This is a genomic window from Streptosporangium sp. NPDC053982 (assembly GCF_055585205.1).
Genome location: NZ_JBVJKQ010000011.1, coordinates 1 through 54,557, shown reverse-complemented (window position 1 = coordinate 54,557; position 54,557 = coordinate 1). Strand labels below are relative to the sequence as shown.

Sequence of the window (54,557 nt, the reverse complement as noted above, 5' to 3'; positions counted from 1 at the left end):
CACCGCTCTGGGTGCGGCGTTTGAGATACGACACGACCTGGCGGGTGACCTCCACCGAGCCGAAGTGGAGCTCTCCCGGGCCCAGGGGCCGTGAACGCAGTGACTCGAGGATGGAGATCTCGGTGACGTCCCGGGCGAAGGTCGTGTAGTCCGGTGTTCCCGTCTCCACGAGGGCCACCCCGGCGTCCAGGTCGAGCTCCTCCACCAGGAACGTCTCCCCCTGGTGGACGTACACGGCGCCGGCGTGCACGGTCGTGTGGGCCGAGGGTTCGTCCACGGTGCCGAGCAGCCGCCCGGTGGATGCCTCCACGACCTGGATCGGCGATCCGCCGGCTCCCCGGATGTCGGCGAGGTCGGTGGCCCGTTCCCGCTTGGTCCAGAACCATCCGGTGGTGCGCTGGCGGAGGAGTCCGTCCTCGACGAGGCCGGCGAGCACCTCCTTGGCGGACGGGCCGAAGGTCTCCAGGTCGTCGGGGGTGAGCGGGATCTCGGCCGCGGCGGCGCACAGGTGCGGGCCCAGCACGTAGGGGTTCTCGGGATCCAGCACGATCGCCTCGACGGGCCGGCCGAAGAGGGCCTCGGGGTGGTGGACCAGATAGGTGTCCAGGGGGTCGTCCCTGGCGATGAGCACAGCCAGGGCGTCCTGTCCGTCCCGGCCCGCCCGGCCGGCCTGCTGCCAGAGGGAGGCTCGGGTGCCCGGCCAGCCCGCGATGAGCACGGCGTCCAGTCCGGACACGTCGACGCCGAGTTCCAGCGCGTTGGTCGTGGCCAGCCCCAGCAGCTCACCGGACCGGAACGCCCGCTCCAGCCTCCGTCGGTCGTCGGCGAGATACCCGGCCCGGTAGGCGGCCACCTTGTCCGGGAGACCGGCGAGCCTCCCGTCGCCGCCGGTGGATCCCGCGCCGCCGGTGGATCCCGCGCCGTCGGCGTATCTCTCCACTTCGTGGACGGGCCTTCCCGCGTCGGCGGCCAGGTCCTCCAGCCTCGCCCGGGTGGTGAGGGCCACCGACTCGGCGGCGCGGCGCGAGCGGACGAAGGCCAGGGTGCGGACGCCTCCGGCGACCAGGTCGGCGAGGAGTTCGGCGCTCTCCATCGTTGCGGGACGGCGCACGGGGGCGCCGCCCTCACCGCGCAGTTCGGTCAGGGGCGGCTCCCACAGGGCGAAGGTGGTGGTGCCCCGGGGAGAGGCGTCGGCGGTCACCTCCTCGGCGCGCAGGCCGGTCAGGCGTGTGGCGAAGGCGCCGGGCTCGCTGGCGGTGGCCGAGGAGAGCAGGAAGACCGGGCGGGAGCCGTACCTGGCACACACCCGCCGCAGCCGGCGCAGGATCTGCGCCACGTGTGAGCCGAACACGCCCCGATAGCCGTGGCATTCGTCGATCACGACCACCCTCAGCCGCCGCCAGAAGGCCGACCACTGGGCGTGCCGGGGCAGCAGGGTGCGGTGGAGCATGTCGGGGTTGGTGAGGAGGTAGTTGGCGTGCCGGCGGGCCCACGCCCGTTCCTCGAACGAGGTGTCACCGTCGAAGGTGGCCGCGCGCAGCTCCGGCGGGTCGAGCTCGGTCAGCGTGCGCAGCTGGTCGGCGGCCAGCGCCTTGGTCGGCGTCAGGTAGAGCACCGTGCCGCCGTCGAGCACCTCGGAGACGGCCGGAACGAGATAGGAGAGGGTCTTGCCCGAGGCGGTTCCTGTGGCAATGATCACGTTTTGCCCGCCGCGGACCAGTTCGGCCACCTCGATCTGGTGTCGCCACAGGCCGGTGACGCCCAGGTTCGCCCAGCGCGTAACCAGACGTTCGTCCACCCAATCCGGCCAGCTCAGCGGTACGGCGGGGCGCGGAGGGACGTGCTCGACGTGGGTCACGCGGGCACGACGTGCGGGAACGTCGAGCAGGCGGGCGAGCGCGGAGCCCGCCCGGAGCGGCGAAGATGAGAGCGGAGTCACTGGTTTCCAGTCTGGCATCTGTGGGCAGAGTCGCCGGGAATCGTGATTTCGTATAGACACTGAGCGTACGCATGGTTGAATGCCGCGCGTCAGGGCTTGTCGTCTGGGGCCGTCCGGCCCCGGGGAGTCACGCCTGAATCGGTACTTTCGCAGGCAAGGCGCTGGAGGATCTGTGGATCTGAAGTTGGACCACCATTCCGAGGATCGTCTCACCATCGTTGAGGTCGAGGGTGAGATCGATGTCTACACCGCGCCCAGATTGCGTGAGCTCCTGATCGACCTGGTCAACAAGGGAAACTTCCACCTCCTGGTCAACATGGAGAAGGTCGACTTCCTCGACTCCACGGGCCTCGGGGTCCTGGTCGGCGGGCTCAAGCGAGTTCGGGCGCACGACGGCTCGCTGGAGCTGGTCTGCACCCAGGAGCGCATCTTGAAGATCTTCCGGATCACCGGCCTGACCAAGGTGTTCGGGATCTACGCCTCGGTCGATGAGGCCAAGGAAGCTCACGGCCGAGACAAGTAGTCATGGCCACTGTCGAGCTGACGTTCAGCGCTCTTCCCGCCCATGTCCGAACGGCACGCCTGGTCGCCACCGCGATCGCCAGGCGCACCGGGGTGGAGGAGTCGGTGCTGGACGAGGTACGGCTCGCCGTCGGTGAGGCGTGCTCCCGGGCCGTCGAGGCACACCGCCTTCACTGTCCGGGGGAGCCGATCCGCATCGAGCTCTCCGACGACCTGGGGCGTTTCGAGGTGACCGTCACCGACTCGGCCCCCAGCGACGAGTCGGAGCATGATCGCGGGATGTTACGGATCGACGATCCGCTCGGGCAGCTCCCCGACACCCTGATGTCCGGCTTCGGCATCGCGGTCATCGCGGGGCTCGCGGACGATGTCCAGGTCTATCCGAGCCCCAAGGGCATGCGCATCCGCATGAGCTGGCCCGCGGCGCCCAACGGCCTGCCCCGAGTCTGATCCGGGTCCGACCCGGGTCTGGCCCGGTGGTCGCCGGGGCAGACCCGATCCGACGTTCACGGATTCCGGTAGCCGGGTGCCTCACCGGGGCACCCGGCCGCCCACGTTCCTGGTCTCTCATTTTCGGCCAAAGCATAATTTTGGCCCCCGAAGACCGAAACATGCTTGAAATCTGGTTTCGGGCTCACCATGTGAGACGAATCGGCCTCGTCAGCGGGCTCCTTGACAAGGTTCGGCCAAACACGCTGTCAATTCACCGTGCGCGGAGGCTTTATATCCGCAGCCACGCTGCGTAGACTCCCTGGACCGGCCAAGGTTTGTCCTTCGGACCGGCCCGTCAGCGGGTCCGGCCCCCGGAGGAGGTCTGCGGACGCAACCGGAAGCGGCACTGCCAATACCCGGATGTGTGCCGCTTCTGTCGACCATCCACGGCGGCGCACTCCGGGCAGGACGTGAACCCGTCTTGCCGAGGAGAGTCGGATGTCTGTGCTTCGATCAGCCGTTGCCGATGAGCCAGCGGTATCCCTGAGCGGTTCCCATTTCACCATAGTGATCGTCGTGGCCGTCGTGGCCCTGCTGGCGCTCGCCGTAGCGGGTGTCCTGGTGCGGGAGGTGCTGGCCGCCGGCCAGGGCACCGAACGCATGCAGAACATCGCGCGAGCCGTACAGCAGGGTGCCTCCGCCTATCTGGCGCGGCAGTTCCGGACGCTCGCCGTCTTCGTCGTTCTGATCCCCTTCCTGCTGTACCTCCTTCCCGCCCCCTCGACCGGCGCGGCCATCGGCCGGTCGGTCTTCTTCGTCATCGGCGCCGTGTTCTCCGCGCTGACCGGCTTCATCGGAATGTGGCTGGCGGTTCGCGGCAACGTCCGCGTCGCCGCGGCGGCCCGCGAGTCGGGTGAGAAGCGCGCGATGCGGATCGCCTTCCGCACCGGCGGCGTGGCCGGCATGATCACGGTCGGCCTCGGCCTGCTCGGCGCGGCCATCGTGGTCCTGATCTACCGGGGCGACGCGCCCGCGGTGCTGGAGGGCTTCGGCTTCGGCGCCGCGCTGCTCGCCATGTTCATGCGGGTCGGCGGCGGCATCTTCACCAAGGCGGCCGACGTCGGCGCCGACCTGGTCGGCAAGGTCGAGCAGGGCATCCCCGAGGACGACCCGCGCAACGCCGCCACCATCGCCGACAACGTCGGCGACAACGTCGGTGACTGCGCGGGCATGGCAGCCGACCTGTTCGAGTCGTACGCGGTCATGCTCGTCGCCAGCCTCATCCTGGGCAAGGTCGCCTTCGGCACCGAAGGACTGGTCTTCCCCCTGATCGTCCCGATGGTCGGCGTCATCACGGCGATCATCGGCATCTTCACCACCGCCCCGCGGAACGGCGACCGTTCCGGCATGAGCGCGATCAACCGCGGCTTCTTCATCTCGGCGATCATCTCGGCGGTGCTCGTCGCCGTGGCCGCCTTCGTCTACCTGCCGGGCAGCTTCTCCGAGCTGTCCGGGGTGAGCCCGCAGATCGCCTCCGTCACCTCCGACCCCCGCCTGATCGCGATCGGCGCGGTGCTCATCGGCCTGGTGCTGGCCAGCGCGATCCAGGTCCTCACCGGCTACTTCACCGAGACGAACCGCCGCCCGGTGCGGGACATCGGCGAGAGCTCGCGCACCGGTCCCGCCACGGTCATCCTGTCCGGCATCAGCGTGGGCCTGGAGTCGGCGGTCTACTCGGCGCTGATCATCGGCGCCGCCGTCTACGGCGCGTTCCTGCTCGGCTTCGGCAACGTCACCATCGCCCTGTTCGCCGTGGCGCTGGCCGGGACCGGCCTGCTGACCACGGTCGGTGTGATCGTGTCCATGGACACCTTCGGACCGGTCTCCGACAACGCCCAGGGCATCGCCGAGATGTCCGGCGACGTCGAGGGGGAGGGCGCCCAGGTGCTCACGTCGCTGGACGCCGTGGGCAACACCACCAAGGCCATCACCAAGGGCATCGCGATCGCCACGGCGGTGCTCGCCGCGACCGCGCTGTTCGGCGCGTTCCGTACGTCGGTCGAGACGGAGCTGGCCAAGGCGTCGGCGGGCGTGCAGGCGGCGCTGGGCAACTTCAAGGTCTTCAGCCTCAGCGTCGACTCCCCGAACGTCCTGGTCGGTCTGATCATCGGTGCCTCGGTGGTCTTCCTGTTCTCCGGCATGGCCATCATGGCGGTCGGCCGCGCGGCCGGGCGGGTCGTCTTCGAGGTGCGCGAGCAGTTCCGTACCAAGCCGGGCATCATGGCCGGCACGGAGCTGCCCGACTACGGCAGGGTGGTCGACATCTGCACCCGCGACTCGCTGCGGGAGCTGGCCACGCCGGGTCTGCTCGCCGTGCTCACCCCCATCGCGGTCGGCTTCGCCCTCGGGTACGCCTCCCTCGGCGCCTTCCTGGCCGGGGCCATCGCCTGCGGCACCCTGATGGCGGTCTTCCTCGCCAACTCCGGCGGCGCCTGGGACAACGCCAAGAAGCTCGTCGAGGACGGCCACCACGGCGGCAAGGGTTCCGAGGCGCACGCGGCGACCGTCATCGGCGACACCGTCGGCGACCCGTTCAAGGACACCGCCGGTCCGGCGATCAACCCGCTGATCAAGGTGATGAACCTGGTCGCCCTGCTCATCGCGCCGGCGGTGGTGACCTACGCTGACAACCCGGCGCTGCGGATCGGCGCCAGCCTGGCCGCGGTCGCCGTCGTCGTCGGCGTGGTGGTGATCTCCAAGCGCCGGTCGGCGAGCATCGCCCCGGCGGAGGACCGGCCCGCCGACCGGGAGCCGGAGCCGGAGCAGATCTCGCACTGAGGACGGCCTGCCGGCTCCGCCCTCGGAAGGCGGGCGGAGCCGGGGCAGGACCGGGTACGGCGGGCGGATCGGGCACGGTCCGCGAGGGCCGGACCGGTGAATCGGTACGGCTCACGAGCACGGACCGGCGAATCGGTACGGCCCGCGAGGGCCGGACCGGGTACGGCCGGCGAGGTCCGTGAAGCTCACGAGGGGGTGCGCCGGAGCGGCGCACCCCTTTCACGTGTGCGAGGTGGTGCGGTGGGAAACTGGACCACGTGACTTCTCCACTTCACGCGGCGGGCGGTGGCCAGGCCCCGGGCGGGCCGGGCGGCGAGCCGGCCCGATCCCTTCCGGACCCGTGGACCGCGGCGGGGACGCGGACGCGCCGGACCCGCCCGGCGCCCCTCTCTCCGGACCTCACGGAACGGCGGATCTGATGGAACAGCAGCCCTCCGGAGGCAAGACGCTCCTGCTCATCCTGCTGGGGATGGCCGTGGTGTTCGCGGTGATCGTCGGGCTCGCCGTCTGGGCGTCGGGGTGACGCCGCGCACGCTGGTCGTCCTCAGGCACGCCGAGGCCGCCACCGTCCCCGGCCTGGCAGACCGTGATCGTCCGCTGACGGCGCGCGGCGAGCACGACGCCCGCGGGGCGGGCGAGGCGCTCACCGATCTGGGGCTGCGCCCCGAGGTGGTGTTGTGCTCGCCCGCGCTGCGCACCCGGCGGACGGCGGAGCTGGCCCTGCCCGGCGCCGACATCAGATTCGAGACGGGCATCTACGAGGCCTATCCGGATGAGCTTCTTGAACTGCTCAGACGGAGTGATCCCGAGGTCCGCACGCTGGCGCTGGTCGGCCACAACCCCGGCGTCCACGAACTCGTCCTGGGCCTCTCCGGCGTGGACGGCGGCGACGGCTTCCCACCCGGCACGTTCGCCGTCCTCGAGACCGAGGACGAGTGGATCGGGCTCGGCGAGGGCCGCGGGGTCGCCCGCTGGTCACCAGCGCGGCGCTGAGGAGCCGCGGGACCGGCCGCCGGTCTCCGGGATGGTGAGGAGCCGCAAGCCCGGCGCTGGTCACCGGGACGGCGCTGAAGGGCCACGCGATCGCCCGGCACCGAGGAAGCACGGCGTCGCCCGGCGGTCACCGAGGCGGTGCCGAAGGGCCGCGGGACCGGCCGCGCTCAGGGCGTCGGCGGGGTGACACCGTCCTCCGCGTCGGCGGCCTCGACCTCGGCGCGCGGGATGCCGAGCAGGTAGAGGATCGAGTCGAGGTAGGGCACGTTGACCGCGGCGTCGGCGGCCTCGCGCACCACCGGCTTGGCGTTGAACGCGATGCCCAGGCCGGCCGCCGAGATCATGTCCAGGTCGTTGGCGCCGTCGCCGATGGCCACGGTCTGGCTGATCGGGATGCCCGCCTCCCGGGCGAAGCGCTCCAGCGCCCGCGCCTTGCCGGGGCGGTCGAGGATCTCGCCGACCACCCGGCCGGTCAGCACGCCGTCCGTCACCTCAAGGGTGTTGGCGGCGGAGTAGTCGATCCCGAGATCCTCGACGAGGGCGTCGGTGAGCTGGGTGAACCCGCCGCTGACGATCGCGAACCGGTAGTCGAGCCGCTTGAGGGTCCGCACGAGCGTCCGCGCGCCCGGGGTGAGCACCAGCTCCTTGCGGACCGTCTCGAAGACCGACTCGGGCAGGCCGGCCAGCAGCGCGACCCGTCGGCGCAGCGACTCGGCGAAGTCGATCTCGCCGCGCATCGCCTCCTCGGTGACCTTGGCGACCTCCGGCAGGCAGCCCGCGTGCGCCGCGAGCAGCTCGATCACCTCGTCCTGGATGAGGGTGGAGTCGACGTCCATCACGATCAGCCGCTTGGCCCTGCGGTACAGGCCGGTCCGCTGCACGGCCACGTCCACCTGGTGCGCGTGCGCGGCGGCGGCGAGGCTGGCTCGCAGCATGTCCGGGTCGGCGCCGGAGACGGACAGCTCGATGCTGGTCACCGGGTAGTTGGACAGGCGCTCGATGCGGTCGATGTTGGCCCCGGCCGCGGCGATCCGGCCCGCGATGCCGGCCATCGCGGCGGGTTGCAGGGGCGAGCCGAGGACGGTGACGTGCAGCCGCCCGCGCCGCCGCTTCTCCTGCGGGTCGGTGCCGGTGGTCAGCTCGACGTGGAGGCCCATGTCCTCGGCGATGGCCTCCACGGCGGTCCACATGGCGCCGAGAGTGCCGCCGGTGCCGGTCGGCGGGCCTCCGGAGTAGGCGACGAGGACGCCGAGGGTGAGCCGGCTGCGGATGACGACCTGCTCGATGTCGGCGACGACGACGGGGAAGCCGGCGAGGACGGAGAAGAGCCGGGAGGTGACGCCCGGCCGGTCCGGCCCGGTCAACGTGATCAGGAGCGTGCGCTGGTTCATCGCCATCTACGCTACTTGGCTGGGGAAAATGCCGTGGATGCGGTTCACCATACGGACGCCTGGAGTTCGCCCCCCGCCTTACGACCGGAAAGGCCCCCGCCTTCCGGCGGGGGCCTCCCTGTCCGATCGTCGCGCGGCGGCGCGGGTCAGCGCACGACGCGCGTGCTGTGCCGCTTGCCGTAGAGCCAGCTCTTGACGCCGAGACGCTCCAGTTCCTCGCGGCTCAGGTTCTCCGCGCCGTTGGGCACGTCGAAGGCCAGAACGCCGAGGGTGGTCTTCATCGTGCCCTTGGCGCTCTTCTTGACCTTCATCTCGAAGGTGAAGGAGACCGAGTCCCCGACCTTCATGGTCTTGTCGACCGCGCAGAAGGCGAACTGGTCCTCGCTGGCGCACGCGCTCTTCTTGGGACCGTAGTAGGACCACTTGCCGGTGACGTCGACGCCCTTGGGGGCGCCCACCACGATGTAGTACTCCCCGGCCTTGGACTCGTAGGGGCCGGTGTTGGTGGCCTTGAGGGTGTAGGTGATCTTCCCGCCGGGACGGACCTTCGCCGAGGCCGAGCCCTTGACGGCGAAGACCGAGAACGGGTCGTCGGCCTGCTTGGCCACGGAGACGGTGGAGGCCGCGGCGGGGGCGGTGGAGGCCGCGGTGGCCGCGGTGGCGGGGGCGGCGAACAGCATCGCGCCCGCGAGCGGGCCGGCCACGGCGAGGGTGACGATCTTGGAGATCGGGTGGCGCATTAAACGTCTCCCAGTAGAGGGGGGAACGGGGATATCGCACGTTCCCCGTGAAAGTCCAAGATTTTTACCACATTCTGCGGGAAATAGGGAATGGAATATGGAGACCCAAGGGGCCCATTGGTGTATCCGCGGTGAACCGGCGGGACCCCGGAACGCCAGCCGGGGCGCCGGAACCTCGGTCGTCCCTGGGCTTACGGGTCCCCGGAGGCCGATTCCCCGGCCCATTCACCAGCCGTTTCCTTCCGGGCCTGAACCGTTCCAAGGCCGGAACCGTACGGCGTGCCCCAGCGCCGGACGGGCGGTCACGACGGACCGGGCGCCCGCGATTTCCCCGCTCCCGGGAATTCGTTTCCGGCCGGAGGCGGCCGGGGACGACCGCCGCGGCCGGCGGTGATCGGGGCGCCGGGACGACGACGGCGCCGGCGGAGGATGCGGATGATTCAGACGGCGTCAGCGGATGATGAGGTGCAGGTCGCCGAACTCGTGCCACAGGTAGCCCGCCCCGAGGGCCTGCGCGTAGGACCGGGAGAGCAGTTCGTCACCGGCGAGCGCGGACAGCATCAGCAGGTGGCTGGAGCGCGGCTCGTGCAGGCCGGTCACCAGGCCGTCCACGACCCTCACCCCGGACCGCGGGGTGACGAGGTGGGTGGTCCAGCCGTCCGCGGCCCCGATCAGGCCCCCTGGCAGGGCGGCCGTCTCCAGCGCCCGCACCACGGTCGTGCCCACCGCGATCACCCTGCCCCCGGCCTCGCGCGCGGACGCGACCTGCCGCGCGGTGGTCTCCGGCACCTCGAACCTCTCCGGGTAGGGCGGTTCGTCCGCCTCCGGTGAGGCGACCCCGGTGTGCAGGGTGATCGGCGCGACGCCGATCCCGCGTGACACCAGCTCGGTCACCAGGGCGGTGGTGAACGGCCGTCCGGCGCTCGGCATCTCCGCGCTGCCGGGCCGCAGGGCGAAGACCGTCTGGTAGTCGGTCAGCGGCCAGTCCCGGCCCACGTAGGAGTAGCGGATCGGCACGCCGTACCGGCGCAGGTAGCCGAGGACCTCACGGTCCAGCCGGGCCCGCCACAGGCGCGGCGTCCGTCGCTCCAGGAGGTGCAGCGTGGCCCCTCCGGGGAGCGGCAGCCACTCGCCGGGCACGCCGCCCGGGTACGGCTCGCTCGCGCCGGTCCCGCGGTCCGCCCGGACCGTCACGCCGCTCGCCGCGCCACCGTCCGCCCCGCCGCCGCCACCGCCGCCCGCCGTTCTCGTGCCGCCGGCCGTCTTCCCGGCGGGCCGGCCCGTACGGCGGCGCAGCTCCACCAGCCAGGTCCCGTCCTCGCATTCTGTCGAGAAGTGCACCGCGAGCCGGTCGAGCCGGACCGCCGCCGGGAGCGTGGCGGAGTTGTTGACCACCAGCAGGTCACCGGGTTCCAGCAGGCGGGGCAGGTCGGTGAACCTGTGGTGGCCGATCTCCCCGGTGCCGCGCCGCGAGACCAGCAGTCGCACACCGTCACGGGCCAGTCCTCGCGCCTCGGGCGGCTCATGGGCCTCCAGGCCGTCGGGGAGGGTGAAGTCGTGCGCGCCGCCGAGGAGTCCGTCCGGGAGCGTGACGTCGTGCGCGCCGCCGGTGTGGCCGTCCGGGAGGGTGACGTCGCCCGCGTCGCCGGAGCGTCCGTCCGGGATCGCGATGTCGTGCGCGCCGCTCATGAGCGGCTCACCCGCCCGCTCGGCGGACGCTCCGCCACCAGCCGCCGCAGCGTGGGGACCACCGTCTCCGGCGGGGAGGCCGCCGCCGCCTCCTGTTCGCCGACCGCGTCGGAGAGCATGGCCGTGCTCATCTCGCCCGGGTCCACCCACCAGACGGCGACGTCCGGCTCCTCGGCCGCCAGGACGTTGGAGAGCTGCTCCAGGGCCGCCTTGGTGGCTCCGTAGCCGCCCCAGCCCTCGTACGCCTCCACGGCGGCGTCGGAGGTGATGTTGACGATCGCGCCGCGCCGCCCCCGCAGGCCCGGCAGCGCCGCCTGGACCAGTGCCAGCGGGGCCAGCACGTTGGTCCGGAACAGGTCCTCAAGCTCCCCGAGCGGGTAGCGGGACAGCGGTGGCAACGGGACCGCACCCAGCCCCGAGGCGTTGTTGACCAGCAGGTCCAGCCCGCCGTGGTCCTCCGCGGCACGGGCCAGCCGCTCCCGGTGGGCCGGGTCGGCGACGTCCCCGGCCAGGGCGAGGGCGCCGAGGTCGCCGGCCGCGGAGCGCAGCGCCTCCTCTCCCCGCGCGGTGAGGATGAGGCGCCAGCCGTCGGCGGCCAGGGAGCGGGCCAGTGCCAGCCCGAGCCCACGGGAGGCGCCGGTGATGAGTGCTGTCTTCGTCATGTCCCCGACGCTAGGAACCGGCCCCGCGCCGCACATCGGCCACCGGCCGCAGGACCCCGCGGGCCGATGGTCCTAGGACCGCCGCCCCAGCCGCTTCACCAGGACGGACGTCTAGAGTTTCCATCTGTGGACGTGATGGGCGCCGGAGGCTCCGGAGACGAGGACCGGGACCAGGACAGGGACCGCGATGACGTCCTGCACGCGGTGAGCTCCGCCGTCCTCGCGGTCACCAGGCACCTGTCGGTCCGGGAGGTGCTGCAGGTGATCGTACGGTCGGCGCGCCGCCTGCTGGACGCCCGCTACGCCGCGCTCGGCGTCCCCGACGACGACGGGGCGTTCGCCGAGTTCGTCGCCGACGGCATCACCGACGAGCAGTGGGAGGCGATCGGGCCGATGCCCCGCCAGCACGGCATGCTGGGGGCGATGCTGCGCGAGGGGGCGCCCGTCCGGCTCCCCGACATCCGCAGGGACGCCCGGTTCGAGTACTGGCCGCGCGCCCACCCGGTGCTCAAGGACTTCCTCGGGGTGCCGATCCGCGACGGCGACCGGGTGCTCGGCATCGTCTTCCTGTCGAACAAGCGGACCCGCGGCGGCTTCACCGAGGCGGACCAGCGGCTGCTCACGTTGTTCGCCGCGCACGCCGCGATCGCGCTGACCAACGCCCGCCTGTACGAGCGCAGCCGGGAGCTGGCCCTGGCCGAGGAGCGCACCCGGATGGCCAGGGAACTGCACGACGCGGTGACCCAGAAACTGTTCTCCCTCCGTCTCACCGCCCAGGCCGCGAACTCCCTGCTGGACCGCGACCCCGGCCGGGCGCGGCGGGAACTGGAGCGGGTGGAGCGGATGGCCGGGGAGGCGCTGGCCGAGCTGCGCGAGGTGATCATCGAGCTCCGTCCGGCCGACCTCGACCGCCACGGCCTGGCCGAGACGCTGCGCAAGCACGTGCGGCTGCTGGATCGCCTGCACCCGGCGGCCTTCTCCTTCGAGGAGGCGCCGGGGTGCGAGTTCGAGCCGGCGGCGGGGGCGGCCGTGCTGCGCGTCGCCCAGGAGGCGCTGCACAACGCCGCCCGGCACGCGGAGGCCCGGACGGTCACCGTACGGCTCGGCTGCGAGGGCGACCGGCTGGTCCTGGAGGTGCGCGACGACGGGCGGGGGTTCGACGTGGCGGCCGCCGCCGGACGCGGACTGGGCATCGCCTCGATGAGCGAGCGGGCCGGAGCCCTGGGCGGGGACGTGCGCGTGACGTCGCGACCGGACGCCGGCACGCTGGTGCGGATGGAGGTCCCCGCGTGATCCGCGTCCTGATCGCCGACGACCACCCGGTCGTACGGCAGGGCCTGCGCACGTTCCTGGATCTGCAGGACGACCTCGACGTGGTGGGCGAGGCCGCAGACGGCGCCGAGGCGCTCGCCCTGGTGGAGTCGCTCGCCCCGGACGTGCTGCTGCTCGACCTGAGGATGCCGGTCCTCGACGGCCTCGGCACGCTGGCACGCCTCGCCGGGCGGGAGCACGTCCCGCGGGTCCTGGTGCTGACCTCGGTCGGAGACCCGGAGGACGTCGCCCCCGCGCTACGGGCAGGGGCGGCCGGATTCCTGTACAAGGACGTCGATCCCGGCACGCTGGTCCAGGCCATCCGGACCGTCCACGGCGGCCAGGTGCTGCTCGCCCCCGAGGCCGCCGGGGCGGTGCTGTCGGCCTCCCAGGCCCAGGGGCCCCAGACGTCCCAGGACTTCCGGACAGTCCCGGTGGACCCGGCCGCGCCCTCCCCGCCCCGGCGGGGAGAGGGCCCGGTGGCGCCGCTGACCGGTCGCGAGCGTCAGGTGCTCGCACTGATCGCCTCGGGGCGGTCCAACCGGGAGATCGCCCGCGAGCTGGCGGTGGCGGAGAAGACCGTGAAGACCCACGTCTCCAACGTGCTGATGAAGCTGGGCGTGCAGGACAGGACCCAGGCGGCCCTCTACGCCGTCCGCCACGGCCTGGCCTGAACGGCCGATATCCCGTCATGGTCTGGTCCGAGCGGTCGGATCGTGTCCGCCACGGCCTGGCCTGAGCGGTCGGATCACGTCCGCCGCGGTCCGGAGAGGAGCGCCGGTCCGTTCCGCTCCCCGGGCCTCGTTCCACCTGATCCCCGTTCCGTCCCGGCCGGACGACCGGACCCGCCGATTGTTTCACTGCGGGATCATCTCGCAGCGGAACGATTTGTTAGGCTCGTAGCATGACGAGCGGTATGACGACGAGCGCGCCCCCGCGAACCGTTCGCGACCTCACCGGCATGCTCATGCACGCCGGCCACGTGCTGACGACCCGGTTGACCGCGGCCCTCGCCGAGATCGGCATCACCCCGCGCGAGCAGTGCGTCCTGTGGCACGCGGCCGAGGCCGAGCGCACCCAGATCCAGCTCGCCGAGCTGGCAGACCTCGACAAGACCACGATGGTCGTGACGATCGACAAACTGGAGAGGGCCGGATACGCCGAGCGCCGTCCGTCGAGCACCGACCGCCGGGCCCGGATCATCTCGGTCACCGAGGAGGGCATGCGGATCGTTGCCGAAGGCGCGAGGATCGTCGATCGCGTCCACGCCGAGGTGCTCGCCACGGTGCCCGAGGGGGAGCGGAAGGCGTTCGTCGACGCGCTGACGCGGCTCCTCGACGGCCCCCTCGCCGAGCCCGAGGAGGGCTGCGGACCGGTGCGGCGGTCCCGTCAGGCCCGCTGAACTCATGGCGACGCTGCGCGTCGCGGCTCGGGGTGGTGCTCATGGCGACGCTGCGCGTCGCGGCTCGGGGGCTCTTACCCGGTGTCTTCCCTCGTCACTCCGTCGCTTCGCTCCTGCGTTCCTCAGTCCAGACACCGGCGCCCCCGAGCGGGTCCCGATACCGGCGTTTCCGAGCGGGTCCAGACACCGCGTCCCCGGGTGGGCTCATGGCGACGCTGCCGCCGGTGGCCTCGTAACGGGGTCAGACGAGTTCGGTGATGGCGTGGTGGGCGGCCACCCGTGCCCGCCGTACGGCGCGGTCGAGATCGCGCAGCGCGGCGCCGCGGGCGGCGATCTGGCCGGAGGTGAGCCCCCGGTCGTCGGTGACCCGCAGCACCGCGGCCAGCCGGGCGGCGAGGGCCGCGACCCGGTGGGCGCGGGCCGGGTAACCCGGAGCCAGGCCGCCGTCGGCGGTGTTCGGCCGTGGCTGTCCCTGGACGGGGCCTCCCAGACCGAGCAGGGTGTCGGTGGCCGTGCGCATCGCCATGGTCAGGGCGTGCTCGGCCTCGGACAGGGAGGGGACGTCCGGGGCGTTGACGCTGGCCGCGAGCGCGCTCCAGCGGACCCCGGCGTACGATGACCCGCGGCGGTCGGACGCGGGCACCAGCCCGACGCACCGGCCGGGGAGGACGGCGATCGCCGCCTGCCCGGCCTCGATGGCCGCGGAGTTGAGAGGGGGCGGCCCGGTGAGTCCGAGCGGGTCGCCCGGTACCGGGAGGGCCAGGCGCAGCGACTTCATGCCGTCCATCCGCAGGCCGGCGAGGAAGCCGCGCAGACCGGTGTCGCCGGTCTCGGTGGCGACGAGCTGGGGTCCGCCACGGCGCTCGACGCGGTCGACGGCATCGTCGAGGCCGACCTGACCCGTCAGCCAGGCGTTGCCCCAGCAGACCAGGGTGGCCGAGATCTGTGAATCAGGGTGCACCGGTCCACGATATGCGCTTGTCCTGCAATAGGTTTTGTTCCAGCGATTCTCTAGGAGGGGTAGGGGCATGGGCGGTCAGGTGCTTCGGCTACAGGACGTCACCGTGCGCAGGGACGGTGCGGCGCTGCTTCGAGACATCGAATGGACCGTTCACGAGGACGAGCGGTGGGTCGTCATCGGTCCCAACGGCGCGGGTAAGACGACGCTGCTCCAGGTCGTCGGCGCGATGCTGTTCCCCACCGAGGGAGTGGTGGAGATCCTCGGGGAGCGCCTCGGGCAGAGCGACGTGTTCGATCTGCGTCCCCGCATCGGCCTGGCCAGCGCCGCGCTGGCCGAGAAGGTGCCGCCGGAGGAGAAGGTCATCGATCTCGTCCTCACCGCCTCCTACGCGATCATCGGTCGCTGGAACGAGGAATACGACTCCGGCGACGTCACCCGCGCCGTCGAGCTGATCGACCAGCTCGGCTGCGCCCACCTGATCCGCCGCCGGTTCGGCACGCTGTCGGAGGGCGAGCGCAAGCGGGTGCAGATCGCCCGCGCGCTCATGCCGGACCCCGAGCTGCTGCTGCTGGACGAGCCGGCCGCCGGGCTCGACCTGGGAGGCAGGGAGGACCTCGTCCGCCGTCTGTCGGCGCTCGCGCAGGACCCGAAGTCACCGACGATGGCGCTGGTCACCCATCATGTGGAGGAGGTGCCCGCCGGGTTCACCCACGCGCTGCTGCTGCGGCACGGCTCGGTGGTCGCCCAGGGTGAGATCGACCACGTGATGACCGCCGAGAACCTCTCCCGCACCTTCGGCATCCCGCTCAACCTGGAGCGAGGGCGCGACGGCCGCTGGTACGCCCGCGCGTACGACTTCTGAGTCTCTCCACCGGCTCTTCTGAGCCTTTCTCCCATCCCCTCCGTCTGCTTTCAGTCTCTTCTCCATCCGCTTCCGGGCCGCTCCGGCCGTGTCCGCTACGGCCGCGGGGCGGCGGAGGCCACCCCGCCGACCGCTGACCGGAGCTCCCCTCCTAGCATCCGGTGGAGGCCGTGCACCGATCACCGGGCGCGAGCCGTACGACCGAGGAGGGGCCAGATGACACCGTGGGAGGCAGTCGCCGTCCTGGCGGCGGGGGTCGCGGCGGGCGGCATCAACGCCGTCGTCGGCTCGGGATCGCTGATCACGTTTCCGACCATGGTGGCCGTCGGGTTGCCGCCGATCGTGGCGAACGTCTCCAACAACATCGGCCTGGTGCCGGGGACGCTGACCGGCGCGCTCGGCTACCGCGCCGAGCTGGAAGGGCAGCGCGGGCGGCTGCTCCGGCTGGGGGTCGCCTCGACTCTGGGCGCGCTGGCCGGGAGCGTCCTGCTGCTGTTCCTGCCCGCCGAGACCTTCGACGTGGTCGTGCCGGTCCTGATCGGCCTGGCCTGCGTGCTCGTGGTGTTCCAGCCGAGGCTCAACCGGTTGCTGGCCGCCCGGCGCGAGCACGCCCACCCGCACGGCGGTCCCCTGCTGTGGATCGGGGTCCTCGCCGCCGGCGTCTACGGCGGCTACTTCGGCGCCGCCCAGGGCGTGCTGCTGATCGGGCTGCTCGGCAGCTTCCTCGACGACGGCCTGCAGCGTGTCAACGCCGCCAAGAACGTCCTGTCGCTGATGGTCAACGGCACCGCGGCGCTTCTGTTCATCGGGTTCTCGCTGTTCTCGGGGCGGGACGTGGTGGACTGGCGGGCCGTCGCGCTGGTGGCGGTCGGCGCGTCGATCGGCGGGTTCCTCGGAGCGAAGGTCGGCAGGCGGCTGCCGGCGCCGGTGCTGCGTGGCTTCATCGTGTGCGTCGGCGTCGTGGCGATCGTCAAACTGGTGTACGGCTAAAATCCCTCACTTGCGGGAACAACACGGTCATGAAAGGCGACCGTGTAGAGATCGTCATCGATGCGGGCGACAGCTCGCGCACCTACGACGTCGTCGCGACCAAGGCGGGCCGCCGGGTCGAGATAGCCAATCGCCGGGGCGGCGTGGTCGAAGTCAGCGAGGTCACCCGCAGCGGGACGGCGGTCCGCACCGCGCGGTTCATGTCCAGCCGGGTCCTCGCCCTCGTCGAGCATCCCGCCGACGGCCGGCCGGACGACGAGGAGTGACGGCGGGCCCCCGGGCGTTCTGACCGGGGGCCGGAAGCCGTGGACGCCGTTGCGCGGGCCCTCTTCACGAACCCGCTGGTTCGTCGACCGGCGAAGAGGGCCCGCGCAACGGCGCCTGGCGGAGCCGGAACCGATCCGGCCGAACCGGACCGGCGGAGCCGGAACCGGGACGGTGGGACCGGACAGCGGGACCGGACAGCGGGGTCACGCCGGGATGGGGCGGACCTGCAGCACACCGTCGCGGCGCAGCCTCGACTCGAAGGCCGGCTGCGGGGCGGTGGCGGGGCCGTGCATGACCGTGCCGTCGGACAGCCGGAACGTGCTGCCGTGCCAGGGGCACACCACGCAGTCGGCGCCCTGCACGGACGTCACGCGTCCCTGGTGCAGCGGCCCGGCCAGGTGCGAGCAGCGGTCGGCGAGCACGGTGACGTCCTCGCCCCTGCGCAGCACGAACAGGTCGATGTAGCCCAGCCGCCGGGTCACCGGCCGGCCGTCCGGCAGGTCCTTGAGATCGCACAGGTCGTGCCAGCCCAGCGGGACCAGGTGGGAGACCGACACGGCGTGGTTGGCCCCGGCCGCCTGCCGGTACGACATGTGGCCGCCGAGGTAGGCGCCCACGCCGCCGACGGCCAGTCCGGCGAACGACAGCATCCGGCCGCGCCGTTCGTCGCCCCGCACGCGCAGCAGCAGGGAGCCCGCGTAGAGGGTGAGCGCGGCCACGTTGGCCAGCGCGTGAACGAACCCGACCCGCTGTTGCTCGCGGTGGAGCGCCGACCAGTCGGTGATCCCGGACGCGGCCGTGGGAACGGACGCCACGAGGCCCGCCGCGAGCAGCGTCCGGGACGCCCGGGGGTCGGCGTCGGTCACGTCCAGCAGCGACGCCGACATCCAGCAGCCCAGAGCGACGTCGGTGAGCGGTGGATGGAGGGGCTTGCCGGTGGGAACCCCGTGCAGCAGGTCGCGCAGGAACCCGGGGCCGAGCCGCCGCCGCACCGCCCTGGACACCGCCTGAATCGGGCGATCCAGCTTCGTCGAGCGCTCCACGTTGCCGACGAGGTCGACGGGTGGAACGAACTTGCGGAAGCTCTGGCGGTTCGTTTTAACGTTTTCCTTCACGATCGTCCCCTTTCCAAGCGATAGGGACCTACCCGGGAACGGCGTTATGCACGCGCCAGATGTCCCCGGCTGACCGAGAGCTCGACGATCTCCGTGGCGTAGGCGCCGAGCGTGGGCGAGCCCTCCTCGATGATCCTCACCTTCTCCAGCACCTGCTCGGCGGTCACCTTGTACAGCGACCAGGTGCCGCCCTCGTTGTGGTGGTTGGCCAGGATCGGGGCGATCCGGTCGAGAGCCTTGGCGAACTTGGCCTCGGGGGTCCGGCGCTCCTCGAACTCGTCCCACAGTGCCCGCAGCCGCGTGGCCTGGTCGTCCGGGAGCAGTCCGAAGATCCGGTCGGCGGCCTTGCGTTCCAGGTCGAGCTGGGCCTCCACGGCGGAGGCGTCGTAGATGAAGGTGTCTCCGGCGTCGATCTCGACGATGTCGTGGACGAGCAGCATCGCGACGACTCTGTCCAGATCGATGCCCGGTGGGGCGTGCTCGGCCAGCACCATCGCCAGCATGCCCACGTACCACGAGTGCTCGGCGTCGTTCTCGCGCCGGGACCCGTCCATCAGGGTGTTGCGGCGCACGATGCGTCTGAGCTTGTCGATCTCCATGGCGAAGGCGAGCTGAGCGTGCAGACGGTCCTGTTCTGGAGGGGTGGTCACGCGCGTAAGCCTAATGCGCGCGGATCCTGCTTTTCCGAACGATCATCGGATCGGACGGGAACGGGAGGTGGCCGGATCGGCCGCCGCCCCCGGCGGCGCGCCGCCGCCTCACCGGCCGGCGATCCGGCGGCCGGCCCCGGCGACCTCGGCGGATCCGGCCGCGACCGCCGGGAACCTCCCGTGCCCGCTTCGGGCCGTACGGTTCACGCCGCCCGGGGGACCTCACGTGGCGGGGCGAAGGGCGGCTCGGGGGAGACGGTATCGGGTACCTCCTCACGGCCCCCGGCGGACCGCGGGGGCGCCCAGTTCGCCGGCCCGGAGAGCCGGTCGAGGAGAACGGCGGGCCGGGTGGTCCCCTCCCTGCGAATGATCTCGAGGGTGACCAGGTCGGCCCGGCGGCGGTGACGGGCGACGACGACCCGGCGGGCGAAGCAGGCCGACTCCAGTTCCCCGGCGAAGGCGTCGAAGTCCTCCGCGCAGATCCCGGCCCGGGTGAGGATCAGCGCCTTCTCTCCGAGAGCCGTCGGGGTGATCCACAGGATGAGGGGGATCCGTCCCGCCGCCGTGTGCATGCCCGTCTCCAGGCACACCCGCTGGATGCGGTGCCGGGAGACCACGCACCACAGGTGGGCGCCGACCCGGTCGCGGACGGGCCGGAGGACGACGGCCAGCGAGACGGCGCCGGTCGCGACGAGGAAGGGACGCCAGTCGTCCCGCCCCAGGGCCGTGGCCGTGACGACGCCGGTCAGGAGGGCGGCGCACGCCAGGGTGATCTCCGTTCGCCACCGCCAGGCACGGACGAGCGGATTCGCCCCGCCGGGGGACGGCGCGGGCCCGCCCCGGTGGTGGGGGTTGTTGCGGGGGTTACGCGGCCACATCGTCCTCCACCTCCCCGGGCTTCGTCACGATCCCGATGCCACCTCCGGGGATGACCGTCACCTCACCGGTGAGGGCCTTTCCGGCTTCGGTCACGGAGGTGGCGCGGCCGGCCGCGAGCCGGTCGAAGCGGGGGTCCCGGTACGACCGGGCGCCGAACCCCTTCCTCGTCACGGTCCAGCCGAGCCTGTACGCCCATTCGTCCTGGTCCATGCACAGTTCACGGTCGGCCCGGTCGACGAGGTCGAGGACGAAGGCCTTGATTCCGTGAAGCCCGTTGATACGGTGGAAAGGCATGGGTTACTCCTTTTCGTGGCTGCGATGCGGAGTGCTTGTGTCAGCCGGGTCGGTGGCCGCCGACCCGGTTTTTCCATCCCCGAAGCGATGCGTGCGGACGCGACGGCGGAACGTCGCGATGATCCCCGTTGTCGTCCTGGCGGCCTCCCATGTCTCCTCGGTGGCTGAGGGCGGCGCCGTTGCCGTCGGAAGGCGCGGGTTCCGAAGGCCGCGCCCTGTGAGAGGCCCGCGGACCGCCTCACCGTGGGCTCGGTGGCTCCCCCGTCGGTCCTCTCGAAATCTTCCTGCTTCGATGGTCGCTCAGCACAGATTTGCCTGCAAGGCTTGGCGTAAGGAAAGAAGTAACAAACTTCTATAAATGCACTGCAATGATCCATGCAACTTGCACTACCATTCAGATCATCCCTGCTAGGGGCATTGACTCCATCCATCCGAGATGACGAGGAGACCGGGATGCCGGAGCGCGGCAGTCCCCCCCTCCGCCGGCGTCGCCTGGGTCTCGAACTGCGCCGGATCCGTGAGGACCGGGGCATGACCGGCGACGAGGTGGCCTTCCTGCTGAAGTGGTCGGCCGCCAAGGTCAGCCGCATCGAGAACGCCAAGACGCTGGCCAAGGAGGCCGACGTCCAGGCGCTCGCGAACGTCTACGAGGTGGAAGGAGTCCTTCGGGAGACGCTGATCGGCCTGCGCCGTGACGCCGAGTCGAAGGGCTGGTGGGAGAGATACGCCGCCTCCCTCCCCGATGACTACACGACGCTCATCGGGCTGGAGGCGGAGGCGACCGTGGCGCGGAACTGGGAACCCCAGGTCATGCCGGGCCTGCTTCAGACGGAGGCGTACGCCTGGGCGGTCAACGCGGTGGGCCAGCACGCGGGCCACGTCCCGCCGAGCAGGCTCCAGGACAGGGTCGAGGTGCGGAGAAGGCGGCAGGAGACCCTGCTGTACTCCGACGACCCGCTGACCCTCCTGGTCGTGTTCAACGAGTCCGTGCTGAGAAGCCAGTACGGCGACGCCCGCGTCATGCGGGACCAGCTCCACCACCTGATCGAGGTCTCGGAGCTGGAACACGTGGAGATGCGCGTCCTCCCCCAGAATGTTCCGCCGCCGGTGGCGACGGGGCCGTTCGTGCACCTCGCCTTCTCCGACTTCCCCGACATCGTCTACCTGGAGTCCCTCTTCGGGGGGCGGTACGTCGAGGACGCGGAGATGGTCTACGGGTACGAGCGGGCCTTCGGCCACCTCATGGAGCGCGCGCTCGACGAGCCGGCTTCGCAGCGGCTGATCGCGGAAACGGCAGGGCACTGGAAATGAGGATTCCGGTACATCGGCGGCTCGCCGGGTGCCGCCATCGGAAAGAACGAATATGGATGCGACAGATTTCGGCGCCGCGGCATGGAGGAAAAGCCGGAGGAGCGCTGTGAACGGCAACTGCGTCGAGGTGGCGCCGTTGGACGGGGGGCGCGTCGGCGTCCGTGACAGCAAGGACAGGTCGGGGCCTGTCCTCGTCTTCACCCCTGACGAGTGGGACGCGTTCGTCGGGGGGGTCAAGGACGGGGAGTTCGACCTCTAGCGAAGTCCGAAGCCGGTCCCGCTTCGGCGGGACCGGTCCCGGTGCCCGGAGGCCGGGGGCCGGGGGCCGCCTCACGCGATCACCCCGGATCACCCTGCCCGCGGGCGGGGCCGGGGAACGGAGGATCGGGGGGACGGAGCCGGAGCCGGCATCACGCGCCGTGCTCCCCGTCACGCCGCCGACGCCTTGCACGTTCTCGCGCGCGTGCTCATCCTTGAAGTCCTCGTGGTGTTCCCGGAGAAGGGGTTGGGTTTTGTCGCAGATCGACCTTTCAGCGGTGGCGTGGCGAAAGAGCCGGCAGAGCACTGTCAACGGGAACTGCGTGGAGATCGCACGTCTCCCGGGGCGGAGCGTCGGGGTCAGGGACAGCAAGGACCCCGAGGGCCCCGTGCTCGTCTTCGGCCGGACGGAATGGGACGCCTTCGTTCACGGGGTGAAAGGCGGGCGGTTCGACCTCTGAGGCCGTACGGGACGGCGGTGCGGGACGGCGGTGCTGGGCGGCCGGGCGAGGCGGCTGGGCGAGGCGGCCACTGGACGGCGGCCCGTCGGAGGCGCCGTCGGCACGCGGTCCGTACGTCACGCGCAGGGGGATACCGCCTCGCCCGCCCGCGGGCTCATCGGGCCTCAACGGGACGGCAGGCGGGGCACACGCCCCAGTAGATGACGTCCGCCTCGTTCACCAGGTATCCGGCGTCGGAGACGGGGGCCATGCACGGGGCGTGCCCGACGGCGCAGCCGACATCGGTGACCCTTCCGCACTCCCGGCAGACGAGATGGTGGTGGTTGTCGCCCACCCGCGTCTCGTACCGGGCGGGGCCGCCGGGAGGCTCGATCCTCCGCAGGAGCCCGCCGCGCTGCATGGAGTGCAGGGAGTCGTAGACGGCCTGCAGGGAGACCTGGCCGACCCGCTCCCGTACGCCCCGGTGGATGGCGTCCACGTCGAGGTGGTCGCCGTCCCGCACGGTCTGCATGATCGCCAGGCGGGCCGCGGTCACCCGCAGTCCAGCCCGTCGAAGCCGGTCCCTGTCGTCCACGCGGCACACGCTGTGCCCTAAAACCGGAATCATTCAAATATTTGAGCCATGCAAGTTTTGAGGAGATGACACTCCATCGGCCGGGTTGTGCCGGATATGGCCTCTGGGGTGGCATCCTCGGATACCGATGGACATCTACCTCCCCCGCCGACTCGGGGCGGTCGCCGCCCTCGCCGCCGCCGCCGTGCTCTCCACGGCCTGTACGGCGGCGCAGTCGGCGTCCCCGGAACCCGCATCGACGCCGGACGTCGCGGAGAAGCCCGCCTCCTCGGCCCCGCCCAAGCCCGAACGCCGGCCGTACACCATCTCCTTCGGCGGTGACGTGCACTTCGAGGGGGTGCTGCGGTCCCGGCTGAACGCGAACCCGCAGACCGCGCTCGGCCCGATCGCCAAGGTGCTCAGCCGGTCCGACGTCGCGATGGTCAACCTGGAGACCGCGATCACCACCGGCGGCACCCCCGCTCCGGGCAAGCAGTTCACCTTCCGCGCCCCCGCCTCGGCGCTGACCGCGCTGAAGGCCGCAGGGGTGGACGTCGCCTCCATGGCCAACAACCACGGCATGGACTACATGGAGAGCGGCCTCACCGACTCGCTGGCCGCGATCCGGCGCGCCAGGTTCCCCGTGGTGGGCGTCGGCGCGACCGAGGCCCAGGCGTACAAGCCCTGGCGGACGACCGTGAACGGCAACCGGATCGCCGTCATCGGCGCCACCCAGGTGATGGACGCCGAGTTCATCCAGCCCTGGACCGCGCTCGGCGCCAAGGGCGGCCTGGCCTCGGCCAAGCGGGAGGACCGGCTGATCCAGGAGGTGCGCAGGGCGCGCCGTACCTCCGACACGGTGATCGTCCACCTCCACTGGGGCACCGAGCTGCAGAAGTGCCCCAACGAGGCCCAGCGTTCCCTGGCGCCCAAGCTGGTCGCGGCCGGGGCCGACGTGATCGTCGGCGGCCACGCGCACATCCTGCTCGGCGGGGGCTACCTGAAGAACGCCTACGTCAACTACGGCATGGGCAACTTCGTCTTCTACAACTGGGGTCCCCAGACCGGCCGGACCGGCGTGCTCACGCTGACGATCCAGGGGCGCAAGGTTCTGAAGGACCAGTGGACCCCGGCCACGATCCAGGGCGGCGTCCCCGTCCCGCTCACCGGCCCCGCCCGGCAGCAGGCACTGACCGACTGGAAGGGGCTGCGCGGCTGCGCGGGCCTGTCCGCCCGGCCCGGCCCCGCCACCGAGAGCTGACCGTACGGCGAGCCGGCCGTACGGAGCGCCCGCCGCGTGCGCCGTGGCAGGCGCGGCAGGCGCGGAGGTCCGAGGGTCCGGAGGCCCGTCGTGTCGCGGGCCGGCCGCGGAAATCCGGTGATTGGCCGATACGGCCTGACCGGGCGGTGACGGAGGGGCAAGATGGGGGGATGTCCATCCTGCCTGCCGAGGAGCCCGGCGAGGCTCCGCTGCGCCGCCGGCCCGCCCAGCGGAGGAGCGCGCGACGTGTCGAGAGGATGCTCGACGCCTGTGCCGACCTGCTCGACGAAGTCGGTTACGAGGCGTTGACCACCACCCGCATCGCGGAGCGCGCCGGGGTCGCGATCGGTTCGATCTACCAGTTCTTCCCCGACAAACGGGCCATCGCCCAGGCGGTGACCCGGCGTCACGTGGAGGGTTTCATCTCCCGCATCGGCCGGCGCTTCCTGTCGGAGGAGTACGCCTGCTGGTGGGACGCCGTCGACGCGATCATCGACGAGTACGTCGAGATGCACCGGACCGTCCCGGGGTTCCGCTCCCTGCGGTTCGGCGACGTGGTCGACCTCAACCTGCTGGATCCCGCGTCGGACAACAACGCGGTGATCGCGGGCCGGCTGCGCGGTCTCCTCCTCCAGGAGTACGGCATGGCCGACAGCGAGGAGCTCGACCTGGCCATCCTGATCGGGGTCGAGGCGGGGGACGCGGTGCTCAAACTGGCCTTCCGGCGCGACCCCGCCGGTGACCCGAAGATCGTGGCCGAGGCCAAGAGCCTGATCCGGGGTTACCTCAACCGCCAGTTCGCGGGGGCCTCGGCCTGAGCGGCCGGTCCTGGCGCCTCCGCCCGGAGGCCCACGCGATCCGCCGCCCACGTCCGGGGTCCGCGCGATCCGCCGTCCGCGTCCCGGGTCCGGCCGATCCCGGCGTGCCCGCCCGGAGGTCCGCGCGATCCGCCGCGCGTCTCACGAGGGTGGCCGGTCCGGGCGCACCTGCCCGGGTACGGCGGCGCGCTCCCGGTCCCGCCGTCCGCCGTGCCCGCGTTCGCGCGTCGCCGGCCTGCGCCGTACCTCGCCGTGCCTGCCGCCGGACCTCGCCGCGGACCCGGAGAACGCCCGGCCGGGGACGACCCCGGGCGGTACGGCCACCGGGTCCAGGGCCTCGACCGGCGCCGGGATGAGTCCGGCGCTCATCGGCGCGCCCCTCCGGCGGGGCTGCGGCTGGGCCATGACGGGGCAGGGGGCCGGCGCGGCGAGCGTCCGCAGCCACGACTCCTGGCGGGCCGGGGTGATGAGCCGCTCCTCGCGCAGCCGGTTCTCCAGCGCCATGAGCCTGCGGTGGGCCTGTTCGACCGCGTCGATCCTCGCGGAGAGGTATCCGGCGGACCCCGGGACGATCACCGAGAGGCCGAGCAGGAACGTCAGCGTGAAGGCGGTCTGCTTGGACATGCCCATCGCAGCTCCTTCGGACGAGGTCGCCTCTCGGGCCGGGATCGCCTGGCATATGCCCGATTTCCTCCAGAAACACGCAGACTGTAATTAATAATGCACAGAGGGTGGCATAACAAATACCTGCCGTTGTGCGGGCGAAGTCGAGCGTCGCTCGGTACTCTCGCGATGTGGCGTATGTGACACACGGGCAACTGCACCGGCTGCTTGAACAGGCACTTCTGGCCGACGATCACGAGAATCTCGCCCGGCGCCTGGAGGCGCTGGCCGAGGACGACGTGTCCGGGGACGTCTCGCGGGCGGCGATCCTCGTGCTCGCCGGCGAGGAATGGCGGCAGGCCGGTCAGCCCGCCCACGCCCTCGACTGTTTCCAGCGGGCCGTGGACGACGGCGGCGAGGTGGGCGCCGACCCCCGCGCGGGGATCGCCGACACCCTCTTCGAGCTCGAACGGCCCGACGAGGCGCGCGAGGTGATCGAGGCGATCCGGCTCGGCGGCTGCACCCCGGCCACCGCGCTCACCGTCGCCGAGACCCTCGTCGCCTACGGCGACCTGCGGGAGGCCCACGTCTGGGCCACCGACGGGGCCCGGCAGGCGGCGGAGGGCAGCGGCGAGCACGCCGCGCTGCTGCGCACCCGCTATCGGATCCGGGTGGACCTCGGTCTGCCCGAGGACGACCTCGACGCGCTGCTGGACGCCTCCCGCTGACGCGAGAAGGGCCGCGACCCGCTTACGGGTCGCGGCCCTTCTCCGGGCGGCCGGGCATGGCTCCTACCGGAGTCTTCCGGCGGCCGGGCATGGCTCCTACCCGAGCTGGACGCCTCCGCCGAGGACGGTCTCCTCCGCGGTGGAGGCGTCGCCGTCCTCCCCGGAGACCCGGGTCTCGTCGTCGTCCGCCGCGGGCGTCTCCGCCGTCGTGGTGACCTCCCGCTCGACGAGCGTGACCTCCCGCTCGACCACTGCGGGCAGCTCGCCGACCGGGGTCGCGGCGTCCCCGGCCGAGGCCGGGAGCGACTCCCCGGTGCCGGTGCCCGCCTGCGCGCCGGGCAGCCCCGCGCCGGCGGACGGCGCGTCAGCGGACGGCGCGCCGGCGGTCCCGGCCTGGTCGGCGGCGCCGGTCGTGCCGGCGCCCGTGGAGACCGGCGGCGCCGGCCGCACCGGAACCGGAGCCCGGTCGAAGCGGGTGTCCGGGGTGGACGGCAGGCCGGGCAGGTCGGGCGCGGCGGGCAGCGGCCCGGCGGCCAGGTGCTCCACGACATGCTCCGCGGCTGCGGTCGTCCCCGCCGCGGTCTCCGCGGTCTGTGCGGTCGCCGTCGTCTCCGTGACCCCTGCGGCCGCCGCATCCGGCCGCACGGACAGGCCCGCGCCCCCCGCGACGCCCGCGGTGTCGGTGAAGCCGGCCACACCCGACGCCTGCGACAGGCCCGGCAGGCCGGCGATCCGTGCGATCCGCTCCGCGCTCATCGGCGCGGCCCCGGCCTGTCCGCCGAAGACCACCGGGACGCCCGTCGGGACGAACACCGGGACGCCCGACGGGATGACCGCCACCCGCGTGCCGGCCGTGTCCTGACAGCCGGCCACGGCCGTTCCGGCGGTCCCGGCCGTCCCGGGCGCCGCCACCGCGACCCCGGCCGCCGGGGACGTCTCCGGCCCGGTCGCCGCGATCCCGGTCACCCGGGTCCCCTCCGGTGCGGTCGCCGTGACCCCGGCGACCCCGGCCGTGCCCGTGGGCGTCTCAGCCCCTCCAGGCCCCTCGGGCCCGTACGCCGCCGAGCCGTGGCAGGCCGCGGCCGAGGCCGGGACCGCCCCGAGCCAGGACACACCGGCTGGAGAGGTCGACAGCCACGTCACGCCGGCCGTGAGCGTCGCCACCGCGAGGATGCCCTGGATCTTCCGTGATGGGTTCATCATGCACGTCCCCCTGTCGTTCGTTCTCGTGCCGGACGAGTGCCGAACGTATCCAGCGGGGGCCGCACCCGGGGCGGGCTTCACCCAACGGTGGTGAAGCCCTTACCGTCGCCGGGCAACGGTGGTCATGCCCTTACCGTCGGCGAGACCGTCAGGGCGTCGTTGCCCTCGGCCACGTCCACCGTGACCTCGTCGCCGTCCTGGACCTTCCCGGCCAGAACCTCCCTGGCGAGCTTGTCGCCGATCGCGGTCTGCACCAGGCGGCGGAGCGGGCGGGCGCCGTACAGCGGGTCGTAGCCGGTGAGCGCCAGCCAGTCGCGCGCCGCGGGGGTCACGTTCAGCGCGATCCGCCGGTCGGCGAGCCGCTTGGCCAGATGCGCCACCTGGAGGTCCACGATCTTCGACAGCTCCTCCATGCCGAGCGCGTCGAACATGATCACGTCGTCGAGCCGGTTGAGGAACTCCGGCTTGAACGCGCCCCGGACCGCGTCCATCACGGCCTTGCGCTGGGTCTCCCGGTCCAGCTTCGGGTCCACGAGGAACTGCGAGCCCATGTTGGAGGTGAGGATCAGGATCGCGTTGCGGAAGTCGACCGTCCGGCCCTGGCCGTCGGTGAGCCGTCCGTCGTCGAGCACCTGCAGCAGGATGTCGAAGACCTCCGGGTGGGCCTTCTCGACCTCGTCCAGCAGCACCACGGTGTACGGCCTGCGCCGCACGGCCTCGGTGAGCTGGCCGCCCTCCTCGTAGCCGACGTAGCCGGGCGGGGCGCCGACGAGCCGCGCCACGCTGTGCTTCTCGCCGTACTCGCTCATGTCGATGCGGACCATCGCCCGCTCGTCGTCGAACAGGAAGTCGGCCAGCGACTTGGCCAGCTCCGTCTTGCCGACGCCGGTGGGGCCGAGGAACAGGAAGCTGCCGGTCGGCCGGTCGGGGTCGGAGATGCCCGCGCGGGCCCGCCGTACGGCGTCGGAGACGGCCTGGACGGCCTCGCCCTGGCCGATGAGCCGCCTGCCCAGCTCGTCCTCCATCCGGAGCAGCTTGGCGGTCTCGCCCTCCAGCAGCCGGCCGGCGGGGATGCCGGTCCAGGAGGAGATGACCTGGGCGATGTCGTCCGGCCCGACCTCCTCCTTGACCATGGCGCTCTCCGGCTGGGCGGCCGCGCTGGCCTCGGCGAGCTCGGCCTCCAGCCTGGGCACCTCGGCGTACATCAGCCGGGAGGCGGCCTCGAAGTCGCCGTCGCGCTGCGCCCGCTCGGCCGCGCCGCGGGTCTCGTCGAGCTGCTTCTTCAGGTCGCCGACGCGGTTCAGGCCGGCCTTCTCCCGCTCCCAGCGGCCGACCAGGGCGTTGAGCTCCTCCTGACGGTCGGCCAGCTCCTTGCGGAGCCGCTCCAGCCGCTGGAGGCTGCTCTCGTCGGTCTCCTTGGCGAGGGCCAGCTCCTCCATCTTCATCCGGTCGACGTTCCGCTGGAGCTGGTCGATCTCCACCGGGCGGGAGTCGATCTCCATGCGGAGCCGGGAGGCGGCCTCGTCCACCAGGTCGATCGCCTTGTCCGGCAGGAACCGGGAGGTGATGTAGCGGTCGGACAGCGCGGCGGCGGCCACCAGCGCGCCGTCGGAGATCTGCACCTGGTGGTGCGCCTCGTAGCGGCCCTTGAGCCCGCGCAGGATCGCGATGGTGTCCTCGACGGTGGGCTCGCCGACGTACACCTGCTGGAAGCGCCGCTCCAGCGCGGGGTCCTTCTCGATGCGCTCGCGGTACTCGTCCAGCGTGGTGGCGCCGATCATCCGCAGCTCGCCGCGTGCCAGCATCGGCTTGAGCATGTTGCCCGCGTCCATGGCGCCCTCGGCCGCGCCCGCGCCGACCATGGTGTGCAGCTCGTCGATGAAGGTGACGATCTGGCCGTCGCTCTCCTTGATCTCGCTCAGCACGGCCTTGAGGCGCTCCTCGAACTCGCCGCGGTACTTCGCGCCGGCGACCATCGCGCCCAGGTCGAGGGAGACCAGGCGCTTGTCGCGCAGGCTGGAGGGCACGTCGCCGGCGACGATGCGCTGCGCCAGGCCCTCCACCACGGCGGTCTTGCCGACGCCGGGCTCGCCGATGAGCACCGGGTTGTTCTTGGTCCGGCGACTGAGAACCTGCACGACCCGGCGGATCTCCGAGTCGCGGCCGATCACCGGGTCGAGCTTGCCGGCCCTGGCCCGCTCGGTCAGGTCGACGCCGTACTTCTCCAGCGCCTGGTAGGTGTCCTCGGGCGTCTCGCTGGTCACCCGGGCGTGCCCGCGGACCTTCTCGAACGCCTCCAGCAGCGCGTTCGGGGTGGCGCCGCGCGACTTCAGCAGCTCGGCGACCGGCCCGCCGTCCGTGGCGAGGCCGACCAGCAGGTGCTCGGTCGAGACGTACTCGTCCTCCAGCCGGCGCGCCCGCTGGGCCGCGGTGTTCAGCACGGTCAGCAGCTGCCGGGAGCTCGACGGGGCGCTGACCGTGGCGCCCTGCGCCTTCGGCAGGGCCGCGAGCTGCTTCTCGGCCTCGGTGCGAAGCTGCTTCCAGTCGGCGCCGACCGCCTCCAGCAGCGGTACGGCGGTGCCGCCGGTCTGGGAGAGCAGCGCGGTGAACAGATGGGCCGGGGCGACCTCCGGGTTGCCCTCGGCGGCGGCGCGCCTGATGGCGGCGGAGACCGCCTCCTGACTCTTCTGCGTGAGCTTGTAATCCATGGCTATCGCCCAACTCCGTTCAGGCGTTCTGTACCGCGCCGGGGCACGGCGCGGCGAAAGATCCCCCCGGCCCTCGTTCGTGGAGTGTCAGGCGGGTGGCAACTGGTATCGGATCAGCGCGCGGATCATGGTCGTCTCGGCGCGGAGGCGGTGGTTCTCCTCGCGCAGCCGCATCGCCTCGTTCTCGAGCGCCAGTATCCGCTTTATGCCCGCGAGGTTGATGCCCTCCTCCTGGGAGAGCCGCTGGACCTCGCGGAGCATGATGATGTCGCGGGTGGAGTACAGGCGGCCGCGGCCGGCCGTACGGCCCGGACTGACCAGGCCGAGACGGTCGTACTGCCGCAGGGTCTGCGGGTGCAGGCCCGACAGCTGGGCGGCCACCGAGATGACGTAGACGGGGGTGTCGTCCGACAGATCGAAGTAGTTGGCTTCCATGGCTACTCGCTTCTGGCCTGTTGGATCAGCTCGGCCCGCGGGTCGCCTCCCGTGGTGGCGTCGCGGAACTCCTCCAGTGCGCCCCTGGCCTTGTCCTCCAGGTGCTGGGGCACCAGGACCTCGACCGTGGCGAGCAGGTCGCCCTTGGTGCCGTCCTTGCGGGTCACGCCCCGGCCCCGCACCCGGAAGGTCCGGCCGTTGGGGGTGCCCTCGGGGATGCGCAGCGTCACCGGCATCCCCTTGAGGATGGGCACCTTGATCTCCGCGCCGAGTGCGGCCTCGGTGAAGGTGACCGGGACGGTGACCGTGAGGTTCTCGCCGGTCCGGCCGAAGACCGCGTGCGGCTTGACGTGGACCTGGACGTACAGGTCGCCGGCCGGGCCGCCGTTCTCGCCGGGGGCGCCCTTGGCCTTGATCTTGATGCGCTGGCCGTCGGCCACCCCGGCGGGGATGCGCGCCTGGATCGTGCGGGTGCTCTTGCCCCGGCCGCTGCCCTCGCACACCGGGCACGGGTCGTCCACCAGCAGGCCGCGGCCCTTGCAGTCGCGGCACGGCTCGGAGAAGGCGAAGTTGCCGAGGTTGCGGCTGGCCGCGCCGGTGCCCTCGCAGGTCGGGCAGACCCGCGGGGTGGTCCCGGCCTTGGCGCCGGTGCCGCCGCACGCCGTACAGGCGGAGGAGCTGGTCAGCCGGAGCGACACGGTGGTGCCCTGGACGGCCTCGGTGAACGAGAGCGTGACCTCGGACTCGACGTCCTGGCCGCGCCGTGCCCTGGTGGTGGTCCCGCCGGTCCGGGGGGCGGTGCCGCCCCGGTTGAACAGACCCCCGAACAGGTCGCCGATGCGCTCCCCGGTGCCCTGCTGGGTGCCGCCGAACAGGTCACCCAGGTCGAAGGCGAAGCCGCCACCACCGCGGGAGGCCCCCCCGCCCCCCGGGTAACCGCCGAGACCCGATCCGAACAGCGCCCGCGCCTCGTCGTACTCCTTGCGGCGCTTGGTGTCGGACAGGACGTCGTAGGCCTCGGAGACGTTCTTGAACTTCTCCTCGGTCTCCGTCTTGCCCTGGTTGGCGTCCGGGTGGTACTGCCTGGCCAGCTTCCGGTACGCCTTCTTGATCTCTTCGGCGGTGGCGGTCTTCGGCACACCAAGGACGGCGTAGTAGTCCTTCTCCAGGTAGTCCTTGGTGCTCATCGCTTTCCTTCTCGATCAAAGGGAATGGGGGTGTGTTCAGTTGTCGCCCGCGCCGGCCGCGTCGCCGGAGGAGGGCTCCTCGGGCTCGGCGACCGCGACCCGGGCGGGCCGCAGCACGCGCTCACCGATCCGGTAGCCCGGCTGCAGGATCTCCACGCAGGTCGGCTCGGCCACGTCGGGTGAGTAGCTGTGCATCAGCGCCTCGTGCACCGTCGGGTCGAACGGGTCGCCCTTGACGCCGAAGGCGCTCAGTCCCAGCTTCCCCGCGACCGCCTCCAGCGACTCGCTCACCTTGGCGAAGCCGCCGGTGAGCTCCCCGTGGTCGCGGGCCCGGCCGATGTCGTCGAGGACCGGCAGCAGCTCGGACAGCACGCCGGCCACCGCCTGCTCCTTGACCATGGCCCGGTCGCGGTCGACCCGCTTGCGGTAGTTGGAGTATTCGGCCTGGAGACGCTGGAGGTCGGCGGTGCGCTCGCCGAGCTGGACGGCCAGCTCGGCCGAGGCCAGGCCGTCGGCCGCGGCGGAGGCGGCCTGTCCGGCTCCACCCGCCTCCCCCGCCTGTGCCGCCCGCTCGGCCTGCTCACGCTCGGCCTGGCCGCGTGCCTCTCCGGTCTCCGGATCGATCTTGCGGTTGTCGCGGATCACCGGCTCCTCCCCGGAACCGTTCTCACGCGTGTTCACGCTCGCGCTCCCCTCGGATCACGGTCCGTCACTTCGCGCCGTTGTCGCGCTTGGGCTCTTCGTCCACGATCTCGGCCTCGACCACGTCCTCGTCGGCCTTCTGGCCGGACGCGTCCCCGGCACCGGCGGCGGCGCCGGCCGCCTCGGAGCCCTGCGACTGGGCGTAGATGGCCGAGCCCATCTTCTGGCTGACCGTGGCGAGCTTCTCGGCGGCGGTCCGGATCACGGCCGTGTCGGTGCCCTCCAGGGCCTTCTTCAGCTCGGCGACGGAGTCGGTGACCTCGGTCTTGACGTCGTCCGGGACCTTGTCGGAGTTCTCGCTGAGGAACTTCTCGGTCTGGTAGACGAGCGAGTCCGCGTTGTTGCGGGTCTCGGCCTCCTCGCGGCGCCGCTTGTCCTCCTCGGCGTAGGAGTCGGCCTCGCGCATCATGCGCTCGATGTCGTCCTTCGGCAGCGCGGAGCCGCCGGTGATCGTCATCGTCTGCTCCTTGCCGGTGCCGAGGTCCTTGGCGGAGACGTTCACGATGCCGTTGGCGTCGATGTCGAAGGTGACCTCGATCTGCGGGATGCCGCGCGGCGCCGGGGCGATGCCGGTCAGCTCGAAGGTGGCCAGCTTCTTGTTGTACGCCGCGATCTCACGCTCGCCCTGGTACACCTGGATCTGCACCGACGGCTGGTTGTCCTCGGCCGTGGTGAAGACCTCGGAGCGCTTGGTCGGGATCGTGGTGTTGCGCTCGATGATCTTGGTGAAGATGCCGCCCTTGGTCTCGATGCCCAGCGACAGCGGGGTCACGTCGAGCAGCAGGACGTCCTTGACCTCACCCTTGAGCACACCGGCCTGCAGGGCGGCGCCGATGGCGACGACCTCGTCCGGGTTCACGCCCTTGTTGGGCTCCTTGCCGCCGGTCAGCTCCTTGACGAGCTCGGTGACGGCGGGCATGCGGGTCGAGCCGCCGACGAGCACGACGTGCGCGATGTCCGCGACCTTGATGCCGGCGTCCTTGATCACCTGGTGGAACGGGCCCTTGCAGCGCTCGAGCAGGTCGGCGGTGAGCCGCTGGAACTCGGCGCGGGTGAGCTTCTCGTCCAGGTGCAGCGGGCCCTCGGCGGAGGCCGTGATGTAGGGCAGGTTGATGCTGGTCTCGGACTGGCTGGACAGCTCGATCTTGGCCTTCTCCGCCGCCTCACGCAGACGCTGGAGGGCCATCTTGTCCTTGGACAGGTCGACGCCGTGGGCGTTCTTGAACCGGTTGACCAGCTCGTCCACGACGCGCTGGTCCCAGTCGTCGCCACCGAGGTGGTTGTCGCCGCTGGTGGCCTTGACCTCGACGAAGCCGTGGCCGTCCTCCTGGCCGACGTCGAGCAGGGACACGTCGAAGGTGCCGCCGCCGAGGTCGAAGACCAGGATCGTCTGGTCCTGGTCCTTGTCGAGGCCGTAGGCGAGCGCCGCGGCCGTCGGCTCGTTGATGATGCGCAGGACGTTCAGGCCCGCGATCTGCCCGGCCTCCTTGGTGGCCTGGCGCTGGGCGTCGTTGAAGTAGGCCGGAACGGTGATCACGGCGTCGGCGATCTTCTCGCCCAGGTAGGCCTCGGCGTCCTGCTTGAGCTTCTGCAGGACGAAGGCGCTGATCTGCTGGGGGGAGAACTTCTTGCCGTCGATCTCCTGGTTCCAGTCGGTGCCGATCTCGCGCTTGACCGAGCGGATCGTCCGGTCCACGTTGGTGACGGCCTGCCGCTTGGCGACCTCGCCGACGAGGACCTCGCCGTTCTTCGCGAAGGCGACCACGGACGGCGTGGTCCGAGAGCCCTGAGCGTTGGCGATGACGGTGGGCTCACCGCCCTCGAGGATCGAGACGACGGAGTTGGTCGTCCCCAGGTCGATACCTACCGCACGTGCCATGAGTACGTCCTTGTAGTCAAAGTTGAGTCTGTCGGACTCATACTGGGGTCTCGAGTGACGTTTGTCAAACGACTTGAGTCTACGTCGCTCAACCTTTCGGCGCGTGAAAGCATTCCCGATCTCCGGGGAACAACGGGCGGTCCGTCACCCGGACATGGCGTAGCCACCGATCCACCCGCCAAACATCGAGCGGGAAGATCGGTGGCTGGATTCCGTGGGGTCAGCGCGCCCCGTCGATGACCTTGCGCTTGCCCAGGGGGGCCTTGAGCTTGACGGTCGTCACCTTCTTGACGGCGATGTCGATGCAGGCGACGTTCTGCTTCCTGCTGCTCGGGCCCTCCCAGAGCGTGACGGTCACCCGCCGGGACGTCTCCTTGACGCTCACCCGGTCGAGGACGGAGCAGGGCTCCACCCCCGACCACCAGACGACCCGCAGGCTCCGGCCGTCCTTGGACGGCTTGGCCGTGAGCCACCTGGCCTTGCGGGGATTGACGGTGTGGCCCTCGGGCCTCACCGGCATGGGCGTGCCGTGCGTGGGCTCCGTACGGGGTGCCACGGGCGGCAGGGTGTGCGAGACCGGCTGAGAGGGGCCGGTGACCGTTCCGGCGCCGTGCCCCGCCGGGGCGTTCGCGGTGACGGAGGCCGCGGTGTCACCCTGCTCGACGCCGCAGGCCGCGGCGAGCAACAGGCTGCCGGCCAGGAGAGAGGTCGTGATCGTCCGCATACCCCTACAACGTCCCGGCCGCCGGACCGGTTCACGGAGACCGTTCATCCCGCCACGCCGCTCCGCGGGCGGCCCTCCCCGGGGAGGACGCTCCGGTCGGGTCGCACGCCGCCCGGTGCCATGCGGGCGGACCCCTTAGGCTGGGGATTCACTTCCCCCGATGGTCCTCTCACGCTAGGTGCGCCGAAATGATCGCGATTCTGGGAACCGGCAAGATGGGCGAGGCCCTGCTGTCCGGGCTGATCCGGGCCGGGGCCGGGCCGGACGAGGTGCTGGTCACCGCGCGCCGCGCCGAGCGCGCCGCGGACCTCAGGGAGCGGTACGGCGTGCAGGTGGTCTCCAACGCCGAGGCCGCCAAGTCCGCCGACACGCTCATCCTCGCGGTCAAGCCCCAGGACATGGCCGCCCTGCTGACGGAGATCGCCCCGCATGTCCCGGGCGACCGCCTGGTGGTCACGGCGGCGGCGGGCATCACCACCTCCTTCGTGGAGTCCCGGCTGGGCGGCGAGATCCCGGTGGTCCGGGTGATGTCCAACACGCCGGTGCTGGTGGACGAGGCGATGAGCGTGATCTCGGCGGGCTCCCACGCCTCCGAGAGGCACCTGGAGCTCACCGAGAACCTGCTGCGGCCGGTCGGCAAGGTGCTGCGCATCCCGGAGTCGCAGCAGGACGCCGCGACCGCGCTGTCCGGCAGCGGCCCGGCCTACTTCTTCTATCTCGTCGAGGCCATGGTCGACGCGGGCATCCTGCTCGGCATGCCCCGCGCCGCGGCCCTCGACATGGTCACGCAGTCGATCGTCGGCGCGGCCATCATGCTGCGAGACTCCGGGGAGCACCCGGTGATCCTGCGCGAGGCGGTCACCTCCCCGGGCGGCACCACCATCTCGGCCATCGCCGAGCTGGAGCGCCACAGCGTCCGGGCGGCCTTCCTGGCGGCCATCGAGGCCGCCCGCGACCGCAGCCGCCAGCTCGCCGCCGGCTGACCGGCGCCCCGCAATACCCGACGGCCCGCCGTACCCGCCCGCCTGCCGACCGGGCGCCGGCTGACCGGCGGCCCGCCGTATCCGCCCGTCCGTGTGCCGCCGTACGGCCCGCGTTCGCGCCGCGGCCTCGTGGCGGCCGGGGTGTGGGGCGAATAAATATGGATATTTCGCTTAGATGAAAAGCGTTCGCTCCTCCGGAGCATCCGTACCGGTCCCCGCCCGCCGGGGTGCGGTAGCGTCGGCCGGAGCGGGGGCACCCCGGGGATGCGCGGCGTCGCCGCGCCCGGCGGGGGAGAACCCGTGAGCGAGCAGCCCGTGAGCGAGAGCGGAGGGCGGCCCGGGGAGCGCGGCGGTCCGCGCACCAGGCCGGCGAAGGAGGAGGACCCGTGAGCCGTTCCGTGCGGGTCGTCTGGGACGACGCCCTCACCTCCTACGACTTCGGTCCGGGGCACCCGCTCGCTCCCGTGCGGGTCGAGCTGACCATGGCCCTGGCGCGGGAGTTGGGCGTGCTGGACGCGGTCGAGGTGACCGGCTGCGCACCCGCCACCGACGACGAGCTGGCGCTGGTCCACACGCGCGACTACATCGAGGCCGTCAGGCGGGTGTCCGCGACCGGACGGCCCGACCTGTTCCACGGGCTCGGCACCGAGGACAACCCGGCCTTCACCGGGGTGCACGAGGCGTCCGCGCTGATCACCGGCGCCAGCCTGGCCGCCGCCCGCGCGGTCTGGACGGGCGAGGCCGAGCACGCGGTGAACGTGGCGGGGGGCCTGCACCACGCGATGCCCTCCGCCGCGAGCGGGTTCTGCGTGTACAACGACCCGGCGGTGGCCATCGCCTGGCTGCTCGATCAGGGTGCGGCGAGGGTCGCCTACGTCGACGTGGACGTCCACCACGGCGACGGCGTCCAGGCGGCGTTCTACGACGACCCCAGGGTCCTGACCGTCAGCCTGCACGAGAGCCCGAAGACCCTCTTCCCCGGCACGGGCTTTCCCGGGGAGACCGGGGCGGAGGGCACGGCGGTCAACGTGGCGCTGCCGGCGGGCTGCGGCGACGGCGGCTGGCTGCGGGCCTTCCACGCGGTGGTCCCGCCGCTGCTGAGGGAGTTCGCCCCCGAGATCCTGGTCACCCAGCACGGCTGCGACAGCCACGCGCTGGACCCGCTGGCCCACCTGATGCTCAGCCTGGACGGCCAGCGCGCCGCCTACGCCGCGCTGCACGAGCTGGCCCACGAGACCGCGGGCGGGCGCTGGGTCGTCACCGGGGGAGGGGGCTACGAGCTGGTGCAGGTCGTGCCCCGGGCCTGGACGCACCTGCTGGCCGAGGTCGCGGGCCGGCCGCTCGACCCGGCCACCGCCACCCCGCCGGAGTGGCGCAGGGTCACCAAGGAGCGGACGGGTCAGACGGCGCCGCTGACGCTGACCGACGGCAGGAAGCCGGAGTTCGCCGACTTCTCCGCCGGATACGACCCGGCGGATCCGATCGACCGGGCCGTCATGGCCACCAGGAAGGCCGTCTTCCCCCTCCACGGGCTGGACCCCCTCCCGTGACCCGGCCGGACCCGTCCGCGATCTCACCGGGCCCTTCCACGGCCCGGCCGGGCCCCTCCGCGTCCCCGCCGGACCGCGAGGCCCTCCGCGACCACCTCGTCCGCACCCGGATCGCCGGTGACGTGGCGACCAGCCGGGAGAACAACCTCGACCACTACCGGTCGCTGGCCAACCGCGACCCCTACCACCTGTTCGGGCTCACCCTGCGGGGCCGCTGGTCCTACCGGGACGTGCTGGAGCTGATGGCCTCCTCCGCCGGGGTGGTGGCCGACCCGGGGCACCGGGAGGGCCAGGACACCATCGACCCCGACCTGACGATCGCCGCGGTGGAGGCGATGGGCGACACGATCGCCGGGGTGCTGCGCCGCGGCGCCCCGCGGGTCCTGATGGCCACGGGCCATCCCACGGGCCTGCTCACCGTCCACCTCGCCCTGGCCAGGCTGCTGCGCCGGCACGGCGCGGTCATGATGAGCCCGGCCGAGGGCTGGTCCTACTGGGGCTCCGGGTACGGCCGCAAGCGCAAGATCAGGTACATGGACGACGTGGCCATGCTGGACGACCGGGGCGCCTTCGTGCACACCCACGACCCGGCCCCGATGGAGGCCATGCTCGATGGGATCACCGGGCCCGGGGACGGCCGGCCGGACCTGGTGATCGCCGACCACGGCTGGGCCGGCGCGGCGGGTGAGGCGGGCCTCCTCACGGTCGGGTTCGCCGACAGCAACGACCCCGCGCTCTTCGTCGGGGAGGCGGAAGGCAAGATCGCTGTCACCGTGCCGCTCGATGACAACGTGCTACCGAGACATTACGATCCGCTTACGAAGTATCTGGTCGAGAGGGTCGTGCGGGCCCTGTGAGGCGTGGGGGGCGTCGTTGCGGACGTCCCTATACCGGCTTTTCGCGCCTGCATTCCGCCCGCCTCGCCGACCGTTTGTCAACTTTTTGGAGATTGTGGGCGACTCTAATAGGAGACAGTTGGTCCGTTCCAAGATCTAGGCGAGGGGCACGGTCCGGCTGCTGGCCAGCGAGTTTCTCCGTTTCGCTGACGTGGGACTGCGGGGGCTGACAAAATAGGGGGTTTGCGCACTCCGAGTCCCGACTTACGCTGACGGCAGTACACGTGCGTGAGCGATGGCACCAGTGGGGATAACCCGGAAACACGTGCGGAAGAGGCGTCCGATGGCTGCAGGCGAAAGACCTCTCAGTGAGGTGAAGTTCCTGACCGTGGCCGAGGTGGCCACCGTCATGAGGGTGTCCAAGATGACCGTTTACCGACTCGTGCATTCGGGCGAGCTGCCGGCCATCCGGGTCGGCCGATCCTTCCGGGTGCCGGAGCAGGCGGTTCACGACTATCTGAGGGACGCCTACATCGAGGCGGGTTGAAGCGGTGGGCTCCCCGGCGCCGGCCGGGGGGCGCCGGCCGCAGACCGTCCGGGGTCGGCGACCGGCTCGCCGTCCCCGACCCCGGCCGGTGACGGCGGAGCAGGACGAGGTAGCGGCGCGCGCGGCGCGCCGTGAGTTCCCAAAACGTCCCCCGGGTCTCCCCCAGGGCCGATCTACCGTGGATCGCCGGTAGTCTGTTGAGCCGGTGTGTTGTTCGCGCACCGGTTTGACAATCTCGGCTACCAGCTACCTGGGGGTCCCGTGGGCTCTGTGATCAAGAAGCGCCGCAAGCGCATGGCGAAGAAGAAGCACCGCAAGCTTCTCAAGAAGACCCGCATCCAGCGGCGTAACAAGAAGTAGCGAAGCGGATCTGCGAGGCGTCGATGACCCACACCGTGCTCGTCACCGGGGTCTCGCGCCACATCGGCGCCCGGGTGGCGAGCGTTCTCGCGGCAGACCCGGAGATCGACCGGGTCATCGGAGTGGACACGGCGCCGCCGCCCTCGCTGTCAGGTGATGGCGGCGTCCCCCTCGGCCGGACGGAGTTCGTCCGCGTGGATCCGCGCGGCCCCGACATCGCCAAGGTGATCGCGGGCGCCGACGTCGACACGGTGGTCCACATGAGTCTGGTGAGCGCTCCCTCCCGGAGCGGCGGCCGGGCGCTCATGAAAGAGCAGAACGTCATCGGCACCATGCAGTTGCTCGGTGCCTGTCAACGGTCCGCCACGGTCCGCCGTCTCGTCGTGCGCTCGACCACGTCCGTCTACGGATCCTCTCCCCGGGATCCGGCGGTCTTCACCGAGGACGCCGAGCCGGCCGAGCCGCCGGCGCACGGTTACGCCAAGGACGCCTGCGAGGTCGAGGGCTACGTCCGCGGGTTCGTCCGGCGCCGCCGCGACGTGGCCGTCACCACCCTCAGGTTCGCCAACTTCATGGGGCCCGGCGTCGACTCGCCGCTGACCCGGTACTTCACCCAGCCCGTCCTGCCGACGGTGCTCGGCTTCGACCCCCGGCTGCAGTTCGTCCACGAGGACGACGCGGTCGAGGTGCTCAGGCGGACGGCCACCGAGGACCATCCCGGCACGTTCAACGTGGCCGGGGACGGCGTGCTCCTGCTGTCGCAGTGCGTCCGCCGGGCCGGGCTGGTCGCGGTCCCGGTGCCCTCTCCGGCCTTCCAGCTCATGGGTGAGCTCGCCCGGGGCGCCGGCCTGGTCGACTTCTCCCCCGAGCAGCTCCGCCTGATGCGCCACGGCCGCGTCGTCGACACCGCCGCGCTGACCGCGGCCCTCGGCTGGCGGCCGGCGTTCTCGACCGCCGCGGCCTTCGACGACTTCCTGCGGGCCCGCGACATCGCCGGCGGCCTGCCCGTGGCCGTGACGGACCTGCTCACCCGGGCGGCGACCCGGTGAGCGACGTCGACCGGCGCGTCGCCGAACTGCTGGCCCTCCTGCGCCGCCGCGTCACGGGCGACTACGAGGTCGACGAGTTCGGCTTCGACCCCGAGCTCACCGACAAGGTGCTGCTGGAGCTGATCCGCCCGCTGTACCGCGACTGGTTCCGCGTCGAGACCACCGGCATGGAGCACGTGCCGGCCGGCTCCGGGGCCCTCGTCGTGGCCAACCACTCGGGCACCATCCCGCTGGACGGGCTCATGCTCCAGGTGGCCCTGCACGACCACCACCCCGCCCGCCGCGCGCTCCGGCTCCTCGGCGCCGACCTGGTCTACCGCCTCCCGCTGCTCGGTCACCTGGCCCGCAAGTCCGGCCACACCCTGGCCTGCCGGGAGGACGTCGACCGCCTGCTGCGCAAGGGAGAGCTGGTCGGGGTCTTCCCCGAGGGGTTCAAGGGCGTCGGCAAGCCGTTCTCCGAGCGGTACCGGCTGCAGCGGTTCGGCCGCGGAGGGTTCGTCGCCTCGGCCATCCGCGCCCAGACGCCGATCGTGCCCTGCGCGATCGTGGGGGCGGAGGAGATCTACCCCAAGATCGGCGACCTGCGCCTGCTGGCCAGGGCCCTCGGCCTGCCGTACTTCCCTGTCACCCCGCTGTTCCCGTGGCTGGGGCCGCTCGGCGCGGTGCCGCTGCCGTCCAAGTGGGTGATCGGGTTCGGCGAGCCGGTCCGGACCGACGAGTTCGACCCCGCGGACGCCGACGACCCCATGGTGGTCTTCCACCTCACCGACCAGGTCCGCGAGATCATCCAGCAGCAGCTCAACGAACTGCGGCTGCGGCGGGGCCACGCCTTCCCGCCGTTCTTCTGACCCGCTCCCCCCGGAGACCTCCGGCGGACCCCCGGGGCCGCCCGGCGGGACGGCCGAGCCGTACGGGGCCGGTCCGTACGAAGGGCGGACCGGTCCCGTACGGGACCCGCGCAGGCCGTACGGGACCCGCGCAGAGGCCCGTACGGGGGTCAGCGGGCGCGGTGGAGGCGGCGCAGCGCGATGGCGGCCGCCACGCCGCCGGCCAGGGCCCCCAGGCCCGCGGCGATGGGCAGACCGATCATGGTGGCCTTGCGGCCGGTGCGGAAGTCCTTGATCGCCCACTGGTTCTGCCGGGCGTGGTCGCGTAGCTCGGCGTCGGGGTTGATCGCGGTGGCGTTGCCGACGATGGACAGCAGCGGCAGGTCGTTGGCCGAGTCGCTGTAGGCCGAGCAGCGGCTCAGGTCGAGGCCCTCCCGGCGGGCCAGCGCGCGCACGGCCTCCGCCTTGGCCGGGCCGTGGAGCAGGTCGCCGACCAGGCGGCCGGTGTAGACGCCGTCGCTGGTCTCCGCCACGGTGCCGAGGGCGCCGGTCAGGCCGAGGCGCTGGGCGATGACCCGGGCGAGCTCCACCGGGGTCGCGGTGACCAGCCAGACCCGCTGGCCGGCGTCGAGGTGGCTCTGGGCCAGGGCCCGGGTGCCGGCCCAGATGCGGTCGGCCATCACCTCGTCGTAGATCTCCTCGCCCAGCTGGACGATGTCCTCGACCTTGTTGCCCGCCACGAACGCCAGCGCGGCCTCCCTGGCCTCGGCGATGTGCTCGGGGTTCTCGCCGCCGCGGACCCGGAAGACCGTCTGGCCGAACGCGAACCGCAGCAGGTCGCGGGTGGTGAACAGGCCGCGGGAGGCCAGGCCGCGGGCGAAGTAGTAAATGGACGCGCCGCGCATCATCGTGTTGTCCACGTCGAAGAAGGCGGCGGCGGTCGGGTCGGGCTCGACCATCGGCAGCGCGACCGCCGCCGCGGCCGCCACCTCTCCGGCTGCCACCTCTCCGGCCGTCCCCGCCTCGTCCCGGTTTCGTAGTAGCCGCCTCATGGACCTCAGCTTAACCGGCGCAGGCGGGTTAAACCGGTATACAACGCGTGGCCGGGAGGCGACGCGCGGCGGGCCGGCGGCCCTCCGCCGACCCTCCGCCGACTCTTCGCAGGCACTCCGCGGGCCCGGTCACGGCCCGGCGGACGGCCCCCGCGGCGGCTCCGGACGGGTCCCGCGCCGGTCCGTCAGCCGGGGGGAGCGAGTTGGATGATGTAGTGGAGGTAGCCGTTGGCCCGGCGCTGTTCCTCGACGTCCAGCCTGGGGAGCATGCCCTCGATCTGGTTCCGTTGCTTCTGGACGAAGCGCTTGAGCTGGCGGGATTCGCGGGAGTCGCGGCGGCGCACCCGGGTGAGGGAGGAGACCGCCGAGCGGGTCGTGTCCTCCATGTCCTTGAGGGTCTGCCGGATCAGGCGCTTCTCCCGCCGGGAGGAGCCGAGGAGCTCCTCGACCTCGTGGGCGCGGGTCTCGGCGTAGCCGAAGGAGCGGTCGGCCCGCTCGGCCTCGTCGGCGCTCAGGTGGAACAGCGTGCTCTCGGCGGCCCGCTTGAGGGGGTAGAGCGTCTCCCCGGGCATCGACCGGTAGGTGACCAGGGCCGCCGCCAGCATCGCCGTCACCAGCCCCGCGCTCACGAGCCGGTAGAGCCGGCCGGGCCGCGGGCGCCGCACCCGGACGCCCCGCCGGCCGCGCCTGCGGTGCCGGGCCCGGGGCGCCGGGACGACCGGCGCCGCGGGTTCGTCCGCCCCGGCGAGGTCCTCCTGGGCGGGGTCCGTCCCGGCGGGGTCCTCCCGGACGGCGTTCGTCAGGCGCTCGCGCAGCCCGGCGCGGAACTCCGGCCGGGGCACGCCGTCCATCCGGGTGCCGAGCCTCGTGACGTGGCTCCGGGCGCGTGCCCGGGACCCGCGCGAGATGCCGGGCAGCCACTCACCCATGAACGCTCCCTGCCGCCCCAGATCCGTGACGCATCGTGTCATCTGCCTAACGACGGCCCGGCGTGGCGGGTTACGCGCCGCACGGACCGGGCTTCGCGGGACCTCGCCGAAGCCTCACGGGGGCCTCAGGGGCCCCGGCGGGCTCGCGGGGTCCCCCCATGGGGTTCCGCCGGGTTCGCGGGGCTCACGCCGCCACACACGGGTTCAGCCGAGATCCGACGGCAGCGCGCGGGCGAGGGCCCTGATCGCGCGGAACTGCAGCGCCTTGATGGCCCCGCTCTTCTTCCCCATGATCAGCGCGGTCTCCGCCAGCGACATGCCGTGCAGGAACCGCAGCACCACGCACTCCTGCTGCTCGGGCCCCAGGTCGCGGACCGCGCTGAGCACCCGGTCGCTGACCATGGCGGTGACGACGGCGTTCTCCGGGATGTGCGGGCCGTCGAGCGGGGTGTCGACCACCTCGGCGGTCGAGACCTCCAGCCGGTATCTGCCGGACTTGAAGTGGTCGGCGATCAGGTTCCTGGCGATGGTCACGAGCCAGGCCCCGAAGTCACGGCCCTGCCAGGTGAAATCGGTGATCCGGCGCAGCGCCCGGAGGAAGGTCTCGCTGGTGAGGTCCTCCGCCAGCGGATGGGAGCCGACCCGGAAGTAGACGTAGCGGTACACCAGGTCGAGGTAGCGGTCGTAGAGCGCGCCGAACGCGTCCGTGTCCCCGGTCTTGGCGCGCAGCACGAGCTCGCGGAGCTCCTCCACGGCGTCCGCGCGCGCGGCGGGCTCGTCGCCGCGGACGGGGAGCGTTCCGACGGCGGTGGGGAGGTGCCCGGCGAGCGGCCACGTGTCTGGCATCCGGTATCCCTGTGGGGGAGAGGGTGCGGCGTGCCCGCTCACTCTAGGAATCAAACAGGTGATTCCACAATCCAAACGACAAAATCGTGACTTACGGTAGTCATCTGATATCGCGGTACTCCGGGCCGATCCGGCCGTGGTGTCCGGACGTTCGGCCGCCCGGCTACCGGTAGGGGGCCGATGTCCGGCAGCATGGGGGCACCATGGAAGTCCTCGTCGCTGTCATCGCATTCGCCGGATCACTCCTCGCGGCCGTCGCCACCGCCGCCCTCGTCGGCCGGTTCCGCAGCGAGCCCACGGGATGGGCGATCGCCTGGAGTCTCACGACGGCGGCGCTGTGCGTGTCACTCGGAGTGATCGGCGCAGGTCACCTGCTGGGATTCGGGGCGGCCACGTTCCGCGCGTACCAGCTGACCGGCTCTCTGCTGGCCCCGCTGTGGCTGGCCGTCGGGGTCGTCCAGCTGCTGGCGCGCGGGGCCGGCCTCAGATTCGCCTCATGGCTCGTGGGCGCCGGGTTCACGATCGTCGGCGCCGTGATCCTGGCGGTCGACCGGGTGGAGGAGGAGAAGAGCTTCGGCAAGTCCCTCCCGGCCGGAGGCGTCCACTGGGGCCTGCCCCCGACCTACGTGCTGCTGGCCGTCCACGTCGTGGCCGCGCTCGTCCTGGTGGCGGGGGTCGCGGTGGCGGTGCGGCGGTGGAGGGGCGGCGACGAGTACGACGCCGACAACATGCACGCCCTCCTCGTGCTGGGCCCGACCGGCCTGGCCCTCGTGGGGGCGATGAGCTTCGCCGTACCGGGGATGTTCACCGCGTTGCTGCTCTGCGTCGCCGCGGCCGCGATCTGGTACGGCCTGCTCCGCCCGCTCGCGCCGTACGAGGACGACGACGAGGACGAGGACGGATACGACGCCCCGGCGGGCGGCTCCGGCGGGCGCGAGCCGGCGGGCCGCCGCGCGGCCCTCGGGCGGACCGCCGCGGACGTCCCGGTCGCGGGTCGGACGGCCGCGGACGTCCCGGTCGCGGGGCGGCGCGCCCTCGCCGAGGAGCCCCCGCGCCGCTCCGGCCTCGGCGACCTCGTCGCCGAGTACCGGGCGGGCGAGCCGGAGCCCGAGGGCGGGGGCCGCAGACGCCGGTCGGCGCAGCCCCAGCCCGCCGGGGACGACCCGTTCGGCGGCCCGGCCACCGGCATGTTCATGGCGGGCGAGTACGGCATGCCGCCCGGCGCGGGCGGGTACGACCCGCAGGCCGGACCGCACGACGACCGGGCCGGCTCCACCGGCGAGTACGACATCCCGCTGAACGAGTACGGCAGGCGTCCCGCCGGCCCCAGCACGGGCGAGTTCGCCGTCTCCGACTCGCCGCTGCGGCCCATGGCGGCCGACCAGGCGTTCGGCGCTCAGCAGGCCCGGCACGGCCGCCCCGACGCGTCGTCTCCCGGCCTGCCGGGCGTCCCGGGCGTCCCGGGGGGCCACAGCCGGGTGGCCGGGCCACCGGAGACCGGCGCGGTGTACTCCGGGGCGGCGGCCGGACGGCCGGGCGGGACCGTACGCCCCTCGCCGAACGTCTTCGGGCTGCTGACCGTCTTCACCCTCATCGACGGCACCGGTGAGATGTTCGACCGGCTGGCCGAGGAGACGGTCGAGGCCGTCCGCGGCGCGGAGCCCGACACGCTGATCTACGCCTGCCACGCCGTGAAGTCGGCCCCGCTCCAGCGCATCGTCTACGAGATCTACCGGGACGAGGTGGCCTACGCCGAGCACCAGCGCCAGCCGCACGTCGAGCGGTTCGTCAGCGAGCGCCAGAACATGGTGCTCGCCACCAACGTGATCGACCTCAGGGTGAACGCCGCCAAGGTGCTCCCGCTGCCGACGTCCTTCTGACGTCCTGCCGACGGCCGGCGCGGCGTCCTTCTGGCGGCCGGCCGCGTCTCAGGAGGCCAGCGCGGCGCGCAGCCTGGCCTCGTCGACGCGCCAGAAGTCGTGCTGCACGCCGTCGACCAGGGTCACCGGGATCATCTCCCAGTACTTCGCCTGGTCCTCGGCGGAGACGGTGATGTCGCGCTCCTCCCAGGGGACGCCCAGCTCCGTGGCGACCCGCTCGATCACCGCCCGGGCGTCGTCACACAGGTGACAGCCGGGCTTGCCGAGCAGGGTGATGCGGTGGTCCTGCGGTGCCATGGCAGTCACCGTAGCCGAGCCGTACGGCGGTGCCGCGCGCGGCGTGCCCCGGGCCGCCGCCAGCCCGGACATCGCGGGACGCCCCAGGACACCGACGACATCAGGGCCGCACGAGCGCGGATGCGTGAACTTTCACTTTGTGCATCGCTTCACAAAGGGACTAACCTGAAAGACAGTGGCCTCACCTCGTCATCCGCCGCGTTCCGGCCGCGCCGGTCGCCTGTCCCCCTGGAGCTCCGGCACGTGATCCGCCGTCCGTCCCACGCTCGCGAACGCGGCATACCCGAGGCGACCGTCGCCCGGCTGCCGCTCTACCTGCGAGCCCTCAACGGCATGTCCGAGAGGGGCCTGGCCACGGTGAGCTCCGAGGACCTCGCGTCGGCGGCCGGGGTGAACTCCGCCAAGCTCCGCAAGGACCTGTCGCACCTGGGCTCCTACGGCACCCGCGGGGTCGGCTACGACGTCGAGTACCTCATCTACCAGATATCCCGTGAGCTGGGTCTCACCCAGGACTGGGCCGTGGCCATCGTCGGAGTGGGTAACCTCGGTCGTGCGCTCGCCAACTACGGCGGGTTCGTTTCCCGTGGCTTCCGGGTCGCCGCCCTCTTCGACGCCGACCCCGAAGTGGTGGGCGACCACATCGCGGGATTGAATGTGGAGCACATCGACGATCTGGAGACCGTCATCAGGCGGCGGGGAGTGTCGATCGTGGTGCTCGCGACACCGGCGACGGCCGCACAGCAGGTGGCCGACAGGGTCATCGCCGCCGGGGTCACCAGCATCCTGAACTTCGCCCCCGTCGTGCTCACGGTGCCCGAGGGCGTCGATATCCGTAAGGTCGACCTGTCAATCGAACTTCAGATCCTCGCGTTCCACGAGCAGCGCAAGACGGATCGGATGAGTGGGGGACCCGCGATGGCCGAGGAGTGGCCCGAGGCGGTGGACTTGTGAGCGGCGGACCCGGAAGGCCCGGCAGGCTCCGGAGGCACGGCATCGCCCGGGCGGGCGCGGACATCATGGCCGGCCGGCGCCGGCCGGTGAAGGAGGTCGGGACCCGGTGAGCGTTCTCGTCGTCGGTCTGAGCCACCGCACGGCTCCCATGGCCCTGCTCGAACGGGTGTCGGTCACGGGTGACGCGCTGGTGAAGCTGCTTCACGACGTCCAGCGCGACCCCGCCGTGGCCGAGGCGATGGTGGTCTCCAGTTGCAACCGGGTCGAGGTCTACGCCGTCGTCGACCGGTTCCACGCCGCGGTCAACGGGCTGTCCGAGCTGCTCGGCGTCCACTCCGGCGTCCCCCTCGACCAACTCTCGGCCCACCTGTACGTGCACTACGAGGACCGCGCCGTCGAGCACCTGTTCTCGGTCGCCGCCGGGCTCGACTCGATGGTCCTGGGCGAGGGCCAGATCCTCGGGCAGGTCCGCTCGGCCCTGCGGCTCGCCCAGGAGGAGGGCACGCTCGGCGCGACGCTCAACGACCTCGTCCAGCAGGCGCTCCGGGTCGGCAAGCGCTCCCACGCCGAGACCGGCATCGACCGGGCCGGCGCGTCCCTGGTGAGCGTCGGCCTCACCCTGGCGGAGCGGGTGATCGGCCCGGTCGGGGACCGCACCGCGCTGGTCGTCGGAGCCGGCTCGATGAGCTCCCTGTCCGCCGCGACCCTGCAGCGGGCGGGCGTCACCGACATCGTGGTGGTCAACCGCACCCACGAGCGCGCCGTACGGCTGGCGCAGGCGGTCGGCGGCCGGGCCGCCGAGTTCGGCGAGCTGGCGGCCGAGCTGGACCGCGCCGACCTGGTCATCTCGTGCACCGGCGCCACCGACCTGGTCATCACCGCCGACATGGTCCCGGCCAGGGAGATGTTCCTGCTGGACATCGCGCTGCCGCGGGACGTCGACCCCGCGGTGCGCGACCTCCCCGGCGTCACCCTCGTCGATCTGGAGTCGATGCAGGACGGCATCGCCGACGCCGACACCGACGACGGCGGGCGCGCCGAGGCGATCGTCTCCGTGCGGGAGATCGTCGCCGAGGAGGTCGCGGCCTACCTGTCGGCCGAACGGGCCTCGCGGGTCACACCGACCGTGGTCGCGCTGCGCACCAAGGCCGCCGACGTGGTCGAGGCGGAGCTCGGGCGGCTCGTCTCCCGGCTCCCGGAGCTCGACGGGCGGGCCAGGGACGAGGTCACCCAGACGATCCGGCGCGTGGTCGACAAGCTGCTCCACGAGCCCACCGTGCGTGTCAAGCAGCTCGCGCAGTCCCCGGCGGGCGATCATTATGCCGAGGCGCTGCGCGAGCTGTTCAACCTGGACCCGAAGGTCCCCGCCGCAGTGAGATGCGCCGATGTCGAGAAGGAGGTGGGCAGGTGAGCGGCGTTTCCTCCCCGCTCAGACTGGGAACGCGTCGTAGCCTCATGGCGACGACCCAGTCGGGCCTGGTCGCCGACCGGTTCACCGCGCTGACCGGCCGCTCCGTCGAGCTCGTCGGCGTCACCACCTTCGGCGACGTCTCCAAGGCCAACCTCACCCAGCTCGGCGGGACGGGCGTCTTCGTCAGCGCGCTGCGCGACAAGCTGATCGACGGTGAGATCGACTTCGCGGTCCACTCGCTCAAGGACCTGCCGACCACCCAGGACCCGCGGGTGACCATCGCCGCCATCCCGCCGCGCGACGACCCCCGGGACGCGCTGGTCGGTACGGCGAAGCTCGCCGACCTCCCGCCCGGCGCGAAGATCGGCACCGGCTCGCCCCGCAGGATCGCCCAGCTGCGGGTGCTCCGCCCCGACCTTGAGTACGTCCCCATCAGGGGAAACGCCGACACCCGGATCGCCAAGGTGACCTCCGGTGAGCTGCACGGCGTCGTGCTGGCCGCCGCCGGGCTCGGCCGGCTGGGCCGGGAGGCGGAGATCGCCCAGATCTTCGAGGCCGAGGAGATGCTCCCCGCGCCCGGGCAGGGCGCGCTGGCCGTGGAGTGCCGGTCCGACCGGGCCGACCTCGTCGAGCTCCTCGGCGTGCTCGACGACGCCGCCACCCGGGCCGCGGTGACCGCCGAGCGGACCGTCCTCGCCGCCCTGGAGGCGGGATGCGCCGCGCCGGTGGGGGCGTACTCCGCCCACCAGGGGGAACAACTCATTCTTACCGCCGCTGTCGTCGCCGTGGACGGCAGCCGCGCGGTGCGCAAGTCCACCGCCGGAGACCCTTCGGCGTCCGTGAACCTCGGTCGCGACCTCGCCTCCGAGATGATCGCCGAAGGGGCCGGCACGTTGATAGGGGAGCAAGCACATTGAGCTCCGGAAGTACCGCCTTCGAGAGCCCCGCGGGCTTCGTCGCCTTCGTGGGCGCCGGCCCCGGTGACGAGGGCCTGCTCACGCTCCGCGGCGCCGACCTGCTCTCGAAGGCCGACCTCGTCGTGCTCGACCGGGAGGCCTACGGCGCGCTGCTGCGTCACTGCCGTCCGGAGACCGAGGTCGTGGACGCCGCCGAGGAGGGCGCCGTCTCGCTGAGGGCCGTCACGGCGGCCAAGGACGGCCGCCGCGCCGTGCGCCTGTGCGCCGGCGACCCGATGTTCTTCTCCTCGATCACTGACGAGGTCGCGGCCTGCGCGAAGGCGGAGGTGGACTTCGAGATCGTGCCGGGCGTGCCCCCGGCCACGGCGGTGCTGACCTACGCGGGCATCCCCGCGGCGGTGTCGGTGCCGGAGTTCCGGGTCGTGGACGCCACCCAGGTCGAGGACTGGTCCGCCCACGCGGCCGGCGCCGGCACCCTGGTGATCTACAACGGCGTCGCCGAGGCCGTCCCGATCGCCAAGGCGCTCATCGCGGCGGGACGCCCCGACTCCACCCCGGTCGCGGTCAGCGGCGCGGGCACCACCACCGAGCAGTACACCGTGGTGAGCACCCTCGGCCGGATCGGCCCCGACCTGAAGCACGCCGGGGTCACCGAGCCCGCCCTGATCGTGGTCGGCGAGGCCGTCGGCATGCGCGACCGGCTGTCGTGGTTCGAGACCAAGCCGCTGTTCGGCTGGCGGGTCCTGGTGCCGCGCACCAAGGAGCAGTCGGCCGCCCTGGTCGAGCAGCTGCGTTCCTACGGCGCCGTGCCCGAGGAGGTCCCCACGATCTCCGTCGAGCCGCCGCGCACCCCGCAGCAGATGGACCGGGCGATCAAGGGCCTGGTCACCGGACGCTACGAGTGGGTGGCGTTCACCAGCGCCAACGCGGTCAAGGCGGTGCGGGAGAAGTTCGAGGAGTACGGCCTGGACGCCCGCGCGTTCGCCGGGCTCAAGGTCGCGGCGGTCGGCGAGGCCACCGCCGCCGCGCTCGTGGCGTTCGGCGTCAAGCCCGACCTGGTGCCGTCCGGGGAGCAGTCCTCGGAGGGCCTGCTCGCCGAGTGGCCGCCGTACGACTCCATGCTCGACCCGATCAACCGGGTGCTGCTGCCCCGCGCCGACATCGCCACCGAGACGCTGGTGGCCGGGCTCACCGAGCTCGGCTGGGAGTGCGACGACGTGACCGCCTACCGGACCGTCCGCGCGGCGCCGCCGCCCGCGCCGATCCGGGAGGCCATCAAGGGCGGCGGGTTCGACGCGGTGCTGTTCACCTCGTCGAGCACCGTGCGCAACCTGGTGGGCATCGCGGGCAAGCCGCACAACGTCACGGTCATCGCGGTGATCGGCCCGCAGACCGCCAGGACGGCCGAGGAGTTCGGCCTGCGCGTCGACGTCATGGCCGACAGGCCCTCCACGTCGGCCCTGGCGTCCGCGCTGGCCGAGTACGGCGCCAAGCAGCGGCAGGCCGCCGTCGGGGCCGGAGACGTCCCCCGCAGGCCCTCCCAGACCCGGAGGGGAGCCCGGCGCCGCGCCAAATAGACTGGGAACCGTGCCGCGAAAGCCGCCCGCAGGCCGGGGCGCCTGCGGCGGCTTTCGCGTTTCCAGCTTCCAGCGGGCTGAAACCCCACACGCGTCCCCCGGCTCCTCGATCCCTGCGGCCGGGGAGAGGGAGGATCCATGACCGCCCAGTTCCCGGTCGCGCGTCCCCGCCGGCTCCGCCGTACCCCGGCGATGCGGCGGATGGTCGCGGGGACCAGGCTGCACCCGGCGGAGCTCGTGCTGCCGCTGTTCGTCAAGGAGGGCATCGACCGGCCGAACCCGATCGCCTCGATGCCGGGGGTGTTCCAGCACACCCGCGACTCGCTGCGGAAGGCGGCCCACGAGGCGGCCGAGGCGGGCGTCGGCGGTCTCATCCTCTTCGGCATCCCCGCGGTGAAGGACGCCCGCGGCTCGGCGGCAGACGACCCCGAGGGGATCGTCCAGAAGGCCGTCGCCGACCTGGTCTCCGAGGTCGGCGACGCGATGGTCGTGATGACCGACACCTGCCTGGACGAGTTCACCGACCACGGGCACTGCGGCATCCTGACCGCCGACGGCGAGGTCGACAACGACGCCACCCTGGAGCGCTACGCCGCCGCGGCGGTGGCCCAGGCCCGCGCCGGGTCGCAGTTCATCGCGCCCAGCGGCATGATGGACGGCCAGGTCGCGGCGATCCGCGCGGCCCTCGACGCCGAGGGCTTCCAGCAGCTCCCGATCATGGCCTACTCGGTGAAGTACGCCTCGGCCTTCTACGGGCCGTTCCGGGACGCGGCCGAGTGCGCGCCGCAGTTCGGCGACCGCAGTGCCTACCAGCAGGACGCGGCCGGGCCGGTCGGCGAGGCGCTGCGCGAGGCGCGGCTCGACCTCGCCGAGGGCGCCGACGCCGTGATGGTCAAGCCCGCCCTCGCCTATCTCGACATCCTGCGCCAGGTGCGCGACATGGTGGACGTGCCGGTGGCGGCATACCAGGTCAGCGGCGAGTACGCCATGGTCGAGGCCGCCGCGGCGAACGGCTGGATCGACCGCGACCGCGTCATCATGGAGTCGCTGACCGCGATCCGCCGGGCCGGGGCCGACACGATCCTCACCTACTGGGCGACGGAAGTGGCGCGTAAGCTCCGGTGAGACCGGCCGGCGGGGCCGGTGGAAACGGCGCGCGGGCTCCGCGGGGCCGGTGGGAGCGGCGTGACGCCGGGTGAGACCAGCGGCACACCGTGAGAACTGGGAGTTTGTCACTTCGCCGTGGGGTGCGTGCGTTAGAGTGCGAGAACCGGTGCGGATGTGTCCCAGGTGGTGTAGACCCTGGCTGTCTGACTTCTCTTGCTCACCAGAATGCGGATACGTCCTCATCCGGGGGTGCGAGTATGGCGGAGACGGAGGACACAATGGTGGGGGTACCACGGACTCGTCGCGGTAAACGACGTGCTCATCCGAAGCAGACGGTCAACTCGGTGCTGGAGTACGCCTCCCTGGGCTGGGCGAGCTGTCCCGGCGCCCGGCCGATGCCCACGGGGCCCCGCGCGTGCTCCTGCGACCGCGTCGGCTGTCCCGACCCGGGCGCCCACCCGCTCTCCCGGGCCTGGCAGATGCAGGCGACCACCGACCCGGCCCAGCTGTCCCACTGGTGGCGGCACGAGCCCGAGGCGAACGTGATCCTGCCCACGGGACGGGTCTTCGACGTCTTCGACGTACCCGCCGCGGGGGGCCTCGCGGCCCTCACCGCCATGGAGTCCGGCGGATTCATCCCGGGCCCGGTCGCCGTCCACGGCGACCGGGTCCTTTTCTTCGTGGCCACCCGCAACGTCGCCGAGGACGAGGACGAGTGGTGGTCCTGCCCCCTCGACTACGGTCCCTCGACGATCGACGAGATGCCCGGACTGCGCTGGCACTGCCGCGACAGCTACGTCCTCGCCCCGCCCTCCACCCTCCCGAACGGCGGGGCCGCCTCCTGGCTGCGTCCCCCGGACGGCCGCCCGCTGCCCGATCCCCTCCAGGTCCTGGACCGCCTCGCGGACGTCGTCTGCGACTGACGGTCCCGCGCGGTTCCTCCCCCTGTACGGTCCCGCAGTCCGTACGGCCTCACCTTCCGCACGGTTCCGCGGCGGTGCGCCTCCGCGCCCGCCACGGCCCCGCGTCCGGCGCCTATGTCGAGGCGTCGGCTCTGGCGTCGCGGCGGTTGGCGTGGACGCTGGTGAGGGTGACGACGGCCAGGACCACGATGATGACCCCCAGCGAGAGCAGGGTGGGCACCTCCGGCACCCACGTCCAGATGCCGTGCGCCCAGTGCAGGACCAGCTTGACCCCGATGAAGGCCAGGATGACGCCGAGCCCGTGGTTGAGGTGGCGCAGCTTCGCCAGGACGCCCAGCAGCACGAAGTAGAGAGCCCGCAGGCCCAGCAGGGCGAAGGCGTTGGTGGTGAAGACGATGAAGGGGTCCTCGGTCACGCCGTACACCGCCGGCACCGAGTCGACGGCGAAGACGATGTCGGTGGCGAAGACGGCCACGATGGCCAGTGCGAGCGGGGTGAGGGCGCGGCGGCCGTTCTGGTGGACGACCAGCCGGGAGCCGTGGTAGTCGTCGGTGACCGGCATGAAACGCCGCACCAGGCGGACCGCCCGCATCGACGAGACGTCGACGTGCTGTTCCTCGTCGCTCAGCGCCTCCTTGATGATCTTCACTGCGGTGAGGATGAGGATCGCGCCGAACAGCAGGAACGCCCACGTGCCGCTCTGCAGGACGGCCGCCCCGAGCGCGATGAAGATCGCGCGTAGCACCAGGGCGCCGATGATGCCGTACAGCAGGACCCGCTGGGCCAGCGCGGCCGGGACCGCGAAGGCGGCCAGCAGCAGCATGAACACGAACAGGTTGTCCACCGACAGCGACTTCTCCACCACGTAGCCGGTGAAGAACTCCACCGCCTGCCCGGAACCGAAGTCCATCCAGAGGTAGACCCCGAAGAGCAGCGGCAGCGCCAGGTAGAAGACGGACCAGGCGACGGCCTCGCGCATCCGCACCTCGTGTGGGCGCCGGGTCAGCACGAAGTCCAGCGCCAGCAGCAGCACGAGGACGGCGACGCTGATCCCCCACAGCTGCGGGGAGCCGATCGTCTGGAGGCCCGCGGAGAGCTGACCGGCACCGGACGGCGTGCCGGAGGCTCCGAGGGCGGTGGCCGGCAGCGCGGCGGATCCCCCGAAGGCCGGGGCCAGGGTGGCGGTGGACGCCTCGAACGCCGTGGACGCCACGGGTGGCGGGTGGACGACGGGCATCGAGAGTACTGCGGGCATGACGGGCATGGGTCCTCCTCGAACGCGCTTGGCCGTTCGAGGTCTCCTTCACCCGCGTCGCGCGGGCGACCGCCCGGGGACGTCGTGGGACGTCCGTACTGACCGGGTCGGCTCTTGGGAAGTACTCCCCTCGCCATCCCAGAGTAGGGCACCCACCCGGGACGGCGCACGTCCCTGTGCGGATCGTGACGTGGAGGGCGGGTCCACCGGCGTTTCCCGGGTTCGGGCGGGTCGCTGCTCGCCGTGCCGGTCGGATGTGCGTGCTCCGGCTGGGGCTTTTCGCGTTGCGGGGTGTTTCCGCGGGTTCGGGCGGGTCGGTGGTCGCCGGGTCGGGCGGTTGGTGCGTGCTTTCAGGCTGGGGCTTTTCGCGTCGCGGGGCGGTTCCTCCGGGCTTGGGCGGGTCGCCGCTTGCCGTGCTGGTCGGTGGTTCGCGCTGCGGTGGGTGGGTGTTCCGGCCGGCGCTGTGGCTGATGTCCGGTGCCGACCGGCCTC

General features: G+C 72.1%; 54 protein-coding genes (1 of these 54 running past the window's edge). 30 read left to right on the top strand and 24 right to left on the bottom strand.

Features of this window, described 5'->3' with window-relative positions:
- Positions 1 to 1,858 carry the 5' portion of a DEAD/DEAH box helicase gene (locus ACZ6W9_RS20935; protein WP_470119146.1) on the bottom strand. Its footprint begins 470 nt before the window's first position, so 1,858 of the gene's 2,328 nt are visible here — the first part of the coding sequence; its start codon is at positions 1,856 to 1,858; the stop codon falls past the left edge of the window.
- 253 nt (positions 1,859 to 2,111) lie between these two features.
- Between ACZ6W9_RS20935 and ACZ6W9_RS20930 the strand changes: the two genes are divergently transcribed.
- The 4 genes from ACZ6W9_RS20930 to ACZ6W9_RS20915 all read left to right on the top strand — a co-directional run bounded on the left by ACZ6W9_RS20930 (position 2,112) and on the right by ACZ6W9_RS20915 (position 6,724).
- Complete coding sequence (locus tag ACZ6W9_RS20930) at positions 2,112 to 2,462, top strand: STAS domain-containing protein (RefSeq protein ID WP_030916965.1); 351 nt, start codon at positions 2,112 to 2,114, stop codon at positions 2,460 to 2,462.
- 2 nt (positions 2,463 to 2,464) lie between these two features.
- The gene (locus ACZ6W9_RS20925) at positions 2,465 to 2,911 is read left to right on the top strand and encodes an ATP-binding protein (protein WP_389966637.1); all 447 of its coding nucleotides are present in this window, start codon (positions 2,465 to 2,467) and stop codon (positions 2,909 to 2,911) included.
- A 480-nt stretch (positions 2,912 to 3,391) separates the two neighbouring features.
- Entirely contained in the window at positions 3,392 to 5,731 is a 2,340-nt protein-coding gene (locus tag ACZ6W9_RS20920; protein ID WP_389966634.1) for a sodium-translocating pyrophosphatase, read from the top strand.
- A 519-nt stretch (positions 5,732 to 6,250) separates the two neighbouring features.
- Positions 6,251 to 6,724 carry a SixA phosphatase family protein gene (locus ACZ6W9_RS20915; RefSeq protein WP_389966631.1) on the top strand — a complete coding sequence of 158 codons (474 nt, stop codon included), beginning with the start codon at positions 6,251 to 6,253 and terminating at the stop codon, positions 6,722 to 6,724.
- A 167-nt stretch (positions 6,725 to 6,891) separates the two neighbouring features.
- Here ACZ6W9_RS20915 and serB read toward each other — a convergent pair whose 3' ends face one another.
- From serB to ACZ6W9_RS20895, 4 genes are all read right to left on the bottom strand, one after another.
- Entirely contained in the window at positions 6,892 to 8,115 is a 1,224-nt protein-coding gene (gene serB, locus ACZ6W9_RS20910; protein WP_362941154.1) for a phosphoserine phosphatase SerB, read from the bottom strand.
- A gap of 146 nt (positions 8,116 to 8,261) precedes the next feature.
- Positions 8,262 to 8,855, bottom strand: a complete 594-nt coding sequence (locus ACZ6W9_RS20905) for a hypothetical protein (protein WP_389966627.1) — start codon at positions 8,853 to 8,855, stop codon at positions 8,262 to 8,264.
- 450 nt (positions 8,856 to 9,305) lie between these two features.
- Positions 9,306 to 10,544 carry an S-adenosylmethionine:tRNA ribosyltransferase-isomerase gene (locus tag ACZ6W9_RS20900; RefSeq protein WP_470119142.1) on the bottom strand — a complete coding sequence of 413 codons (1,239 nt, stop codon included), beginning with the start codon at positions 10,542 to 10,544 and terminating at the stop codon, positions 9,306 to 9,308.
- Positions 10,541 to 11,206, bottom strand: coding sequence for an SDR family NAD(P)-dependent oxidoreductase (locus ACZ6W9_RS20895; protein ID WP_470119140.1), 666 nt, complete (start codon positions 11,204 to 11,206; stop codon positions 10,541 to 10,543). The genes ACZ6W9_RS20900 and ACZ6W9_RS20895 overlap by 4 nt, the downstream gene beginning before the upstream one ends.
- A gap of 135 nt (positions 11,207 to 11,341) precedes the next feature.
- Here ACZ6W9_RS20895 and ACZ6W9_RS20890 point away from each other — a divergent pair, with 135 nt between their 5' ends.
- The 3 genes from ACZ6W9_RS20890 to ACZ6W9_RS20880 all read left to right on the top strand — a co-directional run bounded on the left by ACZ6W9_RS20890 (position 11,342) and on the right by ACZ6W9_RS20880 (position 13,919).
- Positions 11,342 to 12,499: a GAF domain-containing sensor histidine kinase gene (locus ACZ6W9_RS20890; protein WP_470119432.1), complete on the top strand. Its 1,158-nt coding sequence runs from the start codon at positions 11,342 to 11,344 to the stop codon at positions 12,497 to 12,499.
- A complete protein-coding gene (locus ACZ6W9_RS20885) occupies positions 12,496 to 13,191 on the top strand; it encodes a response regulator (protein ID WP_389966618.1) in 696 nt (231 codons plus the stop codon). The genes ACZ6W9_RS20890 and ACZ6W9_RS20885 overlap by 4 nt, the downstream gene beginning before the upstream one ends.
- A 230-nt stretch (positions 13,192 to 13,421) precedes the next feature.
- Positions 13,422 to 13,919: a MarR family winged helix-turn-helix transcriptional regulator gene (locus ACZ6W9_RS20880; RefSeq protein WP_389966615.1), complete on the top strand. Its 498-nt coding sequence runs from the start codon at positions 13,422 to 13,424 to the stop codon at positions 13,917 to 13,919.
- 241 nt (positions 13,920 to 14,160) lie between these two features.
- Here ACZ6W9_RS20880 and ACZ6W9_RS20875 read toward each other — a convergent pair whose 3' ends face one another.
- Positions 14,161 to 14,880, bottom strand: coding sequence for a hypothetical protein (locus tag ACZ6W9_RS20875; protein ID WP_389966612.1), 720 nt, complete (start codon positions 14,878 to 14,880; stop codon positions 14,161 to 14,163).
- Positions 14,881 to 14,947: 67 nt separating this feature from the next.
- Between ACZ6W9_RS20875 and ACZ6W9_RS20870 the strand changes: the two genes are divergently transcribed.
- From ACZ6W9_RS20870 to ACZ6W9_RS20860, 3 genes are all read left to right on the top strand, one after another.
- Positions 14,948 to 15,742, top strand: coding sequence for an ABC transporter ATP-binding protein (locus ACZ6W9_RS20870; RefSeq protein WP_389966609.1), 795 nt, complete (start codon positions 14,948 to 14,950; stop codon positions 15,740 to 15,742).
- A 216-nt stretch (positions 15,743 to 15,958) separates the two neighbouring features.
- Positions 15,959 to 16,732 carry a sulfite exporter TauE/SafE family protein gene (locus ACZ6W9_RS20865; protein WP_389966606.1) on the top strand — a complete coding sequence of 258 codons (774 nt, stop codon included), beginning with the start codon at positions 15,959 to 15,961 and terminating at the stop codon, positions 16,730 to 16,732.
- Positions 16,733 to 16,761: 29 nt separating this feature from the next.
- Entirely contained in the window at positions 16,762 to 16,998 is a 237-nt protein-coding gene (locus ACZ6W9_RS20860) for a hypothetical protein (protein ID WP_389966603.1), read from the top strand.
- Between the two features lie 204 nt (positions 16,999 to 17,202).
- Here ACZ6W9_RS20860 and ACZ6W9_RS20855 read toward each other — a convergent pair whose 3' ends face one another.
- The 4 genes from ACZ6W9_RS20855 to ACZ6W9_RS20840 all read right to left on the bottom strand — a co-directional run bounded on the left by ACZ6W9_RS20855 (position 17,203) and on the right by ACZ6W9_RS20840 (position 19,937).
- A complete protein-coding gene (locus tag ACZ6W9_RS20855) occupies positions 17,203 to 18,114 on the bottom strand; it encodes a Rieske (2Fe-2S) protein (RefSeq protein ID WP_362938910.1) in 912 nt (303 codons plus the stop codon).
- A 44-nt stretch (positions 18,115 to 18,158) separates the two neighbouring features.
- A complete protein-coding gene (locus ACZ6W9_RS20850) occupies positions 18,159 to 18,713 on the bottom strand; it encodes an HD domain-containing protein (protein WP_362938940.1) in 555 nt (184 codons plus the stop codon).
- A 254-nt stretch (positions 18,714 to 18,967) separates the two neighbouring features.
- The gene (locus ACZ6W9_RS20845; RefSeq protein ID WP_470119136.1) at positions 18,968 to 19,642 is read right to left on the bottom strand and encodes a hypothetical protein; all 675 of its coding nucleotides are present in this window, start codon (positions 19,640 to 19,642) and stop codon (positions 18,968 to 18,970) included.
- Complete coding sequence (locus ACZ6W9_RS20840) at positions 19,629 to 19,937, bottom strand: hypothetical protein (RefSeq protein ID WP_389966597.1); 309 nt, start codon at positions 19,935 to 19,937, stop codon at positions 19,629 to 19,631. The genes ACZ6W9_RS20845 and ACZ6W9_RS20840 overlap by 14 nt, the downstream gene beginning before the upstream one ends.
- A gap of 453 nt (positions 19,938 to 20,390) precedes the next feature.
- Between ACZ6W9_RS20840 and ACZ6W9_RS20835 the strand changes: the two genes are divergently transcribed.
- From ACZ6W9_RS20835 to ACZ6W9_RS20825, 3 genes are read left to right on the top strand one after another with little or no spacing between them, the layout of a single operon-like run.
- Positions 20,391 to 21,248, top strand: coding sequence for a helix-turn-helix domain-containing protein (locus tag ACZ6W9_RS20835; protein ID WP_389966594.1), 858 nt, complete (start codon positions 20,391 to 20,393; stop codon positions 21,246 to 21,248).
- A gap of 52 nt (positions 21,249 to 21,300) precedes the next feature.
- Entirely contained in the window at positions 21,301 to 21,507 is a 207-nt protein-coding gene (locus ACZ6W9_RS20830) for a DUF397 domain-containing protein (RefSeq protein ID WP_362938899.1), read from the top strand.
- Positions 21,410 to 21,967: a DUF397 domain-containing protein gene (locus ACZ6W9_RS20825; RefSeq protein ID WP_470119133.1), complete on the top strand. Its 558-nt coding sequence runs from the start codon at positions 21,410 to 21,412 to the stop codon at positions 21,965 to 21,967. Before ACZ6W9_RS20830 ends, ACZ6W9_RS20825 begins: the two co-directional genes overlap by 98 nt.
- A 154-nt stretch (positions 21,968 to 22,121) precedes the next feature.
- On the opposite strand, the gene ACZ6W9_RS20820 is transcribed toward ACZ6W9_RS20825, so the two are convergent.
- Positions 22,122 to 22,541: a Fur family transcriptional regulator gene (locus ACZ6W9_RS20820; protein ID WP_470119131.1), complete on the bottom strand. Its 420-nt coding sequence runs from the start codon at positions 22,539 to 22,541 to the stop codon at positions 22,122 to 22,124.
- A gap of 127 nt (positions 22,542 to 22,668) precedes the next feature.
- On the opposite strand from ACZ6W9_RS20820, the gene ACZ6W9_RS20815 reads away from it, so the two are divergent.
- Both ACZ6W9_RS20815 and ACZ6W9_RS20810 read left to right on the top strand, forming a co-directional pair.
- Positions 22,669 to 23,781 carry a CapA family protein gene (locus ACZ6W9_RS20815; RefSeq protein ID WP_362938890.1) on the top strand — a complete coding sequence of 371 codons (1,113 nt, stop codon included), beginning with the start codon at positions 22,669 to 22,671 and terminating at the stop codon, positions 23,779 to 23,781.
- 170 nt (positions 23,782 to 23,951) lie between these two features.
- Positions 23,952 to 24,599 carry a TetR/AcrR family transcriptional regulator gene (locus ACZ6W9_RS20810; RefSeq protein ID WP_389966585.1) on the top strand — a complete coding sequence of 216 codons (648 nt, stop codon included), beginning with the start codon at positions 23,952 to 23,954 and terminating at the stop codon, positions 24,597 to 24,599.
- 141 nt (positions 24,600 to 24,740) lie between these two features.
- On the opposite strand, the gene ACZ6W9_RS20805 is transcribed toward ACZ6W9_RS20810, so the two are convergent.
- Entirely contained in the window at positions 24,741 to 25,223 is a 483-nt protein-coding gene (locus ACZ6W9_RS20805; protein WP_389966582.1) for a hypothetical protein, read from the bottom strand.
- Positions 25,224 to 25,393: 170 nt separating this feature from the next.
- On the opposite strand from ACZ6W9_RS20805, the gene ACZ6W9_RS20800 reads away from it, so the two are divergent.
- Positions 25,394 to 25,930, top strand: a complete 537-nt coding sequence (locus ACZ6W9_RS20800; RefSeq protein ID WP_362938882.1) for a hypothetical protein — start codon at positions 25,394 to 25,396, stop codon at positions 25,928 to 25,930.
- 96 nt (positions 25,931 to 26,026) lie between these two features.
- Here the strand turns inward: ACZ6W9_RS20800 and ACZ6W9_RS20795 are convergent, their stop codons facing one another.
- From ACZ6W9_RS20795 to ACZ6W9_RS20765, 7 genes are all read right to left on the bottom strand, one after another.
- The gene (locus ACZ6W9_RS20795; RefSeq protein ID WP_470119128.1) at positions 26,027 to 27,133 is read right to left on the bottom strand and encodes a hypothetical protein; all 1,107 of its coding nucleotides are present in this window, start codon (positions 27,131 to 27,133) and stop codon (positions 26,027 to 26,029) included.
- A gap of 122 nt (positions 27,134 to 27,255) precedes the next feature.
- Positions 27,256 to 29,841 (bottom strand): ATP-dependent chaperone ClpB, encoded by a 2,586-nt coding sequence (clpB, locus tag ACZ6W9_RS20790; RefSeq protein WP_389966575.1) that lies wholly within the window; start codon positions 29,839 to 29,841, stop codon positions 27,256 to 27,258.
- Between the two features lie 87 nt (positions 29,842 to 29,928).
- Positions 29,929 to 30,276, bottom strand: coding sequence for a heat shock protein transcriptional repressor HspR (locus ACZ6W9_RS20785; RefSeq protein ID WP_362938873.1), 348 nt, complete (start codon positions 30,274 to 30,276; stop codon positions 29,929 to 29,931).
- A 2-nt stretch (positions 30,277 to 30,278) separates the two neighbouring features.
- Entirely contained in the window at positions 30,279 to 31,463 is a 1,185-nt protein-coding gene (gene dnaJ / locus ACZ6W9_RS20780; protein ID WP_362938870.1) for a molecular chaperone DnaJ, read from the bottom strand.
- A gap of 36 nt (positions 31,464 to 31,499) precedes the next feature.
- Positions 31,500 to 32,144, bottom strand: a complete 645-nt coding sequence (grpE, locus tag ACZ6W9_RS20775; RefSeq protein WP_389966568.1) for a nucleotide exchange factor GrpE — start codon at positions 32,142 to 32,144, stop codon at positions 31,500 to 31,502.
- 28 nt (positions 32,145 to 32,172) lie between these two features.
- Complete coding sequence (gene dnaK / locus ACZ6W9_RS20770; RefSeq protein ID WP_470119124.1) at positions 32,173 to 34,044, bottom strand: molecular chaperone DnaK; 1,872 nt, start codon at positions 34,042 to 34,044, stop codon at positions 32,173 to 32,175.
- A 220-nt stretch (positions 34,045 to 34,264) separates the two neighbouring features.
- Positions 34,265 to 34,768 (bottom strand): hypothetical protein, encoded by a 504-nt coding sequence (locus tag ACZ6W9_RS20765; protein WP_389966562.1) that lies wholly within the window; start codon positions 34,766 to 34,768, stop codon positions 34,265 to 34,267.
- Between the two features lie 188 nt (positions 34,769 to 34,956).
- Between ACZ6W9_RS20765 and proC the strand changes: the two genes are divergently transcribed.
- The 7 genes from proC to ACZ6W9_RS20730 all read left to right on the top strand — a co-directional run bounded on the left by proC (position 34,957) and on the right by ACZ6W9_RS20730 (position 40,941).
- Positions 34,957 to 35,751, top strand: a complete 795-nt coding sequence (gene proC, locus ACZ6W9_RS20760) for a pyrroline-5-carboxylate reductase (RefSeq protein WP_389966559.1) — start codon at positions 34,957 to 34,959, stop codon at positions 35,749 to 35,751.
- Between the two features lie 386 nt (positions 35,752 to 36,137).
- On the top strand, positions 36,138 to 37,301 hold the full coding sequence (locus tag ACZ6W9_RS20755) for an acetoin utilization protein AcuC (protein WP_470119122.1): 1,164 nt from the start codon (positions 36,138 to 36,140) through the stop codon (positions 37,299 to 37,301).
- 20 nt (positions 37,302 to 37,321) lie between these two features.
- A complete protein-coding gene (locus ACZ6W9_RS20750; RefSeq protein WP_389967129.1) occupies positions 37,322 to 38,158 on the top strand; it encodes a phosphatase in 837 nt (278 codons plus the stop codon).
- A 322-nt stretch (positions 38,159 to 38,480) separates the two neighbouring features.
- Complete coding sequence (locus ACZ6W9_RS20745; RefSeq protein WP_179820581.1) at positions 38,481 to 38,684, top strand: helix-turn-helix domain-containing protein; 204 nt, start codon at positions 38,481 to 38,483, stop codon at positions 38,682 to 38,684.
- Between the two features lie 261 nt (positions 38,685 to 38,945).
- Entirely contained in the window at positions 38,946 to 39,044 is a 99-nt protein-coding gene (locus ACZ6W9_RS20740) for a 30S ribosomal protein bS22 (RefSeq protein WP_018654693.1), read from the top strand.
- A 23-nt stretch (positions 39,045 to 39,067) separates the two neighbouring features.
- Positions 39,068 to 40,093 (top strand): NAD-dependent epimerase/dehydratase family protein, encoded by a 1,026-nt coding sequence (locus ACZ6W9_RS20735; protein ID WP_389966552.1) that lies wholly within the window; start codon positions 39,068 to 39,070, stop codon positions 40,091 to 40,093.
- Positions 40,090 to 40,941 carry a lysophospholipid acyltransferase family protein gene (locus ACZ6W9_RS20730; protein WP_362938836.1) on the top strand — a complete coding sequence of 284 codons (852 nt, stop codon included), beginning with the start codon at positions 40,090 to 40,092 and terminating at the stop codon, positions 40,939 to 40,941. The genes ACZ6W9_RS20735 and ACZ6W9_RS20730 overlap by 4 nt, the downstream gene beginning before the upstream one ends.
- Positions 40,942 to 41,090: 149 nt before the next feature.
- Here ACZ6W9_RS20730 and ACZ6W9_RS20725 read toward each other — a convergent pair whose 3' ends face one another.
- The 3 genes from ACZ6W9_RS20725 to ACZ6W9_RS20715 all read right to left on the bottom strand — a co-directional run bounded on the left by ACZ6W9_RS20725 (position 41,091) and on the right by ACZ6W9_RS20715 (position 43,747).
- Positions 41,091 to 41,972: an HAD family hydrolase gene (locus ACZ6W9_RS20725; protein ID WP_362938833.1), complete on the bottom strand. Its 882-nt coding sequence runs from the start codon at positions 41,970 to 41,972 to the stop codon at positions 41,091 to 41,093.
- Between the two features lie 185 nt (positions 41,973 to 42,157).
- Positions 42,158 to 42,901 carry a DUF5667 domain-containing protein gene (locus ACZ6W9_RS20720; protein ID WP_389966547.1) on the bottom strand — a complete coding sequence of 248 codons (744 nt, stop codon included), beginning with the start codon at positions 42,899 to 42,901 and terminating at the stop codon, positions 42,158 to 42,160.
- A gap of 204 nt (positions 42,902 to 43,105) precedes the next feature.
- Positions 43,106 to 43,747, bottom strand: coding sequence for a sigma-70 family RNA polymerase sigma factor (locus ACZ6W9_RS20715; protein WP_362938827.1), 642 nt, complete (start codon positions 43,745 to 43,747; stop codon positions 43,106 to 43,108).
- A gap of 203 nt (positions 43,748 to 43,950) precedes the next feature.
- Between ACZ6W9_RS20715 and ACZ6W9_RS20710 the strand changes: the two genes are divergently transcribed.
- The gene (locus ACZ6W9_RS20710; protein ID WP_389966544.1) at positions 43,951 to 45,627 is read left to right on the top strand and encodes a putative quinol monooxygenase; all 1,677 of its coding nucleotides are present in this window, start codon (positions 43,951 to 43,953) and stop codon (positions 45,625 to 45,627) included.
- 48 nt (positions 45,628 to 45,675) lie between these two features.
- On the opposite strand, the gene ACZ6W9_RS20705 is transcribed toward ACZ6W9_RS20710, so the two are convergent.
- The gene (locus ACZ6W9_RS20705) at positions 45,676 to 45,924 is read right to left on the bottom strand and encodes a glutaredoxin family protein (protein ID WP_389966541.1); all 249 of its coding nucleotides are present in this window, start codon (positions 45,922 to 45,924) and stop codon (positions 45,676 to 45,678) included.
- A gap of 243 nt (positions 45,925 to 46,167) precedes the next feature.
- Between ACZ6W9_RS20705 and ACZ6W9_RS20700 the strand changes: the two genes are divergently transcribed.
- The 6 genes from ACZ6W9_RS20700 to ACZ6W9_RS20675 all read left to right on the top strand — a co-directional run bounded on the left by ACZ6W9_RS20700 (position 46,168) and on the right by ACZ6W9_RS20675 (position 52,810).
- On the top strand, positions 46,168 to 46,875 hold the full coding sequence (locus ACZ6W9_RS20700) for a redox-sensing transcriptional repressor Rex (protein ID WP_362938818.1): 708 nt from the start codon (positions 46,168 to 46,170) through the stop codon (positions 46,873 to 46,875).
- Positions 46,876 to 46,981: 106 nt separating this feature from the next.
- Positions 46,982 to 48,286, top strand: coding sequence for a glutamyl-tRNA reductase (locus ACZ6W9_RS20695; RefSeq protein ID WP_389966537.1), 1,305 nt, complete (start codon positions 46,982 to 46,984; stop codon positions 48,284 to 48,286).
- 44 nt (positions 48,287 to 48,330) lie between these two features.
- Entirely contained in the window at positions 48,331 to 49,203 is an 873-nt protein-coding gene (gene hemC / locus ACZ6W9_RS20690; protein ID WP_389966534.1) for a hydroxymethylbilane synthase, read from the top strand.
- Entirely contained in the window at positions 49,200 to 50,780 is a 1,581-nt protein-coding gene (locus tag ACZ6W9_RS20685) for a bifunctional uroporphyrinogen-III C-methyltransferase/uroporphyrinogen-III synthase (RefSeq protein WP_389966531.1), read from the top strand. The genes hemC and ACZ6W9_RS20685 overlap by 4 nt, the downstream gene beginning before the upstream one ends.
- A gap of 138 nt (positions 50,781 to 50,918) precedes the next feature.
- Positions 50,919 to 51,905, top strand: a complete 987-nt coding sequence (gene hemB, locus ACZ6W9_RS20680; protein ID WP_389966528.1) for a porphobilinogen synthase — start codon at positions 50,919 to 50,921, stop codon at positions 51,903 to 51,905.
- A gap of 260 nt (positions 51,906 to 52,165) precedes the next feature.
- Complete coding sequence (locus ACZ6W9_RS20675; protein ID WP_389966525.1) at positions 52,166 to 52,810, top strand: bifunctional DNA primase/polymerase; 645 nt, start codon at positions 52,166 to 52,168, stop codon at positions 52,808 to 52,810.
- A 112-nt stretch (positions 52,811 to 52,922) separates the two neighbouring features.
- On the opposite strand, the gene ACZ6W9_RS20670 is transcribed toward ACZ6W9_RS20675, so the two are convergent.
- A complete protein-coding gene (locus ACZ6W9_RS20670; RefSeq protein WP_389966522.1) occupies positions 52,923 to 54,065 on the bottom strand; it encodes a TerC/Alx family metal homeostasis membrane protein in 1,143 nt (380 codons plus the stop codon).
- Positions 54,066 to 54,557: the final 492 nt, after the last annotated feature.

What these genes read in the sequence shown, in the direction of transcription:
- ACZ6W9_RS20720 (WP_389966547.1), bottom strand. Translation starts at nt 42,901, where the DNA reads ATGGGTGAGTGGCTGCCCGGCATCTCGCGCGGGTCCCGGGCACGCGCC.
- proC (WP_389966559.1), top strand. Translation starts at nt 34,957, where the DNA reads ATGATCGCGATTCTGGGAACCGGCAAGATGGGCGAGGCCCTGCTGTCC.
- ACZ6W9_RS20675 (WP_389966525.1), top strand. Translation starts at nt 52,166, where the DNA reads ATGGTGGGGGTACCACGGACTCGTCGCGGTAAACGACGTGCTCATCCG.
- ACZ6W9_RS20715 (WP_362938827.1), bottom strand. Translation starts at nt 43,747, where the DNA reads ATGCCAGACACGTGGCCGCTCGCCGGGCACCTCCCCACCGCCGTCGGA.
- ACZ6W9_RS20865 (WP_389966606.1), top strand. Translation starts at nt 15,959, where the DNA reads ATGACACCGTGGGAGGCAGTCGCCGTCCTGGCGGCGGGGGTCGCGGCG.
- ACZ6W9_RS20840 (WP_389966597.1), bottom strand. Translation starts at nt 19,937, where the DNA reads ATGCCTTTCCACCGTATCAACGGGCTTCACGGAATCAAGGCCTTCGTC.
- ACZ6W9_RS20900 (WP_470119142.1), bottom strand. Translation starts at nt 10,544, where the DNA reads ATGAGCGGCGCGCACGACATCGCGATCCCGGACGGACGCTCCGGCGAC.
- hemC (WP_389966534.1), top strand. Translation starts at nt 48,331, where the DNA reads ATGGCGACGACCCAGTCGGGCCTGGTCGCCGACCGGTTCACCGCGCTG.
- ACZ6W9_RS20785 (WP_362938873.1), bottom strand. Translation starts at nt 30,276, where the DNA reads ATGGAAGCCAACTACTTCGATCTGTCGGACGACACCCCCGTCTACGTC.
- ACZ6W9_RS20795 (WP_470119128.1), bottom strand. Translation starts at nt 27,133, where the DNA reads ATGATGAACCCATCACGGAAGATCCAGGGCATCCTCGCGGTGGCGACG.
- ACZ6W9_RS20920 (WP_389966634.1), top strand. Translation starts at nt 3,392, where the DNA reads ATGTCTGTGCTTCGATCAGCCGTTGCCGATGAGCCAGCGGTATCCCTG.
- clpB (WP_389966575.1), bottom strand. Translation starts at nt 29,841, where the DNA reads ATGGATTACAAGCTCACGCAGAAGAGTCAGGAGGCGGTCTCCGCCGCC.
- ACZ6W9_RS20815 (WP_362938890.1), top strand. Translation starts at nt 22,669, where the DNA reads ATGGACATCTACCTCCCCCGCCGACTCGGGGCGGTCGCCGCCCTCGCC.
- ACZ6W9_RS20880 (WP_389966615.1), top strand. Translation starts at nt 13,422, where the DNA reads ATGACGAGCGGTATGACGACGAGCGCGCCCCCGCGAACCGTTCGCGAC.
- ACZ6W9_RS20705 (WP_389966541.1), bottom strand. Translation starts at nt 45,924, where the DNA reads ATGGCACCGCAGGACCACCGCATCACCCTGCTCGGCAAGCCCGGCTGT.
- ACZ6W9_RS20890 (WP_470119432.1), top strand. Translation starts at nt 11,342, where the DNA reads ATGGGCGCCGGAGGCTCCGGAGACGAGGACCGGGACCAGGACAGGGAC.
- hemB (WP_389966528.1), top strand. Translation starts at nt 50,919, where the DNA reads ATGACCGCCCAGTTCCCGGTCGCGCGTCCCCGCCGGCTCCGCCGTACC.
- ACZ6W9_RS20710 (WP_389966544.1), top strand. Translation starts at nt 43,951, where the DNA reads ATGGAAGTCCTCGTCGCTGTCATCGCATTCGCCGGATCACTCCTCGCG.
- ACZ6W9_RS20810 (WP_389966585.1), top strand. Translation starts at nt 23,952, where the DNA reads ATGTCCATCCTGCCTGCCGAGGAGCCCGGCGAGGCTCCGCTGCGCCGC.
- ACZ6W9_RS20870 (WP_389966609.1), top strand. Translation starts at nt 14,948, where the DNA reads ATGGGCGGTCAGGTGCTTCGGCTACAGGACGTCACCGTGCGCAGGGAC.
- ACZ6W9_RS20860 (WP_389966603.1), top strand. Translation starts at nt 16,762, where the DNA reads ATGAAAGGCGACCGTGTAGAGATCGTCATCGATGCGGGCGACAGCTCG.
- serB (WP_362941154.1), bottom strand. Translation starts at nt 8,115, where the DNA reads ATGAACCAGCGCACGCTCCTGATCACGTTGACCGGGCCGGACCGGCCG.
- ACZ6W9_RS20895 (WP_470119140.1), bottom strand. Translation starts at nt 11,206, where the DNA reads ATGACGAAGACAGCACTCATCACCGGCGCCTCCCGTGGGCTCGGGCTG.
- dnaK (WP_470119124.1), bottom strand. Translation starts at nt 34,044, where the DNA reads ATGGCACGTGCGGTAGGTATCGACCTGGGGACGACCAACTCCGTCGTC.
- ACZ6W9_RS20905 (WP_389966627.1), bottom strand. Translation starts at nt 8,855, where the DNA reads ATGCGCCACCCGATCTCCAAGATCGTCACCCTCGCCGTGGCCGGCCCG.
- ACZ6W9_RS20835 (WP_389966594.1), top strand. Translation starts at nt 20,391, where the DNA reads ATGCCGGAGCGCGGCAGTCCCCCCCTCCGCCGGCGTCGCCTGGGTCTC.
- ACZ6W9_RS20830 (WP_362938899.1), top strand. Translation starts at nt 21,301, where the DNA reads ATGGATGCGACAGATTTCGGCGCCGCGGCATGGAGGAAAAGCCGGAGG.
- ACZ6W9_RS20925 (WP_389966637.1), top strand. Translation starts at nt 2,465, where the DNA reads ATGGCCACTGTCGAGCTGACGTTCAGCGCTCTTCCCGCCCATGTCCGA.
- ACZ6W9_RS20805 (WP_389966582.1), bottom strand. Translation starts at nt 25,223, where the DNA reads ATGTCCAAGCAGACCGCCTTCACGCTGACGTTCCTGCTCGGCCTCTCG.
- ACZ6W9_RS20725 (WP_362938833.1), bottom strand. Translation starts at nt 41,972, where the DNA reads ATGAGGCGGCTACTACGAAACCGGGACGAGGCGGGGACGGCCGGAGAG.
- ACZ6W9_RS20745 (WP_179820581.1), top strand. Translation starts at nt 38,481, where the DNA reads ATGGCTGCAGGCGAAAGACCTCTCAGTGAGGTGAAGTTCCTGACCGTG.
- ACZ6W9_RS20845 (WP_470119136.1), bottom strand. Translation starts at nt 19,642, where the DNA reads ATGTGGCCGCGTAACCCCCGCAACAACCCCCACCACCGGGGCGGGCCC.
- dnaJ (WP_362938870.1), bottom strand. Translation starts at nt 31,463, where the DNA reads ATGAGCACCAAGGACTACCTGGAGAAGGACTACTACGCCGTCCTTGGT.
- ACZ6W9_RS20850 (WP_362938940.1), bottom strand. Translation starts at nt 18,713, where the DNA reads ATGGAGATCGACAAGCTCAGACGCATCGTGCGCCGCAACACCCTGATG.
- ACZ6W9_RS20670 (WP_389966522.1), bottom strand. Translation starts at nt 54,065, where the DNA reads ATGCCCGCAGTACTCTCGATGCCCGTCGTCCACCCGCCACCCGTGGCG.
- ACZ6W9_RS20735 (WP_389966552.1), top strand. Translation starts at nt 39,068, where the DNA reads ATGACCCACACCGTGCTCGTCACCGGGGTCTCGCGCCACATCGGCGCC.
- ACZ6W9_RS20765 (WP_389966562.1), bottom strand. Translation starts at nt 34,768, where the DNA reads ATGCGGACGATCACGACCTCTCTCCTGGCCGGCAGCCTGTTGCTCGCC.